The 44,093-nt window shown below is 40.2% G+C and carries 37 protein-coding genes and 1 riboswitch; of the genes, 21 read left to right on the forward strand and 16 right to left on the reverse strand.

Going from position 1 to position 44,093, the window contains the following annotated elements:
- Positions 1 to 209: 209 nt before the first annotated feature.
- The 5 genes from ON073_RS09825 to ON073_RS09845 form a co-directional block, all read right to left on the reverse strand.
- Positions 210 to 1,244 carry a phospholipase effector Tle1 domain-containing protein gene (locus ON073_RS09825; RefSeq protein ID WP_274761713.1) on the reverse strand — a complete coding sequence of 345 codons (1,035 nt, stop codon included), beginning with the start codon at positions 1,242 to 1,244 and terminating at the stop codon, positions 210 to 212.
- Positions 1,245 to 1,292: 48 nt separating this feature from the next.
- A complete protein-coding gene (locus ON073_RS09830; protein WP_274761714.1) occupies positions 1,293 to 1,925 on the reverse strand; it encodes a lysoplasmalogenase in 633 nt (210 codons plus the stop codon).
- A gap of 123 nt (positions 1,926 to 2,048) precedes the next feature.
- Positions 2,049 to 4,847: an ATPase gene (locus tag ON073_RS09835; protein ID WP_274761715.1), complete on the reverse strand. Its 2,799-nt coding sequence runs from the start codon at positions 4,845 to 4,847 to the stop codon at positions 2,049 to 2,051.
- Positions 4,847 to 5,398, reverse strand: coding sequence for a condensin complex protein MksE (locus tag ON073_RS09840; protein ID WP_038641964.1), 552 nt, complete (start codon positions 5,396 to 5,398; stop codon positions 4,847 to 4,849). The genes ON073_RS09835 and ON073_RS09840 overlap by 1 nt, the downstream gene beginning before the upstream one ends.
- 5 nt (positions 5,399 to 5,403) lie before the next feature.
- Positions 5,404 to 6,651 (reverse strand): hypothetical protein, encoded by a 1,248-nt coding sequence (locus ON073_RS09845; RefSeq protein ID WP_274761716.1) that lies wholly within the window; start codon positions 6,649 to 6,651, stop codon positions 5,404 to 5,406.
- Positions 6,652 to 6,846: 195 nt separating this feature from the next.
- On the opposite strand from ON073_RS09845, the gene nhaD reads away from it, so the two are divergent.
- Together nhaD and lysC are read left to right on the forward strand one after the other, a co-directional pair.
- On the forward strand, positions 6,847 to 8,100 hold the full coding sequence (gene nhaD / locus ON073_RS09850) for a sodium:proton antiporter NhaD (protein ID WP_274761717.1): 1,254 nt from the start codon (positions 6,847 to 6,849) through the stop codon (positions 8,098 to 8,100).
- Between the two features lie 83 nt (positions 8,101 to 8,183).
- A riboswitch (Lysine riboswitch) is annotated at positions 8,184 to 8,357 on the forward strand.
- 67 nt (positions 8,358 to 8,424) lie between these two features.
- Positions 8,425 to 9,774 (forward strand): lysine-sensitive aspartokinase 3, encoded by a 1,350-nt coding sequence (gene lysC, locus ON073_RS09855; protein WP_274761718.1) that lies wholly within the window; start codon positions 8,425 to 8,427, stop codon positions 9,772 to 9,774.
- Here lysC and ON073_RS09860 read toward each other — a convergent pair.
- Complete coding sequence (locus tag ON073_RS09860) at positions 9,724 to 10,509, reverse strand: 4'-phosphopantetheinyl transferase family protein (RefSeq protein WP_274761719.1); 786 nt, start codon at positions 10,507 to 10,509, stop codon at positions 9,724 to 9,726. The two genes, lysC and ON073_RS09860, sit on opposite strands and share 51 nt — an antisense overlap.
- 106 nt (positions 10,510 to 10,615) lie before the next feature.
- Between ON073_RS09860 and ON073_RS09865 the strand changes: the two genes are divergently transcribed.
- Entirely contained in the window at positions 10,616 to 11,938 is a 1,323-nt protein-coding gene (locus ON073_RS09865) for a sodium-dependent transporter (protein ID WP_274761720.1), read from the forward strand.
- A gap of 46 nt (positions 11,939 to 11,984) precedes the next feature.
- On the opposite strand, the gene ON073_RS09870 is transcribed toward ON073_RS09865, so the two are convergent.
- Positions 11,985 to 12,974 (reverse strand): 2-hydroxyacid dehydrogenase, encoded by a 990-nt coding sequence (locus ON073_RS09870; protein WP_274761721.1) that lies wholly within the window; start codon positions 12,972 to 12,974, stop codon positions 11,985 to 11,987.
- A 93-nt stretch (positions 12,975 to 13,067) separates the two neighbouring features.
- Between ON073_RS09870 and ON073_RS09875 the strand changes: the two genes are divergently transcribed.
- Positions 13,068 to 13,949 (forward strand): NAD(P)-dependent oxidoreductase, encoded by an 882-nt coding sequence (locus tag ON073_RS09875; protein ID WP_274761722.1) that lies wholly within the window; start codon positions 13,068 to 13,070, stop codon positions 13,947 to 13,949.
- Positions 13,950 to 13,994: 45 nt separating this feature from the next.
- Here the strand turns inward: ON073_RS09875 and ON073_RS09880 are convergent, their stop codons facing one another.
- On the reverse strand, positions 13,995 to 14,252 hold the full coding sequence (locus tag ON073_RS09880) for a Rho-binding antiterminator (RefSeq protein ID WP_274761723.1): 258 nt from the start codon (positions 14,250 to 14,252) through the stop codon (positions 13,995 to 13,997).
- On the reverse strand, positions 14,252 to 15,691 hold the full coding sequence (gene sbcB / locus ON073_RS09885; RefSeq protein ID WP_274761724.1) for an exodeoxyribonuclease I: 1,440 nt from the start codon (positions 15,689 to 15,691) through the stop codon (positions 14,252 to 14,254). The genes ON073_RS09880 and sbcB overlap by 1 nt, the downstream gene beginning before the upstream one ends.
- A gap of 338 nt (positions 15,692 to 16,029) precedes the next feature.
- On the opposite strand from sbcB, the gene ON073_RS09890 reads away from it, so the two are divergent.
- Together ON073_RS09890 and ON073_RS09895 are read left to right on the forward strand one after the other, a co-directional pair.
- Positions 16,030 to 17,184 carry a hypothetical protein gene (locus ON073_RS09890; RefSeq protein ID WP_274761725.1) on the forward strand — a complete coding sequence of 385 codons (1,155 nt, stop codon included), beginning with the start codon at positions 16,030 to 16,032 and terminating at the stop codon, positions 17,182 to 17,184.
- A 221-nt stretch (positions 17,185 to 17,405) separates the two neighbouring features.
- Entirely contained in the window at positions 17,406 to 18,245 is an 840-nt protein-coding gene (locus ON073_RS09895; protein WP_274761726.1) for an isopenicillin N synthase family dioxygenase, read from the forward strand.
- Between the two features lie 412 nt (positions 18,246 to 18,657).
- Here ON073_RS09895 and ON073_RS09900 read toward each other — a convergent pair whose 3' ends face one another.
- Positions 18,658 to 19,023, reverse strand: coding sequence for a response regulator (locus ON073_RS09900; protein WP_274761727.1), 366 nt, complete (start codon positions 19,021 to 19,023; stop codon positions 18,658 to 18,660).
- A 405-nt stretch (positions 19,024 to 19,428) separates the two neighbouring features.
- Positions 19,429 to 19,860 (reverse strand): CBS domain-containing protein, encoded by a 432-nt coding sequence (locus ON073_RS09905; protein WP_274761728.1) that lies wholly within the window; start codon positions 19,858 to 19,860, stop codon positions 19,429 to 19,431.
- A gap of 356 nt (positions 19,861 to 20,216) precedes the next feature.
- Here ON073_RS09905 and nagK point away from each other — a divergent pair, with 356 nt between their 5' ends.
- The 11 genes from nagK (at position 20,217) to ON073_RS09960 (ending at position 30,832) form a co-directional block, all read left to right on the forward strand.
- Positions 20,217 to 21,110: an N-acetylglucosamine kinase gene (gene nagK, locus ON073_RS09910; RefSeq protein ID WP_274761729.1), complete on the forward strand. Its 894-nt coding sequence runs from the start codon at positions 20,217 to 20,219 to the stop codon at positions 21,108 to 21,110.
- Between the two features lie 2 nt (positions 21,111 to 21,112).
- Complete coding sequence (nagA, locus tag ON073_RS09915; RefSeq protein WP_274761730.1) at positions 21,113 to 22,240, forward strand: N-acetylglucosamine-6-phosphate deacetylase; 1,128 nt, start codon at positions 21,113 to 21,115, stop codon at positions 22,238 to 22,240.
- A gap of 185 nt (positions 22,241 to 22,425) precedes the next feature.
- Positions 22,426 to 23,565, forward strand: a complete 1,140-nt coding sequence (gene nagX / locus ON073_RS09920) for a transmembrane glucosamine N-acetyltransferase NagX (RefSeq protein ID WP_274761731.1) — start codon at positions 22,426 to 22,428, stop codon at positions 23,563 to 23,565.
- 284 nt (positions 23,566 to 23,849) lie between these two features.
- Positions 23,850 to 24,650 (forward strand): glucosamine-6-phosphate deaminase, encoded by an 801-nt coding sequence (gene nagB, locus ON073_RS09925; RefSeq protein ID WP_274761732.1) that lies wholly within the window; start codon positions 23,850 to 23,852, stop codon positions 24,648 to 24,650.
- 90 nt (positions 24,651 to 24,740) lie between these two features.
- Positions 24,741 to 25,718 carry an NAD(+) diphosphatase gene (gene nudC, locus ON073_RS09930; RefSeq protein ID WP_274761733.1) on the forward strand — a complete coding sequence of 326 codons (978 nt, stop codon included), beginning with the start codon at positions 24,741 to 24,743 and terminating at the stop codon, positions 25,716 to 25,718.
- 71 nt (positions 25,719 to 25,789) lie between these two features.
- The gene (locus tag ON073_RS09935) at positions 25,790 to 26,965 is read left to right on the forward strand and encodes a cystathionine beta-lyase (protein ID WP_274761734.1); all 1,176 of its coding nucleotides are present in this window, start codon (positions 25,790 to 25,792) and stop codon (positions 26,963 to 26,965) included.
- Positions 26,966 to 26,974: 9 nt separating this feature from the next.
- Positions 26,975 to 27,796: an ABC transporter permease subunit gene (locus ON073_RS09940; RefSeq protein ID WP_274761735.1), complete on the forward strand. Its 822-nt coding sequence runs from the start codon at positions 26,975 to 26,977 to the stop codon at positions 27,794 to 27,796.
- 2 nt (positions 27,797 to 27,798) lie between these two features.
- A complete protein-coding gene (locus ON073_RS09945; RefSeq protein WP_274761736.1) occupies positions 27,799 to 28,686 on the forward strand; it encodes an ABC transporter ATP-binding protein in 888 nt (295 codons plus the stop codon).
- Positions 28,652 to 29,671, forward strand: a complete 1,020-nt coding sequence (locus ON073_RS09950) for an aminoglycoside phosphotransferase family protein (protein WP_274761737.1) — start codon at positions 28,652 to 28,654, stop codon at positions 29,669 to 29,671. Before ON073_RS09945 ends, ON073_RS09950 begins: the two co-directional genes overlap by 35 nt.
- 14 nt (positions 29,672 to 29,685) lie before the next feature.
- A complete protein-coding gene (locus ON073_RS09955) occupies positions 29,686 to 30,063 on the forward strand; it encodes a PH domain-containing protein (protein ID WP_274761738.1) in 378 nt (125 codons plus the stop codon).
- 13 nt (positions 30,064 to 30,076) lie between these two features.
- Positions 30,077 to 30,832, forward strand: a complete 756-nt coding sequence (locus tag ON073_RS09960) for a putative porin (RefSeq protein WP_274761739.1) — start codon at positions 30,077 to 30,079, stop codon at positions 30,830 to 30,832.
- A 62-nt stretch (positions 30,833 to 30,894) separates the two neighbouring features.
- On the opposite strand, the gene ON073_RS09965 is transcribed toward ON073_RS09960, so the two are convergent.
- The gene (locus ON073_RS09965) at positions 30,895 to 32,724 is read right to left on the reverse strand and encodes a M2 family metallopeptidase (protein ID WP_274761740.1); all 1,830 of its coding nucleotides are present in this window, start codon (positions 32,722 to 32,724) and stop codon (positions 30,895 to 30,897) included.
- A gap of 145 nt (positions 32,725 to 32,869) precedes the next feature.
- Between ON073_RS09965 and ON073_RS09970 the strand changes: the two genes are divergently transcribed.
- Positions 32,870 to 35,119 (forward strand): acyl-CoA dehydrogenase, encoded by a 2,250-nt coding sequence (locus ON073_RS09970; protein ID WP_274761741.1) that lies wholly within the window; start codon positions 32,870 to 32,872, stop codon positions 35,117 to 35,119.
- Positions 35,120 to 35,180: 61 nt separating this feature from the next.
- Here the strand turns inward: ON073_RS09970 and ON073_RS09975 are convergent, their stop codons facing one another.
- From ON073_RS09975 to ON073_RS09990, 4 genes are all read right to left on the reverse strand, one after another.
- Positions 35,181 to 35,618: a hypothetical protein gene (locus ON073_RS09975; protein WP_274761742.1), complete on the reverse strand. Its 438-nt coding sequence runs from the start codon at positions 35,616 to 35,618 to the stop codon at positions 35,181 to 35,183.
- A 96-nt stretch (positions 35,619 to 35,714) separates the two neighbouring features.
- On the reverse strand, positions 35,715 to 36,683 hold the full coding sequence (cysK, locus tag ON073_RS09980; protein ID WP_274761743.1) for a cysteine synthase A: 969 nt from the start codon (positions 36,681 to 36,683) through the stop codon (positions 35,715 to 35,717).
- Positions 36,684 to 36,823: 140 nt separating this feature from the next.
- Positions 36,824 to 39,169 carry a carbohydrate binding family 9 domain-containing protein gene (locus tag ON073_RS09985; protein ID WP_274761744.1) on the reverse strand — a complete coding sequence of 782 codons (2,346 nt, stop codon included), beginning with the start codon at positions 39,167 to 39,169 and terminating at the stop codon, positions 36,824 to 36,826.
- A 150-nt stretch (positions 39,170 to 39,319) separates the two neighbouring features.
- On the reverse strand, positions 39,320 to 40,477 hold the full coding sequence (locus ON073_RS09990; RefSeq protein ID WP_274761745.1) for a Na/Pi symporter: 1,158 nt from the start codon (positions 40,475 to 40,477) through the stop codon (positions 39,320 to 39,322).
- A 358-nt stretch (positions 40,478 to 40,835) separates the two neighbouring features.
- On the opposite strand from ON073_RS09990, the gene uvrY reads away from it, so the two are divergent.
- The 3 genes from uvrY to pgsA are packed head-to-tail and all read left to right on the forward strand — an operon-like array spanning position 40,836 to position 43,875.
- Entirely contained in the window at positions 40,836 to 41,483 is a 648-nt protein-coding gene (uvrY, locus tag ON073_RS09995; protein ID WP_274761746.1) for a UvrY/SirA/GacA family response regulator transcription factor, read from the forward strand.
- A 3-nt stretch (positions 41,484 to 41,486) separates the two neighbouring features.
- Positions 41,487 to 43,310, forward strand: coding sequence for an excinuclease ABC subunit UvrC (uvrC, locus tag ON073_RS10000; protein ID WP_274761748.1), 1,824 nt, complete (start codon positions 41,487 to 41,489; stop codon positions 43,308 to 43,310).
- 13 nt (positions 43,311 to 43,323) lie between these two features.
- Positions 43,324 to 43,875, forward strand: a complete 552-nt coding sequence (pgsA, locus tag ON073_RS10005; protein WP_274761747.1) for a CDP-diacylglycerol--glycerol-3-phosphate 3-phosphatidyltransferase — start codon at positions 43,324 to 43,326, stop codon at positions 43,873 to 43,875.
- Positions 43,876 to 44,093 lie beyond the last annotated feature (218 nt).

The following is a 44,093-nucleotide window of genomic DNA, read 5'->3' on the forward strand; positions in this document are numbered from 1 at the left end:
TTCGCCCTAAGGGCCAGCTTCGCTGTTCAAATTTATTCCCGATAAATTTGTGGTTCGTTTTTGTCGTGTAACAAAAATGAATAAGAGTGCGCCATGGATGGCGCAAGATACCCAGCATGGAAGTAAAGCCGCCCTTTGGCTGTCGTCGCCAGTGCGACAAATGCTAGATTGAAGCGAAAGTGTTAAGGATTACACCCATACCAAATACATCACAACACCGAATATTCCCTCATTCCCTCTATACCAAAAATCATCCCACTGCGTTCTCCATTAGGTAATAACAGCTGAAATGGTTTATTGCGAAGGGCGATTGGGCGGTAATCGGCAACGTTAACAAAGCGTTCAACCACACTGTAATGCACTAGTGGCATGCAGTCTTCCAAACAATCAACGCGAACTTGGCGCGGACCTAGGGTTTTAGATGACATAAAGCCAGTGCGGGCTTTTTGATGAAGTGGAGCATCAATTTGCGGGAAAATAGCAATGTCGTCAGAGCCGATAGAAACGTTATTCTCACTAAGTTTTGAGTAATCCACTTGATGCAGTTCAAGTACTTGTAAACCAAAGCCCTTTGCCTCTTCAAGCATAAAGCTTAAACAAATATCGGCTAGGCCATCGTGCCAAAAGCCACCGCCTATATCAGAGTGTACGCCGGCAAACCATACTTCTTTTACGTTGGCACCAGGTGCCATCAGCAGAGGTTGAAAAGCAATGCGGCGTTCATCTATCGCAACTAAGTGCACAGCTTGCTGAATAAGTGGGCTTACACTGTTATTTTCAAATACCACATCGCTAACAGGTTTTGTTTGAGAACTTAGATCGGGCATGCCGATGGAGGCTACCGTGTCATACACACCTAAAAAAGTGATTTTACGACCTTGCTCAGTAAGTTTACTCGCAAAACGCCTCGCGATTGCCGCGCCACGGCTAAAACCAAAAATAAAAATAGAGTCATCACCTGTGAGGGTGAGGTAGTCATTGTATGCCTGGTTGTAAATGCTTTCTAAATCAGCGTATTCGGGCGCAAACATGGTATTGAATACTTGGCTTAACCAATTGCCGTAGGTGCCAATGCCTGCGTAATAAAAACTTTTTTGTTGCTCAAAGGCATGGCTTGTATTGATTAAATCACCACCGCAAAAAATATGGGTTTTTAAAATATTGCTGATGCTGCTGTTGTAAAATACATCATCCACATCACTGGGTTCGTTGCAGGTGCCATCGAAGCAAAATACGGCGTTCATTTAAAACAGTCCTTGTTAATACTCGTTATTCTAAAAAACCATTCAAGGCTAATTGGTTAAGCTAAGCGCAATCATACTTTGCGCGATGTAGTAGGTCGCTAAAATAGCAGGTTGGCTCCACGCATATTCTTTAACAAAACGGCGATACGCCAAAATTGAGTCCGACACCATAAAAAACAGCGCACCAACAAAGGCGTAAAGGCTCATGTAGTGCCACGATAGCTGGAAGAAGTTGTAGCTTGTAAGCACCATTAACGTCAGTGCCGTTGCATAGGCGTAAACCGGAATACGCAACTTTCCTAAATGTTTATTTAAAACGGCAATGAGTATGCCTGCATAGGCTAATAAAAAGAGCAGCAGCCAACCATTAAACTCAAAGCCTGTGGTGTCGGTAAAGGCGATCACATAGGCTACATGAGCGATAAAAAACGCGATAAGCCCTTGCAAAAAGTAGTCTTTTTTCAACATTAAAAAAATGTCGCCAATAAGTGAAAAGACGAACCCGCCAAATACCCAGTAGTGTACCGGTGTGAAGGTAGTGGTTTGCAAATACGCAAGGCAAATGATCAAAATGGTGGTTAACGGCTTAAAAATATAACAGAGTGCATCTTTTTTTAAGCTATCAAAGTAAATGTGACTGTATGCCGAAATAAAAATAAAAGGCAGAAGTGTATTAAACATAATTAACGGTTTTACAACAAAATTGTGACCAAAATACGCAAGAACTGCGAAGAACTCAACAATTTAAAACAAAAAGCGGCACTTATTTTGTGCCGCTTTTAATTAATTTGCGCCTTGGTGAAATCAGCTTGCTACTAAATCACTTTCAGTATCGCTTACTGCAATCCAGTCGTTTTCATCTACCCAGTTTTGTTTACCATCGCTTACTGTACGAATAGGTACGATGTATTCGCAGCTTACCTGTGGCTTAACCGAGGCAAACAGCGGCACGAAACCAAAACTATAAGCGGTTTCAATAATCGCTTGTTGGTTTTGCGGGTCGATATCAGCCGCTTCATCAATGTAGATAGGAATACGGTATTTACTTTGTTCTTTATCTGCTAATAAGTAGCGAATAAATAACATGCCGCACAGTAGCTTAATGGTGATACGGGTACCGTTTGAACCAGCAGAATCGATTTTATCAAAGGTATCTTGTTCACCTGCGCGGTTGACCACTACAAAGCGAATATCAAATAAATCACTTAAGGTTAAACCGCCATTTCCTGTGGCAAGCTCAATTAAGTGATCTTTCGCGCGATTAATCTCTTTTTCATCAAACGCTTGTTGGCTAAGTAAATCGAGGGTATCGCCGTTATCAAGCTTATTTGAGGTAGCGATAATGGTATCAATACTTTCAATAAGCTGTTTGCGTGGCAATACTTCAATTTTAAAGCTCTTTAAGTTTGAAATGCGGTGCTGGCTAATGCCGCTATTAAAGCTATTCATTTCACGGCGCAGGCGATCTAAATCTTCGCGTAAGCCTTTAATGGTCGCGGCTACTTCGGTCAGTGCTACACGCGCTTGGCGTTCCACCGCTTGTTGCTCGTTATCAAGGTTATGATATGCATTAATCACTTTTTGATACTTTAAGTATTCGTCCGTTTCGCCATCAAATTTTGTCAGGCCTGCGTTGTAAATATGCAGATAGGTGTTTGATACGTTAACCGCAAAATTTCTAAGCTCATGACAGTCTTTGTTAAAGCCATGAATTAAATCGGCTAAGTTATCAAAATCTATAGTGATATCAATCGGGTAGGGCGTCTGTTTGCCTGAGTAAAAATCAAGGGTATGGTCAATACGCTCTGATTTTACTTGCGCTAAACGGGCACTTTGGCGCGCCAGCATATCGCGGTTAGCTTTAATAATTGAACGTCTGTCGGCAATGGTGGCAACGGCGTTTTGCACTTCGCTAAGTAACCCTTCTACTTCGTCTTGCTCACTTTCAAGTTGTGACAGCAATAACTCTTGCGCTTCAATTGAGGCAAGCATAGTGGTGTATTTAGCAAATTGGCTAAGCGCCGCTTCGTGCGCCATTACCGTTTGGTACAGGGTTTCTTTTTCCTGCTTTTTGCCTTCTAAATCAACGGCAACGTCTTTTTGTGCCAGTAATTCTTTAAGCGATGTTTCAAACGCATTAATTTGCGCTTTAATGGTTTCTTTATCATCGCCCGATTGCATTTTAAGCGCGTTTAAACCCTTTAATGGAATATCAATGCCCGGCAATTTTGCGACATTGCCTTCAATTGAGCGGGAAATTAAATCAAGCAGCTCACTAAATGCCGTTTCATCATGAATGGTGATGTCGTTTTTACCCGACGTTGCCATGGTCATAATATCGTGGTTAAGCAGGCACGAAATATCTTCTACTTCTTTCAGTGATAAGTCTTCACGCATGCGAGTAAATAAATTGTATTCAAGGTTTTTAAGCTGCTGTTTTAAGCTCTTAATTTGCTTGGTGGCATCTTTAATGCGGAAATCAAGGGTAACAAGTGATTGCCCTTCGGCGCTGGCAAGGGTATGCGAGAGCGCATCGTATTCTTTTTTTACTTGCGAAAGCTCTGCTTTTAACTGCGCTTCGTTAACCAGCTCAAACTCATTTTTAAGGGTTGAAAATTCACTAAACCAAGCATCGAGTTGGGTGCGTTTACGCTCAATCTCACGTAATTGACCTAAATACAGGCTTTGGCGCTGTTCAAACTCGACTTTTTCGCTTTCAATGCCTTCAAGTTGTTCGGTGATTTCAACTAGTTTGGTGTCGTTAAAATCGCTGTAATCAATTAAGGCTTTATCAATTTTAGGCGCAAAGGCCGCAAGTTTGCCTTTTAGTGCGCTTTGATGCTCTAACATGCTTTCAAGCGCGGTGATCGCCTCACCGTTTTGCTCAAGCGCTTTTAATTCTATTTTTGCACGATTTACTTTTTCAAAGGCGCGTTGCCACACATCGTAAAAGTCTACCTTGGCGTTTGACATGTGACGCTCAAACACTTTTAGCATAAAGCGTTTTACATCTTGCGCGCCAAGTTTATGTAAGTTTAGAATTCGGCGGAAAATCTCTTTATAAATCGGTGCATCATGGGCATGATTGAGCGGGATCATTTTAAGGTTAAGCACACTATCAAACGGTGTCGCGCCACCCGTCAGAAGGGCATTTAGCTCTTGTGCTTTCAGCTCATATGGGGCGTAACCTTTTTCACCTAACTCTTTAAATAGCTGGGTGTATTTTAAAATGCGTTTGTTTTGTGTGTAGTCGGCTAAATCTAATTTACCGTGGTAGCAAAAATACTGGTAGCCATAACCTGCTACTTTACCAAGGCCCGCAACACCAATGACTACTGGGCCATGGGGAAGTTCTGCTTCAAGTAGAATATACGATTGATCAGACGCGAAATAGAATTTACGGGTTTCGTCGAGGTCGTGTCCGTCCCATTCGGTTAAACGCAAATCGTTTATCAACGGAAACTGTAATGCGTTGATAACCGAGCTTTTACCTGTGTTATTCGGCGCACAAATAGAGCTACTTTTATTGAGCGGTATCACGCATTTTGCGTAACCTGCGGTATTTAATAGGGCAAGTTTGGTTAATCCATATAATTCAGTCATTACACTTGCTCCTCGTCCATATGACTTTGAAAATTGCTAATGTCGTTTAGCGCATCTAAATAGCGGTGCGCTGAGGCAAGAATACGAAAACCCAGTTCAGTTTCGCGGGCAACGCCAAGTCTTACCATACGTAAAAACACATCGCGGCGCATATCGCTACCCGAAAAGATCTCTAGCTGATCAAATAAGTGCTTATTGTTTTGCACTAAGGTCATCATCAGTTCAAGGTCGATATCGCTATCGAAAAGGGCAACTAGTGGATCTTTACCGAGGTTGGCATAGTGCTCAATCAACACATAAATGGTAAGGGCAAATGAGCGGGAGATTTTACCCATATTCGGCGTGCCCTCATCTACTTGCAAGTAATAAAAACCGCGGGCATCGTGAACAAGGGTTTGGCCAAGAGCCGCAAAAAGCGCTTCATAGGCATCAAATTCTTGATCAAGTTGTTGAAAAAGTTGGCTGTCTTGCTCGCAAATATGGTAGCCAGACACCAGTTTTTTATTGATTGCTTTAAGCTCTGAAAGCAATGATAAATCGATTTGAGACATAAAAATTAATCCGATGAAACTGAACTTGCGAGATACGGCTTGAGCGTAAGCTGTTTATTACCACTTTGAATGGTTACTTGCTCGCCGTGCGAAATGGCGAGCGTGTTATCGCTAGCTAGTTTTTGGTAAAGGTATAATAACTCGTCAGTTTCTAGTTCATCATAGGTGGTCGTTAAGAAATCCATAATAGACGCTTTTTTGCTGCGTTTAGCTTGCGTAAAGCGTTGTTTTACTTGATTGTAATCAGGAATGTTAGGTGCCGTGTATTGATTCACCGCACTCATATCCGGTAATTCGTACTCGTCGTGCTCAAACTCCGCAAGCTCGGCCATATACGCAGTGATTTGGTTGTTAGAACCAAGCGACAATCGCTGCGCCTCTGAGCTAAAGTACGGCATAAATTCGCCAAGGATTTTATCCACCCCTTGTTTACGAATAAGCGCAAGTACCTCTGAGGTTTGTTTGGTTAGCTGGGTATTGCGGCGCAGCTCTTCTCGCAGTGGCAATAATACATCGGCACTTTTGGTGAGAGATTGCTGACCAATTAAATACATATCTAAAATACGGCTGCGCAATTGCTCAAGCTGGCGCTTTTCGTGTTTAAATTTGCCAAGGGTTGTGAAGTGAATTATCAAGTCACTCAGTGAGGCTTCTATTTGCTCAAAACACAGCTTAAATTCGCCGCCAATATCGACCATATTGAGCATTGGTTCAATGTATTCATCAAATGCTTCAATGACCGCTTTATATCGCTTTGCCAACGTTAAATTAGAGTCGTTAGATTTAGCTTGTTCAACCAGGTTAAAAATAGCGTTTTGATTATGTTGGAATAATTTAACAATTTTACGCACGCGCTCATCCATAATGCGTGCATTTCGCTTGATTTCCATTTCGTCATCATTAAAACCGGCATGTGACAAACGTTGGTTTAAGCGTGCTAAATCTTCTACCAAAACATGAATTTCACCAACTAAGCCAAGGCTTTCTTCTTGCAATAAAAATTGCGAAAAATCGGCAATAGCACGGTTAATTTCGAGCTGTGACGATTTAGCGAGAGGTATGATGATCTCTAACTGGATCAACTTGTTAATTTGCTTAAATACCGCCTCTGAAGAGAGTTTGGGTTCTAATTTTTTTAACAAGCTTTGGGCATCTTGGAAGCTAAAATCGCCAAAATCAAAGCGTTTTATTAGTGCTTCAATCAGTGACCAATTGTCTACCAAGGTTGCTAGAATTCTTTTAGGTGGGATCATATTTATCCACGTTATCTTGATATCTATCCAAAAAGTAAATTTTTTATAAAAAAAATGTGTAAATTAACTAAAGCCGTAGTGGTTTTAGGTAATCTTCAGTGCTACACTTCGCGCCGCTCAACAGGCTTCTTATCGACCGCAGGTTGGGTGTTCGTTCAAATTTTTAACTCAACTCTAGCAGGTTAAAATAACAAGATGGTGTCAGGTGTTATTCTCGCGCTGATAGCAATCGCTTTCGTGCTGATTGTTATAGAGGATATTATCCATGTAAACAAAGCCAAAACAACGCTATTTTTTGGAACTTTGTGCTGGATTATTCTCTTTATTTCCCCTTTACATGGGCAAAGCCCAGAATCTGTTCAAAAAGAACTCGATCACAATATTTTAGAAATTGCGACCTTGTGGTTGTTTTTGATGGCGGCGATGACCTTTGTTGCTTATTTAAACTCGAAGGGGTTTATTCAAAGCTTGGTGCATAGGGTATTGCCTAATGAAATGAGTGAACGCAATTTAATGTATTTAATAGGTGCGTTTGCGTTTTTCTTCTCGTCGATTTCTGACAACATCACTGCAACGCTGATATCGCTTGCGGTTGTGATGTCGCTTAAGCTTGATGCCAAAAAATTAATTAAATATGCCACGCTCATTGTATTTGCGGTGAACTCAGGTGGTGTATCGCTGATCACGGGTGATGTAACTACTTTAATGATCTTCCTCGCTGATAAAGTAACCATTGCTAACTTGCTGTTATTAGTCGCACCAGCAGCTTTTTCTGTATTTATTTTGGCAGCAATGCTGAGCATGGGCATGAAAGGCACCATTACCTTTGAAAAAGTAGAACTACGCCGCATTGAAAAAACCGATATTACCATTGCGTGTATTTTTGTTTCGACCATCGTAGCAACGCTAATGTTTAGTGTGTGGTATCACATTCCACCTTTATTAACCTTTTTGTTTGGCTTATCGCTGATGTTTTTGGTGGCGCAATTCTTAATGCGCAAAAAAGACGTGAACAAAAAGATCATAGATTATGTGCGTGAAATTGAGTACGACACCTTATTATTCTTCGTTGGGGTATTACTGCTTGTAGGTGCAATGAAAGAAATTGGTATTTTGAACCAGTTTACACACCTGTATGAAGTGTTAGCACCAGAGTACGCAAACTTTATTATGGGTATTTTGTCAGCCGCGGTTGATAATGTACCGCTTACTGCAGCACTACTAAAAGCCGATATCGTAATGGATACGCGCCAGTGGTTAACCTTTACCTATGCAACAGGTGTCGGTGGTTCAATGCTGATTATCGGTTCCGCTGCAGGTATTATTGCGATGAGCAAAATTAAGGAACTGACCTTTGTAAGTTACCTGCGCATGTTTATGTATTTGATGATTGCCTACACCATTGGTTATTCATCATCGTATTTAGTTGGTTGTTTATTTCTTAATTAGTGATTGACAGCTAGACGGCTAAACGGTAAATTTCAAAAGCCTTCTTTTTAGAAGGCTTTTGTTTGTGTGCTTATTAAGTATTCAAACACAGAAGAGGTGCATTAATCAGGTAGTAGATTCGAGGGCGCATTCCCGACGACGGTCTATCAGGGGGTTAACTGCCGAGGAGTGATCTGGATTTGTGGCCAGTTTGCTTCGGTTCTAGAAGTTGAATCTTCGGGACTGTCACCTGTAACAGGTGGAGAGCTTCTGGCAGAGACTATCCTGATGTAATCAATCACGTTCCTTGCCAAGTTCTCCTTATTAAGATTTAAAGGAGAGACCGTGTCTAATTCGAGTATTAATGTAGCAAAATTTGGTGGTACCAGTGTCGCAGACTATGACGCTATGGTGCGCTGCGCCGAAATTGTTATATCAAACCCAAGCACCCGTTTAGTTGCCGTAAGTGCAAGCTCTGGTGTTACCAATCATTTAGTAAGCCTTGCAAATGACAGTTTAACGACTGAAGAGCGCCAAGCACATATCGATGCGGTTGTTGCAATTCAGCACAAAATTACCGACAAGCTAACATTAGATGCAGATATCACTGATGGCTTTTTAGCAACACTTGAAGCATTCAAGACCTTTGCATTACAAAACGAATTTGATGACAAAGCAAGCGACGAGCTATTAAGTTTTGGTGAGCGTTTATCATCGTATTTATTTACACAAGTATTGCGCAGTTTAGGCGCACAGTCTCTGCGTTTTGATGTACGTGAAGTGCTTGCAACAAATTCACATTTCGCAAAAGCAGAACCAAACGTTGCACGCACACGTACTTTAGCAACTGAAAAACTTTTACCATTACTTGAGAATAACATTGTTGTGACTCAAGGTTTTATTGGCGCAAATAGCCAAGGTGAAACAACAACCTTAGGCCGTGGCGGCTCTGATTACAGTGCCGCGTTACTAGCTGAGGCAGTAGACGCAAAAGCCGTTTACATTTGGACAGACGTTGTAGGTATTTTTAGTACAGATCCACGTTTATGTGCAAAAGCAGCACCGATTGCAAAGCTGAGCTTTGATGAAGCGGCAGAAATGGCAACCTTTGGTGCAAAAGTACTGCACCCTGCAACTATTTTACCAGCAAGCCGCAGTGGCATTAGTGTGTTTGTTGGTTCGAGCAAAGCGCCAGAACAAGGCGGTACTTGGATTGAGAAAGAAAAATCAGAACAAGCGGGTATTCGCGCAGTAACCCAGCGTAAAAATCAGATTTTATTGACCCTTAAGAGCCCTGAAATGCTTCTTGCGAGCGGCTTTTTAGCACGCGTTTTCACGATTTTAGCGAAATACAATATTTCGGTAGATTTAGTGACTACCTCTGAAATCAGTGTTGCGTTAACGCTTGATAATGCGCCAAATGCATCACGCCCAGAACTTGATCAAGCTTGCCTTGATGAGCTAAGCGAATTTTGCCATGTAACGGTTGAGAATAATTTAACCTTGGTGGCATTAATTGGCTCTGAAATTCAATTACGCCATGGTGAAATTAACCTAATGGGTGTACTTAGTGAGTTTAATATTCGTTTAATTTGCCATGGTGCAAGTAAGCACAATCTGTGCTTTTTAGTAGAGCAAAGTGAATCAGATAACGTTGTGCAAGCGATTCACAGCCGTTTGCTCGAAGCCTGTTAAATCACCTTTAAGCAAAACTTCAATAAGCGCTGGTGGCTGCAATACAGTTGCTGGCGCAGCAAAAGAAAAGTCAAATTGCTTGGTTTGACAGCTATAAGCGAGCAAATTGTTGTTGGCATAGCTCTCGTATACATTGGGTGCTAATAATTTAGCAATGGGAACCGCAATAGCTTTAGCCAGCGCTTCTTTTAATGTCCAGATACGAAAAAAAGTATCGGACATAGGGTTTGCTCTCTCAATTTCATTAATTTCATCAATATGATAAAAGTGCTTTGCTAATTTTAGGAAAGGGCGCTTTTCTGAAATAAATTCTAGGTCGATACCCATACGCTCAGGCGTGCTTGCCAAATAAACGGCTACCCAACCTTTAGAATGACTGATCACCAGTGACAGTGGCAAAGTGTTGTTTTGATACTTAATTACCAAGCGGGCACTAGGTTCGTCAAAAAACGTTGTAAGTTCTTTGAGTTCAATCGCGAAGTATTGCTGTGCCAAGCATTTAATTAAATAACGAGATGCTAAATATTCCCGTTTTGCGCTGTCTAGTTTGCGCCTTTGCATAATGGCGATTTCACTTGGTGACAAAATAGATTCGATGTTTATTTGGTCAAAATTAAGGTATTGGCTATTGGCTATAACTAAATTGATTGGTGACTTAGGGTTTAGCGCGCTAAAATGCGCGCGCTCAGGCGAGTTGCCTGTTATTGGTGGTTTTTTGTTGTTAATCGTTTCCATACCCGATAGATTAGTCTTTTAGCCAAGCGTAGCCTTTATATTTGCTGCAGTATATCTTGCTTGGTTTTATAAGTCGTGGTGTAGATAATAAAAATAAGAGTTCAATATGGCACAAATTAGAGATGGCTTTCAAAGTCGTTTAGGTTTTGTCTTAGCGGCAGCAGGTGCAGCCGTAGGTTTAGGCAATATATGGGGATTCCCGACGCAGGCTGCAAATCACGGTGGCGGCGCATTCTTACTGGTTTACTTTATTGTAATCTTTTTACTCGCATTACCAGCGCTTTTTACTGAGCTTTATATTGGCCACAGTGCGCAAGCGAACCCGGTAAAAGCATTAGCTGAGGCGTGCCAATCAACAAGTAGAAAATTGGGTGCAGCTGCAGGTTATATTGGCCTTGGTGGCGCAATTGTGATGCTGAGTTTTTACAGCATTGTTGCGGGCTGGATGCTGGCGTTTGCCTTAGAGCCAATAGCAACTATTTTAGGGCTCACTGATATTGCCACTTTTCTGAAATCAGACTCCTTACTGCGCAATTTTATTTTTACCCCGCTGATGTTGATTTTAACTGCCAGCATTATTTTAAAAGGTGTTAAGTCTGGTATTGAAGTGTGGTCACGCCGTTTAATGCCAGTGTTATTAGTATTGCTACTTGTTTTGATTGTTTACATTGGCACACTTGAAGGCGCAAGCGATGGCTTTAAGGCATACTTATTACCTGATTTTAGTAAAGTAACCGACCCGGATTTAATTATTGCAGCGATGGGACAGGCGTTTTTCTCATTGTCACTCGGTGTTGGTTGTATGATGATTTACGGCTCATATCTTAAGCGCGATGCAAACGTGGCAAAAATGTCGATTTCAGTTGCCATGCTAGATACCAGTGTTGCATTTTTAGCGGGTTTACTAATTATTCCGGCACTTTATGTAGCGCAAGCTCAGGGTGTAGAGATTATGCAAGGGGGCAAACTAATAGGTGAAGGCCAACTAATCTTTGCTATTTTGCCACAGCTGTTTGCAACCTTAGGTGCGTTTGGGCTTGTAGTTGCTTTAGTATTTTTTGTTCTTATGTCGATTGCATCACTTACGTCAACCATTTCATCAACCGAAATCCCAGTATCGTTTTTAGTTGAAAATCATGGTTTTGATAGAAAACCTGCGACATGGCTGGTAACGGTTATTGTAGGTCTTTGTTCAAGCGTTATTATTGTCAATTTTGATTGGTTATTTGGTTTAGTGATCACCGTATTTACCCAGTACCAGTTACCGTTGATGGGACTGTTTTACTTTGTGGTTGTTGGCTGGTTTTGGCAGCGTGGTAATAAGCTTCATGAGTCAGATAAATTGGGATATAAACTTCTTGCGAACTATATCCGCTTTATTTGCCCAATCTTAATGTTAGCGGTATTTGCTAACGTAGCATTTAAATAGTTTTTAAAAAATAGAATAAAAAAAGCGCGTTTAAAACGCGCTTTTTTTATTTAACTTCATTGGTTAATGGTGAATTGGTAATAAATTCATTCACATTGTGAAGTGTGGTAGCAACAATTTCACTCACAGCTTCTTTTGTGAAAAAGCCTTGATGACCAGTAATAAGGACATTAGGGAAAGTGAGTAGACGTTGGAAAACATCATCATCAATAATTTCACAGCTCATATCTTTAAAAAACAGTTCAGACTCTTGCTCGTACACATCGAGTGCTAAGTACCCCAATTTGCGTGATTTAAGCGCACTGATACAGGCTTTCGTGTCAATTAGTGCGCCGCGGCTAGTGTTAACAAGCATCACCCCCGGTTTCATTTGTTCGAGTGCTTCTTCATTGATGATATGGAGCGTATCGTTGGTCAGCGGGCAGTGAAGGGCAATAATATCTGATTGCTGGTAAAGGGTTTCTAGGCTAACTGGCTTAGCTAGCTCACTTTCGGCAAATGGATCAAAATAGATCACGTTTGCACCAAATCCATTTAAAATTTTAACAAAAGCGCTGCCAATTTTACCAAGGCCAATCACACCAACCGTTTTGTTATGTAGATTAAAACCAAGTAAGCCATTTAAATCAAAGTTGTTTTCTTTTACGCGGTTATAGGCTTTATGAGTTTTGCGAGAAAGCGTAAGAATAAGTGCTAAGCAATGCTCTGCTACAGCCTCAGGGCTATAAGCAGGTACTCGCACCACTTTAATGTTATGCATTTTTGCGGCGTTTAAATCTACATTGTTAAATCCAGCACAGCGTAGCGCAATCAACTTTACCCCAAGCTGACTTAAGCTTTTAATCACAGTTTCATCAAGCACATCATTAACAAAACAACAAATACCATCAAACCCTTCAGCGAGTTTTACGGAGCTTTCGTTCAGTGGCTGCGAAAAATATTCGGCAGAGATATGTTCAGGAAATTGACACTCAAATGCGGTGATATCGTACTTTTGTGTACTAAAAAATGCGAGACGAAAGGACTTAGAATTCATGTTGCTTTCCTTAACCAGATGTAAGCCTATAATTCAATGCGTTAAATGATTATACTCAAACGCAGTTTTGTAAAGATTAAAAGTGAGTAAGTTATGTCGATTAAGGTTGCATTTATTGGTTTGGGTGTAATGGGTTACCCGATGGCAGGGCATCTTAAAAATGCTGGCTATGAAACCTGTGTTTATAACCGTACCACAGCAAAAGCGCAAAAGTGGGCAAATGAATATTTAGGTAGCTTTGCACAAACGCCTAAAGCTGCATCTGAAAATGCTGACTTTGTGTTTGTTTGCGTGGGCAATGACGACGACTTACGACAAGTTGTGAAAGGTGAAGATGGCATACTTGCTGGCATAAAGCCTGGTGCAATTATTGTTGATCACACAACAACATCGGCTGAAGTAGCGAAGGAGCTAGCTGAACTTGCAAAAGCGCAAGGCAATGATTTTATAGATGCGCCTGTTTCAGGTGGGCAAGCCGGCGCTGAAAATGGTGTATTAACTGTCATGTGCGGCGGTGATGATGCGGTATTTGCAAAAGCGCAACCGGTTATGGCTGCCTTTTCACAGTTTAGTCAATTATTAGGACCTGTTGGTGCAGGTCAACTGTGTAAAATGGTAAATCAAATTTGTATCGCTGGTGTGGTACAAGGACTTTCTGAAGGCATGCATTTTGCGATGAATGCAGGTCTTGATGGTGAAAAGGTTGTTGAAACCATTGCCAAAGGCGCTGCAGGCTCATGGCAAATGGAAAATCGTCATAAAACCATGCTTAAAGGCGAGTATGAATTTGGCTTTGCCGTTGATTGGATGCGCAAAGATTTGGGCATAGCCCTTGATGAGGCACGAAAAAATGGCTCACAGCTGCCAGTAACAGCACTTGTTGATCAATTTTACAGTGAAGTACAAAACTTGGGTGGTGGCCGTTATGATACATCTAGTTTACTAGCGCGTTTGCAGTCTTTTAAACAAAAATAATCAACATGAGAGTTAACAGCCCAAGATAAATTGGGCTGTTAGTGATTACAGTTTAATATCGAAATTATGACTAGCAGGGATATTGCCACACGCAGACAAGGTAATAACCTCAGCAATATTAATGCGCTTTATTTTGCCATCAGCTAGTTGAACTTCTATCAATTCAGTTCCTTGAAGTGTCTTTAAATCGACAGCTTTACCCTGATAAGTAACATTGCCTTTAATTGTGATGCGAATATTGCTCTGTCGCATACAGACAATTTCAAAATAATCATGCAAATCGCAGCTAATACGTTTTGTCATTAAAGGCTCTGTGCGTAATGATACAGTGATTTAAGTATTGCCATTTTCTTTTCATCACTTTCATGTTCATGGGCTAAATTTTCGAGTGTGAGCATAAATTCATTGGCGTCTATTGAAGGGTTATCTTCGCCATGCATTAATTTACTCTGACAATACTTACGCCATTTTTCGAGCTCTTGATGATTAAGGCTTTCAGGCCAATTACGTGCACGATAGCGAAACAGCATTTCACTGTACTTTGCATCATCAAAATCAAGTTGAAGCCCTGCTAGTTGGCTGGGTTCAGTTGAACGAATAATATCGAATTTTGATTTGTCGCCGCTTGAGGCAAACCCTTGATAAAGTGCATAATCAGGGTTTGTAATTGGTGTTAAATGGCTATCATCGTTAAATACCTCAACCACTTTTTCACGAAGCTCAGGGTGAGCACGAAGTAGCTTGAGGTTTGCTAAACAGGCCTCTCGATTTATACCCAGTCGTTCGGCGTTTTCAGGTAACAAGGTCTTTGCTGGTGCAATAAACGGGCATTTATTTATATGCACTTGCTTTAGGCCAATCGGCAATTGATCTTCGCTCAGGTTTTCGCGCTTTGTATAAAGACGCTCTCGAATTTCTTCAACACTTAATTCAATTAACGGGGTAGGATCGAGCGCTAGATTCACACAAATTACTGCGTTTTTATTTTGGTGGTGAAACGCAATTGGCGCAATCCATGTTGTACAGCCTTGACTGGCAGGAATTTTTGAAGAGACATGCACTAAAGGCGTCATATTAAATACATCTATTAGCTCTTGCGCTGCTTTTTTAAAGCGTAAGCCAAAATAAAAATGATAAAGTTTGGGCTGTTTTTCTTTTATAAGTTTTGCTAGCGCAATGGTTGCTGTGACGTCACTCAGAGCATCGTGGGCATTACCATGATCAATGCCATTTGCTGCAGTTAAATCTTCTAACTTAAAACTTGGTGAACCATCTTCTTTTTCTGGCCAATTGATACCTTCAGGGCGCAGTGCAAAAGTAGCGCGAACTAAATCAATAATGTCCCAACGGCTGTTACCATTTTGCCATTCACGTGCATACGGGTCGTAAAAATTACGATAAAAAGAATAACGTGATACTTCATCGTCAAAGCGAATACTGTTGTAACCTGCAACACAGGTATTTTCTTTGGCAAACTCTTGATGAATCTTGCTAATAAAATCAGCTTCGCAAATACCGTGCTTCATTGCATGTTGCGGTGTAATGCCTGTAACCAATGCTGCCATTGGATGAGGCAGGTAATCTGCTTGTGGTTTGCAGTAAATAACCAAAGGCTCGCCAATAATATTAAGATCGTGATCAGTACGAATGCCTGCAAACTGGCTGGGTCTGTCTTTTTGTGGAGTTGCTCCCCAAGTTTCGTAGTCGTGCCAGTAAATTGTTGCTTGTTCTTGGTTATTCATAAAAAAGTATAATTCGTTTTGAAATTGAAAAGGTGATGGTCCAATTAAACTCGTGGCTTTAGCCTAAAAATAGCGCTTAGATAAAGATAGCTTTGGGCAAAGTAACTTCAAACTTTTCAAAGATTTTTATATAGCCTAATCATAACATTTAACATTGATAATGTCCTTGCTTACACTGATGTGGACTTTTTGTGTCGTTTGTTTGTTGCATTTTAGTTAAATGTTAAACCTTAACAACACGAAGTCACAGCTTGGTCACACTTTCCCACAGATGCTTACTTAACCTTACTTCGCTTGATTCATATCATTATGTTTTGTTTGAGGAAAAGGAACTGAATATGAAAAAATTGGGATTGGTTACATGTATCTTGACGGTGATTGTAGGGTGTAATAGTGAAAATAATAATTCGACTGGCAAGCCTACGGTTAGCACAGGGCAGGCAAGTAAAATAGATGAAATGTTTTTTCAACAAATTAAACAAGCTGGTGAACATGATACACCATGGCAGGGTTACCAATTTGATAAAGTCGGGATGTATCTGATTCATGCCGAGGATAAGCAAGTGAAAAATGCTTATATTGTCAATGCAAAAGAAACTATCCCAGATGCTGTTGCATTAGATAAGCATTATGACATTAACGTGCAACAACTAAATGAATTGAGTGTCGTTGCCCATGACAAATTACAAGAAGGCAATGGCCTTTTTAATTTTTATTATAAAATTAAGAACCACCAATATTACTTGCAAAGCTATAGTGAGCAGTCGGTCAATATCTCAGACATGTTAATTACTCCAGCAATTACGTTGGCATATCATGAGGCATTTCATATTTATCAATACAAGGCTTTTAAACAACCAGCGGGACGAGATCAACTTGATTTTGATGAACTTTGGAAATATCCACTTGATGAAGAAATGGTGACGCTCAAAGTAATGTTGTTAGCTTTAATGTCAGATTTACCAAATAAAGTGTTAAGCAGTGAAGAAACATTACATTTTATTAAACAATATACCGTAATAACGAATGAAATGATGCGAATTGATAGTTCGCGTACGGGTGATGAGTCTACAGGTTGGGTTTATAAACATGCGTTAGGGCAAGAGCTGTTTGAAGGCAGTGCACTGTATGTTGATGTTATGATGTCCCGAGAGGTGATTGCTTCTCATAAAAATAAACCCTTTAGTTTATTAAATCCGCTTAAACTTGATGAAGAACAATATGGCTACAAACAAATAAGTTCCAAAAAAGAGAAAGAGCAATATTTTGCCTTCAATATGTTTTATGAATCTGGCGCATCGATTATTTGGCTGTTACTTAATTACGGCATTGACCCTAAACAGCTAGAATATGGGCGATATCCTTATTCGATAGCTAAAGAAATTGCCAATTTGAGCGAGCTAGACAGTTATTATTTACTGCGAGATTTAAAACAAACAACACTTTGGCATCAAGCCGAGCAAAGTGCTAAGCGTTACAACGCATTTAATTAATGAAACCTGATGTTTTGCTAATAGAGTATAAGGTGCTAATAAAGTACGTTATCAAATTGACTTAAATCAAAAGAAGATAACTCATAACATGAGTGCGGACATTCGTCCTTATAATCTATAATCACTTTAGTGAGAATGATGCGTGCAAAACACATCCCTTGAATTATTTGATAAGTGTATGAGCCAAAAAGGCTCTTCACTTTTTTATTTTGGTGAATCTTATGCAATTACCTACGGTTGATTATACCGCTGAAAATGCGGCTGAGCAGTTTGTTGAGTCGTTACGCAATACCGGCTTTGGTGTATTAAAAAACCACCCAATTTCTCAAGATTTAGTTGAGTCGATTTATAAAAATTGGCAAGACTTTTTCAATTCGAGCGAAAAACACGATTTTCTGTTTAGCAAAGAAACGCAAGATGGTTATTTTCCACCAGAAGTATCTGAGGTAGCTAAAGGTTTCACTGTAAAAGATATCAAAGAATACTTCCACGTTTACCCAAATGGTCGTGTTCCTGCACAATTAGAAGCTGAAATTCGTGAGTACTACCGTTTAGCGAACGAGTTTGCTTCTACGCTACTAAGCTGGGTACAAGAATATGCGCCAGCAGACGTAAAAGCGAAGTTTTCAATTGATTTGAAAGATATGATTTCAAACTCAGAGCAAACGTTATTACGTGTTCTACATTACCCACCAATGACGGGCGATGAAGAGCCAGGTGCAATCCGCGCAGCAGCACACGGTGACATTAACTTATTAACAGTTCTACCTGCGGCAAATGAGCCTGGTCTTCAAGTGCAAGACAAAGATGGTGGTTGGATTGATGTGCCATGTGACTTTGGTAATCTGATCATTAATATCGGTGATATGCTGCAAGAAGCGTCAGGTGGTTACTTCCCATCGACAATCCACCGTGTGATTAACCCAACAGGTAAAGCGTCTGATAAATCACGCATCTCATTACCGTTATTTTTACATCCTCGTCCAGATGTAGTGCTTTCAGAGCGTTACACTGCAGACAGCTACTTGAACGAACGTTTAAAAGAACTAGGTGTAAAATAACACTCTGTAAAATATAAAAAAGCCCGCAGTTGCGGGCTTTTTTAATTGTTAGTTATAACCTCGTTCAAAACATTTTTCGTCCTGACTCGGTTGAAACGGCTTACTAGCGTGTTTCGAATTGTCGACTGGTTGTTGGCGGTTAGCAGGGGGGCATAAGCTTCCTGTTGAGTTTCCCATTTTCTGTGTTCCTGTTGTCATTAGGTTATTTCAATTTAGCCACGTTAAGTTAATGCGAAATACAGTTAACTTATAAAAAGTGACCGAAAATTTACTAGAACAAAGGATGACATCAACAAGTTGTAATTGTATTTATCTAAAACAGGTCGTACCTGCCATAGTTGCTGTGTTTTTGCCTAGTGCCTATATTTGTAACAGGATTTTTGTATTTTGTATACACTACAAATAAAAAAGTTTACTTTTTAATCATTTTTTCTACTGCGGTCAGTAAGCGCGTGGGATCAAACGGTTTTGTTAACCAACCAGTTGCGCCACTGTTTTTCGCTTTTTCTTTTTTATAGCTACTTGATTCGGTGGTGAGCATTAAAATGGGAACATATTGATGTTCTGGTAGTCGGCGAATTTTAGGAATTAAACTAAGCCCAGACATATTGGGCATATTAATATCTGTAATCACCATATCAAATTGGTGTGTTCTTAGCTTTTCCATTGCATCTACACCATCTACTGCTGTCATCACTTGATGGCCCGCACCAGTCAGGATTGCTTCAATCATAGAGCGGATAGTGTGTTGATCATCAACCGCGAGAATATGCGCCATAACTCACTCCTTTTTAACGCTAATTTTTATAACAAAATAAGTATAGGAGCTAACGTTTGAATTTGGCAAAGTTAGTACGATGCTGTCTGCATCAGATCAAGTAAATTAGGGCAACTTTAACAATTTTGGGACTTACAAAAATAAAAAACACTGCACAGAAAGTGTAACAGTGTTTGGTTTGATTCAAGAAAATGAAAAGAATAGTTAACCTGAACTCGGGACAACAAATTACTTTCAAGCAGCTACTTTTAATTATTACTGCGTTAAATTTGTTGGCAATAGGCTCGCTATTGACGCACAAATTTGCCTTGTTACTGTGAAAAATTATCAAGCTAGAAGGTGTAAAATAATAAAATATACATATGACAAATTGTGAGTTAACTTCTTATCCCGAATTCAGGATAGTTAAACAAAACGGCGGTGCCCTTGTTCATAAATTGCATGATGATGTTGATCTATCGCTCTTAAAACATCGCTTCGAGTAATAACACCAACAAGGCGTTTGTTAGCATCAACCACAGGGTAGATTTTGGGTTTATTGGTTAACATTGTTTGGGCTAAATCAAGCACTGAATGCTCTTCGTCGATGGCAAGTACATCAGTACGCATAATATCAACCACTTTGTAATGGCTCTCGTTTTGGTATGTATCTTCAAGCATGCGCTCTAAACAATCTTGTTCAGATAAAAAACCAACAACATGGCGATGCTCATCAAGTACAGGCCCACCAATTTGATGCGCGATTAGCAATCGTTCTGATGCTTCGCTCACTGTCATTTGAACTGTGAAGGTGACAGCGCGGTGTGTCATATAGTCTTTAACTTTAATTGAATGCATGACTTGCTCTCTTTTTCCGTATGTTATTTAAAGCGTAGTTCGCAATTTTATGATTTGCCAAGAGAATCAGTTTTGCATTGCTATTTTATAAATGTTGGTTAAAGTGAAGTAGGAAGATGTTACCTTTTAGTCGAAGTGATAGAATTTAAAGCCCTTAAATTACAAGTGGTTAAGTACATTAAGTTCCTGTAATTGCAAAAACTATAAAAATTTAATGACAACGCTGTCATTATTTGTGTAACATTAAATCAACACATGGGTTGAGGAAATCCGTAAAAGAGAAAAGTGACTGCCATATTTTGGCTCACTAGACAGTACGCTTTTACGATAAAAAATATAAGAATTGAGGTTGTTTAATGGTTGCAAGTAGTGCAAATAAAGAGCAAATCTTTATTGGAATAGACGGTGGCGGTACAAAGTGTCGTGCAACCGTATTTTCGAGCCAAAATGGGGTGTTAGGTACAGGACTCGGAGGTCCGGCGAACCCATTGCATGGCTTAGACCGCACACTTGAATCCATTATGGTTTCAACCCAATTGGCAATTCAAGATGCTGGATTGAATCTCGACAAAGTTAATGATGTTGTTGCAGGGCTTGGTCTTGCAGGTGTTAACTTACCGGGTCTTTATCAACAGATTCAAGATTGGCATCATCCTTTCAAAAAGATGTATCTCACGACTGATTTGCACACTGCATGTATTGGCGCTCATGAGGGCAAAGATGGCGCGGTAATTATTACAGGTACAGGATCATGTGGCTTCTCATATGTAAACGGTCAAAGTACCATCCTAGGCGGCCATGGTTTTGCGCAAGGCGATAAAGGCAGCGGTGCATGGCTTGGACTTGAAGCTGTGAAATCTGCGTTATTGAGTTTAGATGGCTTAGGGCCAAAAACGTCGCTAGCAGATATTTTATTAGCACATTTTAAAGTAACTGATGCAATGGGCATTGCTGAGGCTATGGCAGGAAAACCGTCAAGCAGTTATGCGCAACTTGCGCGCCCTGTTTTAGAGCAAGCCAAGCAAGGTGATGAAGTCGCACTTGCCATTGTAAAAGACGGTGCACGTTACATCAGTGATTTAGCGTATAAACTATTAGAAAATAAACCACCACGCTTGTCTATGATCGGTGGTTTAGCTGAGCCATTACAAGATTGGCTAGATAAAGAGGTTGTTGAAAACGTACAACCTGCAATGCAGCCACCAGAAATGGGCGCTGTTTATTTCGCACAAAACTCGATAGAAGGTTAATTATGTCGACGACTACCTACTTTGCGACGCGCCTATTTACAGGTGAACAGTTTTTAGAAAATGTCAGTTTTGTGGTTGAGAACGGTGTTATTACCGAGTTTGTTAACGGTCAAGCTGCAGGTGCAATCGCACTTACTGGCACTGTGGCTCCAGGTTTTATTGATGTACAAGTAAATGGCGGCGGTGGTGCATTTTTTAATGCTGAGCAAAGCATTGAATGCGTTGATAAAATTGCAAAAGCACATGGCCAATTTGGTACAACCGCATTGTTACCAACACTTATAACAGACAGTGTTGAAGTAATGGAGCGTGCAGCTGATGCAACAGCTCAGGCAATTAAAGATAAAGTGCCAGGTATTGTGGGTGTACACTTCGAAGGCCCTCATTTGTCTATGCCAAAAAAAGGCACGCACAGTGAAAAATTTATCCGTCCTATTTCGGAAGCGGAATTTGCAGTATTTGAGCGCCAAGATTTAGGCATTAAAGTAGTAACACTTGCACCTGAGAATGTATCTGTAGCAGATATTAAACGCCTTGTCGCGGCGGGTGTAAAAGTGTCTATTGGTCACACTAATGCTGATTACCAAACAGTGCTTGCTGCACTTGAGGCAGGCGCAGATGGTTTTACGCACTTATATAATGCAATGAGTGCATTTACCTCACGTGAGCCGGGTGTTGTGGGCGCTGCACTTACTGATACGCAATCATGGTGTGGCTTAATCGTTGATGGTCACCATGTTCACCCAGTTTCAGCGAAATTTGCAATTGATAGCAAAACACGCGGCAAAATTATGTTAGTTACAGATGCAATGCCGCCTGTAGGCACCGATGATATGGAATTTGATTTCTTTGATGGTCGTAAAGTTATTCGTACTGGCGATAGATTAAATTCGACTACCGGTGAATTAGCGGGCAGCGTACTTGATATGGCTGGCGCTGTGCGAAACACCATCAACACGCTTGATGTTAGCTATGCAGAAGCACTTCGTATGGCATCACTTTATCCAGCACAATATTTAGGACTGGGCACGCAAAAAGGTCGCCTTGTGGCGGGCGCGGATGCTGACTTTGTGGTGATGAGCGACGATTATTATGCGCAAGAAACCTATGTTGCAGGTGCAAAACGTTAAAAGATTCCTGGGCAAAAACCCTGCTTTGAAGTAACAAGCGGGGCTTTTTTTTATCTAAAAGAAAGTAAAATTAGCGGTCGTATTTTTAGGGGAAGTACGCAAATAGAAATTAAATCAAACGAAAAGTAAGATGCAACGGATTGTTTCTCTCTGTATGATTTTACAAGTTTTAAAACGAGGTTGTCGTGAGCGATACAAATAAAAAAGCAAAAAAGCGTTTGGCGTCATTAGATGCACTGCGTGGCTTTGACATGTTTTGGATTTTAGGTGGCGAGAAAATTTTTGCTGCCTTATTTGTTTTAACCGGTTGGGCTGGTTGGAAAGTTGCGGAAGCACAAACATTGCATAGCCAGTGGCATGGGTTCACTTTTTATGATTTGATTTTCCCTCTGTTTATTTTCCTATCTGGTGTGGCGATGGGCTTGGCGCCAAAGCGCATTGATCACTTGCCATTTATTGAACGAAGACCAATTTATATCAAAGCATTTAAGCGTTTATTCTTATTATGTTTTTTTGGTGTTCTTTATAACCATGGTTGGGGCACAGGTGTGCCACTTAATCCTGAAGAAATCCGTTTTGCAAGTGTACTAGGGCGCATTGCAATAGCTTGGTTTGTTGCCGCAATGTTGGTTTGGCATACCAGCTTCAGAACCCAAATGTTTACGCTTGCAGCTATTTTAATTGGGTATTGGGTTTGGTTATGTTTTATTCCAGTACCGGGTGGTGTAGCAGGTGATTTATCTGCAGGTGGTGCTGGTACGTGGAATGCGTGGTTTGATACAAACTTGTTACCGGGTATCACTTACCAAAATAAGCCAATGGATCCTGAGGGGATTTTGTCGAGTGTGCCAGCGATTGCAAATGCGCTGTTTGGTGTTATTGCAGGCCGTTATATTAAACAAGCGCAAGAGCGTGGCGAGTGGAAAACAGCCGGTATTTTATTTGCTGCGGGTCTAGTTGCACTGGCATGCGGCTGGCTTTGGGATATGGTGTTCCCAGTAAATAAAGATTTATGGACTTCGTCGTTTGTGATGGTTACGGTAGGGTGGAGCTTTATTTTACTTGCAGTGTTTTACGCGGTAGTTGATTTATTAAATCAACAGCGCGCAGCGTATCTGTTTGTTATTATTGGTGCGAATTCAATTGTTATTTATTTGGCGTCAAGTTTAGTTAATTGGGAATTTGTTTCTAAAAGTGTGTTTGGTGGTGTGATTGCTGCGGTACCAGCACCTTGGCAGCCATTGTTTGCGGTATTTGCCTTATTAGGTGTGCAATTATTAGTATTACATTGGCTTTATAAACGTAAAATTTTAATTAGCGTTTAAGTCTATGCCACAAGGGCAGTGGAATAATAAGTAAAAGCTGGCAGTGCCAGCTTTTTTATTTGGTGTTTTCATATAACTAATTTTAATTAGCAAATAACGATTATTTATTCACTTTTACTTTACAAATTTGTAATTAGACGCAATAATGACAGCGTTGTCATAATGGTAAAGCCTAATATCGTCAGTATCCCGATTAGGTTTTGTGATCTATGGATTATCTTTACTTGCACGGACAGATATCCATAGATCCCATTTTTATTTAACCCCTTACTAGAGCCTTCCCTATGCAAATAGTTATTTTAAAAGATGCAGCAGCAGTGGCCGAATACGGTGCTCAGATTTTTATCGACCAAATTAACAGAAAATCAGATTCTGTATTAGGTTTAGCAACGGGTTCAACGCCTGTGGCACTTTATCAGGAACTTATCAAAGCAAATCAAGCAAGCAAAGTAAGCTTTAAGCAAGTGACAAGCTTCAACCTTGACGAGTACCTTGGGTTAGATGGTGACCATCCACAAAGCTATCGTTTTTTTATGAACGAGCAATTATTTAATCATGTTGATATTGATAAGAATAATACCTTTGTACCGCCAGGTGATGCGCAAAACCCAATTACTGCATGCAAAATGTATGAAAATAAAATCTCGCAAAGTGGTGGGGTAGATGTGCAGTTATTAGGTATTGGCCGTAATGGTCATATTGGTTTTAATGAACCATCATCAAGCTTGGCATCACGTACGCGCGTTAAGACTCTAACCAAAGAAACAGTTGAAGATAACGCACGTTTCTTTGCTGAAGGTGAATTCCAACCACACTTATCAATTACCATGGGTATTGGCACGATTTTAGAAGCTAAAAAAGTGGTTCTATTAGCAACGGGTGAAAACAAAGCCGATGCGATACGCGATATGTGTGAAGGTGCTGTATCTGCGGTTTGTCCTGCATCAGCATTACAATTCCACCAAGATGCAGTAGTAGTAATTGATGAAGCGGCTGCTAGCAAGTTAGTGAATGCAGAGCTTTATAAGCATATTGAAAGCGAAAATCAGAAGTTACAACAATACTTAGCAGAACTACCAAACTAAGCATTTTGTAACATCATTTTTGTTTTAAAAAGCGCCATTGGCGCTTTTTTTATGTTTTAATACAAGCATACTAAATTCAATAAATTAGCTATGCAAAACCTGCCTTTTAGTCAAATGCCGCTGGCACGTTGTTCGCGTGAGCGCAGCAAACCCGAATTTATCAAAACTCAACTTAATCGTGTTGATGCAAAAGTATTGCTCTTTTATCAAGACAATATGCTTTCAACAAGTCATTTGGATGATTTGTTATGGTTAAGTGTTGAACACGTTTCTCAAATTTTAGGTCGCAAACCACACCTATTTTTAGGGCTTGATAATGAAACGCCTTACTTTGCCATGGAAATTTCTCAGCAAGAGTTGCAACTGGATGAACTCAGTTGTTATCAAACCTTGCCTTTTCGCGGTCAACTTGCGAGTTTCCCTGCAACAAGTGTTGCGATTGCGGGTTATGCTAAAACCTTACTGCATTGGCATAAAACCCACGTGTATTGTGGCCGTTGTGGCAGTAAAAACATATCATTTGAAGGTGGCTATTCACGTAAATGTACCAATAAACAATGTGGTCATATTACCTTTCCTCGTCACGATCCTGCGGTGATTATGATAGTGAAAAAAGTGTTTGATGATGGCATTGAGCGCTGTTTGCTTGGCCGTCAAGCGTCGTGGCCAACTGGCAATTACTCAGCGCTTGCTGGCTTTGTGGATGCAGGCGAAACTCTTGAAGAGGCGGTTATTCGTGAAGTAAAAGAAGAGTCAGGCGTTGATGTGAATGAGGTTGAATACATTGCATCGCAACCTTGGCCTTTTCCAAGTTCCGTTGATGTGAATGAGGTTGAATACATTGCATCGCAACCTTGGCCTTTTCCAAGTTCCGTGATGATAGGTTTTGTCGCTACAGCTAGCAGTACAGACGTTGATATTGGCGAAGATGAATTAGAAGATGCACGCTGGTTTAGTCGTGACGAATTAGCCGAATTTGGTGAGTGGGGCGATGAAACTAGCACCTTTAAAAAGCCACGTTTTAGTTCGATTAGCCGCTTTTTATTGGAGCATTGGATTAACTCATAACAAATTTGATTTGATTAGACGTCTAAAAGTCTATTTAATATTTGCAACAGAACCAAGAGTAGATTTGATTAATGAAAGCTAATACCCAAATTATTCACGCAGGTCGTAAAACAAAATATACCCAAGGTGTGGTGAATCCGGTTGTACAGCGCGCCTCAACCATAGTATTTGACTCTGTTGCGCAAATGAAAGAAAACACCGCAAAACGCGGTGAACAAGCGCTATTTTACGGGCGTCGTGGCACCCATACTCACTTTGCCCTACAAGATGCGATTACAGAACTTGAACAAGGTGCTGGTTGTGCGTTATTTCCAAGTGGCGCGGCAGCGGTAAGTAACGCTATTTTGTCGTTTGTAAAAACCGGTGACCATATTTTAATGGTGGATACGGCGTACGAGCCAACGCGCGATTTTTGTGACAAAATTTTAGCCAATATGGGCGTGAGTACGACTTACTATGACCCGATGATTGGTGAAGGCATAGTCGAGCTTATTCAAGATAATACGGTATTGTTATTTTTAGAAGCACCTGGTTCCATTACCATGGAAGTGCAAGATGTACCACTTCTTACCAAAATTGCCAAAGCACATGATTTATTAGTGTTTATTGATAACACTTACGGTAATGGTTATTTTTTTAAACCACTTACACATGGTGTAGATGTATCCATTCAAGCGGCAACCAAATATATCGTTGGTCATTCAGATGTGATGATGGGCGTTGCGATTGCAAATGAAGCGTGCTGGGAGCAATTACGTGAAAATGCCTATTTAATGGGGCAATGTACTTCTGCTGATGATGCCTATTTAGCACTGCGTGGTTTACGTACCATGCCCGTGCGTTTAAAGCAGCATGAGCAAGCAGCGTTAGAAATTGCAAATTGGTTAAAAGACCACCCACTTGTGGATCATGTGCGTCACCCAATGTTTGATTCGTGCCCAGGGTCCGATGTATTTAAGCGAGATTTTAATGGTAGTACTGGGCTTTTCAGTTTTGTTTTAAAAGGCGGTAATCAAGCTGCGATTACTGCGTTATTAGATGGTATGAGTCATTTCAAAATGGGCTATTCATGGGGTGGCTTTGAAAGCTTGATTACGGTTACAAGTAGCTTTAATCGTATTCGTACCGTAACTAATTATGATTTTTCAGGACCTTTGGTACGAATTCATGTTGGACTTGAAGACGTAGAAGATCTTAAACTGGACTTAAAAGCAGGATTAGAACGTTTCCAAGCACAATTAAAATAAAGGAATTTTATGGTTTCAACTAGCTTTCACCGTGTAATTGCATTTGCACAATTTGAATTTTCACGGTTTTTATTTTCAAAAAGAGGGCTAGTTGCCATTATTAGCTACCTTGCTATCTGGGCACTTATTTTGACCAATGTGGTGGCTAAAGGAGCTGCGTTTTTCAAAAATCCCCAATTTGAGCGTTTTATAACGCAAATTCTTGGAGAAGTGGGGCTTGAAAATTTATCAAACTGGCCGGTCCCTGAACTCATTGTGTTTTGGTTAGTTTCGGTGCTTACCTTTCCATTTTTTGCGATGTTTTCTTCTGCCGATCAACTTTGTGGTGATAAGGCACGTGGCACAATTCGATTTTTATTACTGCGAGCAAAACGAGAAGATTTATTGCTTGGGCGTTTTTTAGGGCAAGTATTAGTCGTTAGCTCGTTTATCTTACTTGCGTTAATAGCTAGCAATATTTTGATTGTATGGAACGACAGCACACAATTGGCAGCAGCACTTAACTTAAGTAGCGGCATTTTTATCGATTTAGTGTTTGTTGTGTTACCGATGATCGCTTTTATGTTGTTACTGAATGTTTATTCCACTTCATCTAAACAAGCGATAGTGCATTGTCTTTTATTACTAACGTTGGGCAGTATTATTATTGGCTTACTCGCAGATTATGTGTGGCAGGGGCTTGAGTTACTGAGTTATTTATTACCTAACGCTAACTTGTTTAACACTTTGTCTTTATCGGCTAGCAAGGCTGAACAGTATTTGCTTCCTGTAGCGCAAACAGTGGCTTACGGTGCTTTAACCTTTACATTATTTAAGAAACAAGGGGTATAACCATGATTGAACTTAAAAATGTAAGTAAGCATTTTGCGTCTAACAAAGTCCTGGTTGATGTATCCATGACCATTCCAAGTGGCGAGCCGGTGGCGATTATAGGTCCTAATGGGGCAGGTAAAACCACACTTTTTAGCTTAATTTCAGGGTTTATTTCACCGAGTAGCGGTGAAGTACTGTTTGATGGCAAGGTGATACCACATAGTGAGCAATTTGGAAAACTTGCTGTGTTGCCGCAAGATGCGCAGCTTGATCCGCGCTTTACCATTGAAAAACAACTGGCTTTTTTCTCTAAACTTCAAGGCTTTAGTAAAAGCGAGGGAATAACTGAAGTTTCTCGTGTACTTGGCTTAGTGGGTTTACTTGAGCATAAAACTAAAAAGCCACAAGAGCTTTCTCATGGTATGCGAAAACGTGCGTGTATTGCGCAATCCTTGATTGGTAGCCCATCTTTTGTGTTGCTTGATGAGGCCACAGCAGGCCTTGACCCGGTGCATGCCAAAGAAGTTAGAGAGCTCATCGCGAGTTTAAGTAAAGACATCACCTTTATTTTAAGCTCACACGATTTAGCTGAGCTTGAGCGATTGTGCCAACGTGTGTTTGTGTTTGAAGCGGGCAGTTTGAAACAATACTCAGGTGATGGTGATACCACTTCTCAGGCCTATTTGACGCTGAGATTGAAACAGCATTTAGATAATTTAGATAACGTGATTGCAGACCTTAATGGGTTAAGAAACTTAAAAGTAACTCAATCACGTGAATACTTAATTGAATACGATGCCAGTGTCACTGACTTTGATATTCAATTACTGCAATGTTTACATCACCAGAGCATTGCATATCAGCAAATTTATAATGGAAAAACACTTGAAAACCAGTTATTTGATTAAAAACTTTAATGCATTAGATTTACCAACAGAGCCAAGCTATGAGCTTGCCTGTGCTATTTGCGATTTTACCGATGAAAAGCACTGGCAGCCACTGATTGAACAAATATGTGAAAACAATGACTTGGCACTTACTGTGTTACAGCGTGCAAGCTCAGGTGAAAATCCCACATTTTTATTGGAAAGTGCCAGTAAACAATCGTTTTACATTAAATTAATTGCGCCAAACTGGCTCTTTCAATATCACCACGAGGCCGAAGCGTTACGCCTTTGCGATAACGCATCCCTACCGATAGCAACACCCAAATTGATTGCCCATGGCGAAATTAATAATTGGGGATACATTGTTACCGAGGGCTTGGAAGGTCAGTTGCTCTCAGATGTGTATAACGAACTAACACTTGAAGAACAAAAATCGATTGCAGATCAGCTAGGGCGCTTTTGCTTGCAAATGCACAGTATGCCAATGGAGAAATCAAGCGTACTTTATAAAGATTGGCAGGCATTTATTGAAGCGCAATACCACAATAGTTACGCCCGCCGAAAGCGACAAGGTTTACGCGCAGATTTTTTAGCCGATTTTATCCCTTATATTGCTCATACACCTTACAAAGCGCCTGAAACAAGTAATTTATACCTAATACACAGTGATTTGCACCCGGGTAATTTACTCGTAAAGCGAACTGATTCAGGGGCTATACTGTCTGGTGTAATTGATTTTGGTGATGCCATCATTTGCAATGAACCGGTGTTTGAATTCACCACAGTGGGATTATTAATTGCAAAAGGTAGATCTGAGGTGTTTCAACAGTTTTTAGAAAGTTATTTATATCAAATTGATGATAAACGTACCTTTTTAAATAGCTTAATGACACTGACTTTATTACGACATACAGGTAATTTAAATTACCTTATTGAATATGTGCCAGGTGTAAAACAATGCACCAATTGGCCAGATGCTGAACAGTATCTTTTCCCTTTTCCATAGCAAAGGAGCAAATCATGGGACTTTTATCAGGTTTAATAGGAAATGCGAGCGAAGTTGATAGCGAAGAAGTAGAACGTTTTATCGATAGTGCATTAATTGAAGGTGAACAAGTCGAAAAAGCGTACAAAGTGATCCGTGATGTCATGGTGTTTACCAACAAGCGCTTAATTTTGGTTGATCGCCAAGGTGTTCGTGGCAACAAAGCGGAAGTGCTGTCTATCCCATACGGTAAAATTACAAAATTTAGTAAAGAGTCAGCGGGCACCTTTGATCTCGATGCAGAATTAAAGATCTGGTTAGGCTCAGAGCCAAACCCAATGACAAAAGAGTTCAAAGCGGGTGATGATATTGACCAAGTCTACAAAATTTTAAGTCAGTACACATTAGGATAGTGCAACACACAATATGAAAAAAATAATTTTATCTTCTTTATTTCTCGTTTCAGCTGGCGTAAATGCTGCAAGTTATCAATCATTTAACGAGTTTAATTATGTAAATGCTGATAACTACGATGGTTTTGCATTGAGCAGCCACTACTTTTTTAAACCGCAAGCAATGATAGGTGTGTTAGATGAGTTTGGCTATCTAAATACCGATACTAACCTGTACGGCTCAATCAATAACTTTTACGATGATAATGTTTACAATATTGGTGGCGAGTATTTCTTACCAAATAATGTATTTATCACCGCAGACATTGCCAAACAGGGAGACTTTGATGCCTTTAGTGTTGGCGCTGGTTTTTTACTGAATGATGATTTTAAAGTAAGTGCCCGTTACAGTGATGCTGATAACGCAGACGGCGAAGTATTTGCTCGCGCTGAATATAATCATCAAATCAACCGCATTGATTATCTTGCAGTTAGTTTTGATACTGAAGTAGACCTTGATAGCTGGGAACTGGCTTCTCGCTATTTTATGGCACTTAATAGCGCGCAGCATTTAGCAGTTGATGCATCAGTGACTGAAACTGGAAATGATTTAGTAACGCGGGTGTTTGGTACCTACTATTTAAACCAAGCAATCTCTGCGGGTGTTGGTGTTAATGATGGCAAGTTTGAAGTGAAAGCGAAATACTATACGGACGCCAATTTTGCCTTTTCAATTGGTTATCAAGATATTGATGAAGCTCTTGTTTTTGCTGTTTACGGCCAGTTTTAAAACTGTTTAAACAATAAAAAACCGCTGAATTTCAGCGGTTTTTTTGTTTAAGCTAAGTTAGATTACCAACCACATTGGCGACCTTTGTTTTGCTCATCTAAGTATTTTTGTAATGGTGCAAAGTAATCAAGAATCGCTGTTGCATCCATTTCTGGCTTACCCGTTACGCTTGCAAGCGCTTCTTGCCATGGACGGCTAGAACCCATTTTCAGCATCGCATCTAAACGCTCACCTGCTTCTTTTGAGTTATAAACGCTACAACGGTGAATTGACTCTTTGCTACCCGCGATTTCACAAAGTGCACGGTGGAATTCAAATTGCAGAATGTGCGCTAAGAAATAACGTGTATAAGGTGTATTTCCTGGTACGTGGTATTTTGCACCTGGATCAAAGTGTTCTTCAGTACGTGCTACTGGTGCTGCTACACCTTGGTACTTTTCACGCAGTTCCCACCATGCTTGGTTGTAGTTCTCTGGCGTTACTTCACCTGAGAATACTTTCCAGCGCCATTGGTCAACTAGTAGACCAAATGGGATAAATGCAATTTTATCCATAGCCATTTTCATTAGAAGGCCGATATCTTTTGATTCATCTGGTACTTCATCAAGTAAACCGATTTCTTTTAAGTAACCAGGTGTTACAGAAAGGGCGATAGTGTCACCAATTGCTTCGTGGAAGCCATCGTTAGCACTTTCTTGATAGTAAATTGGTTGTGTGTTGTAAGCGCGCTGGTAGAAGTTGTGGCCCAGTTCGTGGTGAATTACTGAGAATTCTTCACCAGTACGTTGGATACACATCTTAATACGTAAGTCGTCTTTGCTATCTAAGTTCCAAGCTGAAGCGTGACATTGCACGTCGCGATCTTGTGGTTTAATAAACAGTGAACGCTCGTAGAATGTCTCAGGTAATGGTGCAAAGCCCATTGAGGTAAAGAACTTCTCAGCACCGCGCACCATCTTTAGTTCGTCATAGTTGTGCTCAGCAAGTAATTCAGTTACATCGTAACCTGGATCAGCGTTTGCAGGTGCAACTACATCGTAGATATTGCCCCACGTTTGTGCCCACATGTTACCAAGTAAGTGTGCTGGAATAGGCTTGTCTTGTGGTACTTTGTCTTCACCATATTTTTCGCCCAGTTTTGCGCGAACATGACAGTGTAGTGAATTATATAGCGGCTTAACTTGACCCCAAATACGATCTAGCTCTTTTGCAAAATCATCAGCTGGCATATCGTATTTACTACGCCACATTGCACCTGTATCTGCATAGCCAAGCTCGTTAGCACCTTGGTTGGTTAATTTAACTTGTTGCTCGTAAAGTGGACGCATTGGTTTAGCAACTTCACGCCAGCCAGTCCAAATATCAAGTAGCTCGTCGTAATCACGGCTAGTTGCCATGGTGGCTGTCATATCGCCAAGACTTAAGCACTTACCGTCCTCTTTACAGTATTTACCTTTACCATAAAGGCCGCCAAGTTCAGCAACGATTTTTGAAAGCTCAGCTGTTTTAGCCGGATCTTGTGGTGCAGGCAGGGTGAGTGCCAGCTTAAGTTTATCTAGTTTACGGCGGCTATCTTCGTCTAGGTCTAATTTATCAAATTTAGACGCTTCATTTGCTAAACGAACTACGGCAGCTGTCATCTTTTCGTTTGCTGCTGCCGATAGGCCTGAAGTATCGTGCGTAATAAAGTTTGCGTAAATCCATTCAGCACGGCTAACTTCGTTATAAAGCGCCATTAATTCTGTTTCAGTATTTGCTAAAAACGCTTTTGCGTCTTGAGCTGTGACTTGTTGTGTTGCAGTTGATTTTTCTGAATTATTTGCATTACAGCCAGTTAACGCAACGGCTGATGCTACCAAAATTGCTGGTAGTGAGAGTTTAAATGGTGTCATTTTATTATCTTCCTTAGCTGGATGGCTTTGCGCCAATCTTCGCCATAATAGCAGGGCTATAAAACTGGGTAAACGTAGTTAGACTTTTTCGCGGATATGTCCATACTTGAATAAGAGTCAAATAAAGTCCAGGTAAGGTTTTAGAATGTTGATTTTTATAATAATTGTTTTTGCTATTGCGGCGATATTTGGAATTCGTGCAAACCGCCTTAGATTTGTAACAAAACCTGTTTTTAATTACTTCAAAAAAGCCTTGCCACCGCTTTCAGATACTGAGCGTCAAGCTATGGAAGCCGGTGATATTTGGTGGGATGGAGAGCTATTCTCTGGGCGTCCAAATTGGCAAACATTTAGAAGTTATCCAAGCCCCAAATTCAGCCACGAAGAGCAAGCATTTATTGATAATCAAGTAACCACATTATTAGATATGTTGGACGATCATCAAATTGTTACAGAGCGCGATTTACCAAAAGCGGTTTGGCAATATTTAAAAAAAGAGGGCTTCTTTGCTTTAATCGTGCCGAAAAGCCATGGCGGACATGGTTTTTCGGCCTATGCTAACTCCACAATTGTGAGCAAAATTGCGTGTTCTAGTTTATCAGCTGCGGTCACTGTGATGGTGCCAAACAGTTTAGGGCCTGCGGAATTACTTGCTCATTACGGCACTAAAGAGCAACAAGATTTTTGGCTACCAAAACTGGCAAATGGTGATGAAGTACCTTGTTTTGCTTTAACAGCACTTGATGCAGGCTCTGACGCTGGTGCGATACAAGATTATGGTGTGGTGTGTAAAAAACGTTATAAAAATAAAATGACTATAGGCATTAAACTCAATTGGCAAAAACGGTATATCACGTTAGCTCCCATTGCAACGGTGATTGGTCTTGCATTTAAGTTATATGATCCTGATGGGTTATTAGGCGATAAAGAAGATTTAGGTATTTGTTGCGCACTTATTCCTGCCAAAACAAAGGGCGTTACATCTGGTAAACGCCACGACCCGATGGGCATGGCATTTATGAATGGCCCAACAACAGGGGAAGATGTATTTGTTCCACTTGATGTATTAATTGGCGGTGAGGACTTTATTGGTAAAGGCTGGCGTATGCTTGTTGAATGTTTAAGCGCGGGGCGGGGGATTTCCTTGCCTGCACTGGCAACTGCTACTGCGCATTTAACCACACGTACAACCAGTGCTTATGCATTAATTCGCAAGCAGTTTGGTTTACCCATCGCGCATTTTGAAGGTGTCGCAGAAAGCCTAGCGCATATAGCTGCAATGAGTTACCTCACAGAATCTGCAAGGCGTATGACCACTACGGCGCTTGATCTCAATCTAAGCCCAGCGGTGATTACTGCAATAACAAAATACCATCTTACAGAACTTGGGCGAGACATTATTAACCGAGGCTTTGATATTCAAGCAGGTAAAGCGGTTCAAAATGGGCCGAGTAATAGTCTTGCGAGTGCCTATAAAGGTACGCCTGTGTCGATTACCGTTGAGGGGGCAAATATACTGACACGCTGTTTAATGATATTTGGCCAAGGTGCTACACGGTGCCATCCGTTTATTTTGAAAGAAATGGAAGCGGTAGCGTTAGAAGATGAACAAACTGGATTGAACCAGTTTGATGACCATCTCTGTAAGCATATCGTGCATACCATGGGTAATTTTGGTTTTAGTTTCTTCCATTCGCTAACTTGTAATTGGTTTGTACCTAAGGTGAGCGCCGGTCCGGTTGCGCATTACTACCAAACATTAACTAAATTAAGTGCGTCTTTTGCTTTTTGTTCTGACTATGCGATGTTGTTGTTAGGAGGTTCATTGAAACGAAAAGAAGCTACTTCAGCACGCCTTGGTGACATATTGAGTCAACTTTACTTAGCAAGTAGTGTTTTAAAACGTTATGAAGACGATGGTAGGCAAGTCTCCGATTTACCTTTTGTTACTTACTCAATTGACCATTGTTTGTATCAGATAGGTCAGGCATTCGAAGCATTTTTTGCAAATATACCCCTTGGCAAGCTTATTCGTATTACAGTTTTCCCATGGGGAAATCCTTACAAAAAGCCAAGTGATGTTACGTTGAACAAAGTGGTAAACAGTTTGAGTAAAAACACAGTTATGCGCGAGCGCTTGTGTAACCTTTGTCATTTTAAAGCTGGTAGTGACATTGATAATATGGAACGTTTATTGGTGCTCTTGGCAGAGCAAAAAGATTTAATTTCTCGCTTTGAAAAAGCCATGAAAAAAGCACGCTTTGATGTTAAATTTAACCGCTTAACAGCAATAAGAACATTAAATGATTTTAGCGAAGAAGAATTAGCCTGTTTAACTGAATATGAAACATTAAGGCAAGCAGTTATAAATGTGGATGAGTTTGACGAGCTTTAGTAAATGCGCAAGGGGCTGATGATGTAAGAATGGATCAGCCCCTTTTAAATTTTTACTTTGTTTAACGAGCGTAAGGGTCGTCCAGTACTTTTTCGATATACCAAGTACCTTTCACTTTAACTAACTGAATTTGGCGCATATCTGCAACTTTGTTGCCGTTATGCTTACCATGTAAAATGACATTCAATGTTGCCGTATCACCAAAGCGTTTTCGCACACTGCGGCTGCCATGGTCAATCTCAATTTCTACTTCGTCGAAGCGCATATTTAAGACATTGCGGGCAAATTGTTTGGTTGAACCATACGATTTAATTACACGGCCATATTTTGGGATAGATGCATTAACAGCTTTATTAATATCATCTTCTAATAAAATGGCGTAAAAAAATTCTGATGCTTTATATTCAGGAGAGTCGTTATCAGCCTTGATTTCTGGTGCTTCTTCCGAGCAAGCCGCAAGAGCGAAAATAAAAAGTGATATAAAGATTTTGCGAAACATAAGCCTAATTGTAGTTTTTGTATTTAGGCTAAGTGTGGAATGATTTTAACAGGATGTAAAGTGCGAAGCGGTGCTTCGCACTTTTAGCAAAGATAATTACTGAACGAGTTCTTGATCTGTGAACTCTTCAGCAAATAATGGGCTCGTTAAGTAACGTTCTGCCGAACTTGGAAGAATAACAACAATCTTCTTGTCTTTATTCTCAGGTAGTTCAGCAATACGCTTAGCTGCAACTACAGCTGCACCTGAAGAGATACCTGCTAAAATACCTTCTTCTTTCATTAGGCGGTGCGCCATTGCAATTGCGTCTTCATTTGATACTTGCTCAACGCCATCAATCATTTCAACGTCTAAGTTGCCAGGAATGAAACCTGCACCAATACCTTGAATTTTATGTGGACCTGGTTTTAACTCTTCACCAGCAATCTTTTGGCTGATAACAGGTGAGTCAACTGGCTCTACAGCGATTGATTTAACGTTTAAGCCTTTTTCTAGTTTTAAGAAGCGGCTTGTCCCTGTGATAGTACCACCTGTACCAACACCTGCAACGAAGAAGTCTAAATCACCATCTGTTGCATCGAAAATTTCAGGACCCGTTGTTTCGAAGTGAATTTTAGGGTTTGCTGGATTTTCGAATTGTTGTAATAAGATGTATTTTTCAGGCGCACTTTGCTGAATTTCTTGCGCTTTTTCAATTGCACCTTTCATACCTTTAGCACCTTCAGTAAGTACTAAGTTAGCACCTAACGCTTTTAATAGCTTACGGCGCTCAAGGCTCATTGTATTTGGCATAGTCAGAGTTAGTTTGTAACCACGCGATGCAGCAACAAATGCAAGTGCAATACCTGTATTTCCTGAAGTTGGCTCAATAAGCTCTTTGTCTTTTGTCAATTCACCTGACTTTTCCGCTTCCCAAATCATTGATGCACCGATACGGCATTTAACGCTGAAGCTTGGGTTGCGCGCTTCAATTTTAGCGTAAACATTACCAGAAGTTACGCGGTTTAATTTAACCAGTGGTGTATTACCAATGCTTAGTGAATTGTCTGCAAAAATATTACTCATTATGTGTATCCCTAAATGTTCGGATTCATTTAGGCTAAGCATACTGTCTAATGGCAAAAACAAAAGGAAAGTTTGGCTATAATATATATCCCTTTTTTGCATAAAAAAGGGAGCAAATGCTCCCTAAATACGATTTGTGCCTATTGCATCCATGCATAAGACATTTTTAAAAATACAGAGCGGTCGGTTTTTTCAATTTTAGTTAGGTCATCATCTTGATAACCGTTATCAGAATAACCTGCAAAAAATACCGTTTGCGGGTTCACTTTATAAGAGTATAAAAATTGTGTGGAAAACCCTTTATAACTCTCATTTACATCATCGATATAGTTATCCGGATTGCGTTCAATATCACGATAAATAACGGCTAATCTGACAAAACTGCGGGTATTAAATTGATAACTTATGCGCGCATCCGTAAGGTTAGCCGTGAATAAGTCATCTCCAGCCACATCCATGGTTTCAAATGTGTGGCGAAAACGTAATTCTAAATGACGATTTAAGTTCACATTAATGACCGGTCTAATGCGGGTTTTATCACCTAAACGGTTATTAGCAAGATCAATATGATTACCTGTATTTGCATAAAGAGAAGCAAACACACCTGACATTGGCTTGAACTCCAAATACATGCCTACTAAGTTTTCGTTAAATAACGTGGTGTTGTTATCAATGGCTAAATTTGCTTTGTTATGACGTAAACCAACACGATCGCGTTGCATTAACTCAAGTTGAATAAAGCTCTGTAATGGACCATTAAGTGACAATTCGCCTTGCACTTCTTTTTCCAGTAATTCGCCATTGTCATTATGGCTAATGTCCCAATCGCCGTAAAATTCAATTCGGTTATACCAATCAATGCCTTGCTCGCCATACCAGCGATAACGACCACCACTTACAAATTTATTAAAATCGACTTGGTTCATAAAACCTAAGTCGCCACGAAAATCTTTGCCTAGGTTGTCGTAGCGAGCAAAGAGGCTCCAGTATTTTTCGTTATGCTCATAACTTAACTTATAGGCAATGTCGTTAATTGCATCTTCAGCACTTACGCGAAGGTATTGCTCGTTAATATCACAATCGGTTAAGCCATCGCATTGTGTTGTAGCTTGCTCTTTACAATCCGAAAGACTATCAGCATCACATATGCTTTCTCTAAATTCATCAGAATATTTTGTTTGTGAAAATGCAACTTGAGCAATAAAGGTGTCGTTTTCAGTGAGTCGATATTTGCTATCGAGTGATGATAAGTAGTTGTAATAATCATCAGCACTACGCGCTGTGGTGGTCGCAGCCATAGAAAAGTCATTGGTAAAATCATAACGATAGCGAGCTGCGATATTATTACTCTTACTATCTAATGACACAATTGTTGAACCCAAGTTACCCGGAATAATAACATTACTTTGATTATCATTGGCCATAAAGGCGCCAAATGTATGACCAGTAACACTACCTGTGAGTTTTATCCCCGCATCCGGCTCAGCAACATTACGGGTGTAAATTAAATTCCAAGGTGTTGAAAAGTAATCACTGTTTTCTAAGAAAAAGGCACGCTTTTCAGGAAAGAAAAGGGTAAAACTATTGTTGATGCCTAGTTGAGCAACATCCGCTTCAACTTGTGAAAAGTCAGGGTTTAATGTTGCAGTAAGGGTAACTTCCGGCGTGATGCCCCATTTCACATCAAGCCCTGGCTCTAGCGAATTATCCGCTTGCCAATCTTCCATAGGATTAGTTGACACATCGCGGCTTTCACTTCGACCTGCCACCACAGTTGGAACCAGCGTTAAGTTATTGCCTTGTTTTGCTTGTTCAAAGCCAGAAACCGTTTGCATCTGGCATACCCAACAGCTGTTAGCGTGATCTATGTTAATTGATGAGATGCGAAGACGTTCATTGCGCGGTAAAAACCGCACAAATTCCATCGCCATATCTTTACGTTGTTGACCCTGTTCAAAGTTCAATATGCGAAATGGGATTGATACTTCTACAACATAACCAGTATCAGTAATTTGACCCGCACTGTGCCAAATGCCATCCCATGCATCGCTTTCATGGCCTGTCAGTGCATCTTCAATTGAGTCCATTTGCACACCAAGCGGGTTTATAAAAAACTGATAGGCTAATTTTTCATTGTTGTATGAATCGATTTTTAAGCCAACGAGGTCATCATTCCAGTTTTTATCACGGTCACGGTAAAACGCGCGAATTTGATCTGGATTTGAATCAGATACAACAAATGCAACGTTAAGGGACTCGCCATTTTCATAAACTAATGCATAAGCTGTCTCATCAGCTGGCACGTTTTCATATGGCCAAGTGATATTGTTTATATCTATTCGTTTCGCTTGTTGCCAAAATGCTTCTGAAAGTTGGCCATCAATAGTTGGCGTTTCATATATATATGGTATAGATAAAGATGAATCTGTTTTTGCAACTAACGTTGAAGATAATAGAGCTGCACACAGTGCGAGCGGTTTTCTCATGATGATTTTGCACGTACTTCTTATAATTGGCGCTAAGTGTAGTGCTTGGAGAGTAATGGAGCAATTTGGATAAGGTTAAGTAACAAAAAATAACGATAAAGCTATTCACTTTATCGTTATTTTAAAAAGAGTTTTTAATTGTATTTTTTGTTAGCGAGCAACAATCATCATCACACCAGGGATTACAAAAAATGCGCCTAATACATATCCAAGTGCTAGAGACTTATTATTCGAACCAACTTCTGCAAGCTTGCTTGCAGCACGTAGTGGTAAATCACGTAAGAATGGTGTGCCATAAATCAGTGCAACAGCAAATACGTTAAACATAACATGTACTAGTGCAATCGTTAATGCTACCTCTGCTGCTGCGCCTGTAATTGACGTTGCTGCAAGTAGGGCAGTAATTGTAGTACCAATGTTTGCACCTAGCGTGAATGGGTAAATTTGCTTTGTTGAAAACACACCACTACCAGCAAGCGGGATCATTAGACTTGTAGTCGTTGATGAAGACTGAACCATTACTGTAACCACAGCACCAGAAGTAATACCTGCAACAGGGCCTTTACCAATCGCACGGTGAAGCATTTCTTTTGCTGTACCCACTAGGGCTTTTTGTAGTAGTTTTCCAAGTGTTGTTACAGCGAATAAAATCATTGCAATACCAACAACAACCATAGCTACACCTAGCATTTTGCCATCAAAAAATGCTAAACCATCTTTTACAACACCAACAGCAGGCTTAACTAATGGTTTGATAAAGTTATAGCTTTTCAATGATAAATCAGCATCACCAACAAATAAGTGTGCAAGACTTTGTGATAATTTTTGTAATAAACCAAATGCCAGTTCAAGTGGTAAGAAAATCGCCACGGCAATTAAGTTGAAAAAGTCATGAACAGTTGATGCTTCAAATGCGCGCTTGAATTCTTCTTTTGAGCGAATATGACCAATTGATACAAGTGTATTGGTAATTGTTGTGCCAATATTTGCACCCATTATCATAGGGATTGCAATATTAATTGGTAAACCACCCGCTACTAAACCAACGATTACTGAAGTTACAGTAGATGAAGATTGAACTAATGCCGTTGCTAATGCGCCTAGTAATAATGCTACAAATGGATTTGTTGCAAATGCAAAGATTTCTTTTGCGCCTTCGCTGCCGCCAGACGCTAATTTGAAACCGCCACTTACGGTACTAACCGCAACTAACACCAAATAAACTAAAAATGCGATAGCAGCCCAGTTTAAAAATTTTGCAGCTACGCTCTGCTGAGGGTTTATTGGATTTGATGTATTTTCACTCATTACATTTCTCTTCATTAATCGGCGACAGGATTTGTCGCTTTTTGTGACAATAAAATGTCATTTTTATTACGGCGCGGATTAAAACAGAGAAATATGAAAGAAATATTACAGTCGCTGTAATATTTTTGTCATGACGATAAATAAATACCGAGTTTGTACTCTAAAATACTGTTACAAATGCGTATTTTATGAATGTAATCGATTGTAAATGATAAATAATTTATTAAATCGCTGACTTAGTGAACAAACAGTCAAAATCACATTATAAATGCGTTTTAAGTTGTTCGACTTTACTAATTAGTATGGTAAGGTTAAGCCACTTAAATATGTATTAGATTTACAACCGTGAGGTAACCTCTTGATTAACGTACTGTTAGTTGATGATCATGAACTAGTTCGCACAGGTATTAAGCGTATACTGGATGACGTACGTGGATTTAAAGTGGTAGGCGAAGCAAAGACTGGCGAAGAGGCGGTTCAGTTTTGTCGTCAAAATAACCCAGATATTGTACTCATGGATATGAATATGCCAGGTATTGGCGGACTTGAAGCAACTAAAAAAATCTGTCGTTTTTGTCCGGATGTAAAAGTAATTGTGCTTACAATGCAATGTGAAGATCCTTTCCCAAGTAAAGTAATGCAAATTGGTGCACATGGTTACCTGACGAAAAGTGCAGGGCCAGAAGAAGTGGTTAATGCTATTCGCGCGGTTAAAACTGGACAACGTTATATTGCCCCTGAAATTGCACAACAGATTGCACTTGCGCAATTCAGTGGACGCAATGAAGAAAATCCGTTTGCCTCATTATCTGATCGCGAACTGCAAATAATGCTGATGATTACTAAAGGTGAAAAAGTACAAACTATTGCAGACCAATTAAATCTAAGTTCTAAGACAGTTAACTCTTATCGTTACAGGATGTTTGAAAAGCTGAATGTGGGTGGCGATGTTGAGCTAACACACCTTGCTATTCGTCATAAAATGATTGAGATTGACTCTGATTAAATGATGTCAGCGTTTAACGCAAAAACCTTCCTCAAAACAGTTACTTCAGAACCTGGCGTCTACCGAATGTTAGACGCAAAAGGGCAAGTGATTTACGTTGGTAAAGCAAAAAACTTAAAAAAGCGACTTTCGAGTTATTTTCGCGAAAATATCCCTGAGAATAAAACCCGTGCACTAGTTGCAAATATTGCTCAAATAGAAGTTACCCTCACCAATACCGAAACGGAAGCGTTATTACTCGAAAATAACCTCATAAAAAAATACATGCCGCGTTACAACATCTTGTTACGCGATGATAAATCTTACCCATACATCTTACTTACAGATCATCAACACCCTCGCTTGGCTTTTCACCGGGGTACGCGCAAGATTAAAGGTGAATATTTTGGCCCTTATCCAAGTGCTGGGTCTGTTTCTGAAAGCTTACGCTTAATGCAGAAAATATTTCCGGTACGACAATGTGAAGATGCTTATTACCGTGCGCGCAGTCGTCCTTGTCTTCAATATCAACTAAAGCGCTGTTCAGCACCGTGTGTTGGCAAAATTTCTGATACGGACTATCTGCAAGAAGTGGATATGGTGAAAAAGTTTTTGGCAGGGCGCTCATCAGAGGTAATCGCAGCACTGGTTGAAAATATGGAAGCGGCGAGTATCTCGCTTGAATTTGAAAAAGCGGCGCAAATTCGGGATCAAATATTATTGCTTCGTAAGATGCAAGAGCAGCAAGCTGTTTCGGGCAATGTTGCAGAACTCGATGTAATTGGTTTCTCAGCTAAAAATGGACTGGTGGCTGTGCATGTATTAATGATCCGCGATCATAAAATATTGGGCTCTAAAACTTACTTCCCAAAAACGCCTAAAGATAGTTCAAATGAAGAGGTACTCGAATCCTTTTGCGCGCAATATTATGTGCAACTATCAAACACTGGGCGAATTCCAAAACAGCTGGTGGTACCTTTTAGTTTTAACGGCAGTGAAACACTTGCTGAAGGCTTATCTTCAATTTGCAGCAAAAAAATAAGCTTTATTACAGCACTAAGGGGAGAAAAGGCCGATTATCTGTCGCTTGCAAATAAAAATGCGAACAATGCATTGGAAGTCAAGCAAAGTGCTAAAGATTCGATTGCTAAACGCTATGCGCAACTTAAAGATACTCTTAGTTTAGAAACAATCAACCGTATGGAATGTTTTGATATCAGTCATACCATGGGCGAAAACACGGTGGCATCGTGTGTCGTCTTTGACGATCAGGGACCTGCCAACAAAGAGTACCGTCGATTTAATGTTGAAGGCATTACCCCAGGTGATGATTATGCCGCAATGGCATTTGCGCTTCGTAAGCGTTATAACAAATTGACTGATGAAACGAAAATCCCTGACATTATATTTATCGATGGTGGTAAAGGGCAGTTATCTCAAGCTGAAAACTATTTTGCTGATTGGCCACATAGTAAATTACCGTTATTAATTGGTGTTGCAAAAGGTACTTCACGTAAGCCGGGTCTTGAAACATTATTAATTGATGGTGGTCGCAGAACGGTTAACCTTTCTTCGGATGCGCCAGCATTACATTTAATACAACATATTCGTGACGAAAGTCATAGATTTGCCATTGCTGGGCATCGAAATAAACGGCAAAAGCAACGAAATACCTCAGTGCTTGAGGAGATCTCTGGTGTTGGCGCTAAAAAACGTCAAGCAGTATTAAAATATTTAGGTGGCATTCAAGGGGTAAAAAGCGCTACTATTTCTGAACTGGAGCGAGTGCCGGGTATTAGCCGCAGTATCGCAGAACGAATCTATCATCATTTACATGATGACAAATAAATAAAATACCAATATGTGGAACATTCCTAATACCTTAACAACTTTTCGTCTAATTCTAATTCCGATTTTTATTATTTTCTTTTTTATTCCTGCTAAATGGTCTTTCTTCTGGGCAGCCTTTATATTTTGGTTGGCTTCGGTAACCGATATGCTTGATGGTTATTTAGCAAGAAAGCTCGAGCAGTCGACGCCTTTTGGTGCGTTTCTTGACCCTGTCGCTGACAAAGTAATGGTTTCTGTTGCGCTCATCGCATTAACTCAACATTACCAATCACTTTATATCACCATTCCAACAATTATTATTATCAGCCGAGAAATTATTGTTTCTGCCTTACGTGAATGGATGGCCGAAGTAGGTGAGCGTGCAAATGTGGCAGTATCACAATTAGGCAAAATTAAAACTGCAGCACAAATGTTGGCGATCATCGGACTAATTTGGCAATACGACAGTCAAATGATCACGCTTTCGTTTGTGTTATTTTATATAGCGACTATCTTAACATTTGTTTCGATGGTGCAATATTTGGTTGCTGGCTGGGGCGCACTTTCACAAGCAAACAAATAAATTCGTGTTTATGCATCGAAATCATTGCATAAACGAGTGTTTTTAAATCATTTTAGATAAAAAATAATCAAACGAATTAAATCCGACATTTTTATGTTGACGCGTTTAATAATCTATGTAGAATGCGTCGGTGTTGAGAGGGGAGTGGTTAACTAACTGCCCAATTGGAAACGCGAGTATAGCTCAGCTGGTAGAGCGCGACCTTGCCAAGGTCGAGG

Source organism: Pseudoalteromonas sp. G4 (genome assembly GCF_028875915.1).
GTDB lineage: Bacteria > Pseudomonadota > Gammaproteobacteria > Enterobacterales > Alteromonadaceae > Pseudoalteromonas.

Coding starts and splice junctions, on each gene's coding strand:
- ON073_RS09825 (WP_274761713.1), bottom strand. CDS start 1,244: ATGAACGCCGTATTTTGCTTCGATGGCACCTGCAACGAACCCAGTGAT.
- ON073_RS09830 (WP_274761714.1), bottom strand. CDS start 1,925: ATGTTTAATACACTTCTGCCTTTTATTTTTATTTCGGCATACAGTCAC.
- ON073_RS09835 (WP_274761715.1), bottom strand. CDS start 4,847: ATGACTGAATTATATGGATTAACCAAACTTGCCCTATTAAATACCGCA.
- ON073_RS09840 (WP_038641964.1), bottom strand. CDS start 5,398: ATGTCTCAAATCGATTTATCATTGCTTTCAGAGCTTAAAGCAATCAAT.
- ON073_RS09845 (WP_274761716.1), bottom strand. CDS start 6,651: ATGATCCCACCTAAAAGAATTCTAGCAACCTTGGTAGACAATTGGTCA.
- nhaD (WP_274761717.1), top strand. CDS start 6,847: ATGGTGTCAGGTGTTATTCTCGCGCTGATAGCAATCGCTTTCGTGCTG.
- ON073_RS09860 (WP_274761719.1), bottom strand. CDS start 10,509: ATGGAAACGATTAACAACAAAAAACCACCAATAACAGGCAACTCGCCT.
- ON073_RS09865 (WP_274761720.1), top strand. CDS start 10,616: ATGGCACAAATTAGAGATGGCTTTCAAAGTCGTTTAGGTTTTGTCTTA.
- ON073_RS09870 (WP_274761721.1), bottom strand. CDS start 12,974: ATGAATTCTAAGTCCTTTCGTCTCGCATTTTTTAGTACACAAAAGTAC.
- ON073_RS09875 (WP_274761722.1), top strand. CDS start 13,068: ATGTCGATTAAGGTTGCATTTATTGGTTTGGGTGTAATGGGTTACCCG.
- ON073_RS09880 (WP_274761723.1), bottom strand. CDS start 14,252: ATGACAAAACGTATTAGCTGCGATTTGCATGATTATTTTGAAATTGTC.
- sbcB (WP_274761724.1), bottom strand. CDS start 15,691: ATGAATAACCAAGAACAAGCAACAATTTACTGGCACGACTACGAAACT.
- ON073_RS09890 (WP_274761725.1), top strand. CDS start 16,030: ATGAAAAAATTGGGATTGGTTACATGTATCTTGACGGTGATTGTAGGG.
- ON073_RS09895 (WP_274761726.1), top strand. CDS start 17,406: ATGCAATTACCTACGGTTGATTATACCGCTGAAAATGCGGCTGAGCAG.
- ON073_RS09900 (WP_274761727.1), bottom strand. CDS start 19,023: ATGGCGCATATTCTCGCGGTTGATGATCAACACACTATCCGCTCTATG.
- ON073_RS09905 (WP_274761728.1), bottom strand. CDS start 19,860: ATGCATTCAATTAAAGTTAAAGACTATATGACACACCGCGCTGTCACC.
- nagK (WP_274761729.1), top strand. CDS start 20,217: ATGGTTGCAAGTAGTGCAAATAAAGAGCAAATCTTTATTGGAATAGAC.
- nagA (WP_274761730.1), top strand. CDS start 21,113: ATGTCGACGACTACCTACTTTGCGACGCGCCTATTTACAGGTGAACAG.
- nagB (WP_274761732.1), top strand. CDS start 23,850: ATGCAAATAGTTATTTTAAAAGATGCAGCAGCAGTGGCCGAATACGGT.
- nudC (WP_274761733.1), top strand. CDS start 24,741: ATGCAAAACCTGCCTTTTAGTCAAATGCCGCTGGCACGTTGTTCGCGT.
- ON073_RS09935 (WP_274761734.1), top strand. CDS start 25,790: ATGAAAGCTAATACCCAAATTATTCACGCAGGTCGTAAAACAAAATAT.
- ON073_RS09940 (WP_274761735.1), top strand. CDS start 26,975: ATGGTTTCAACTAGCTTTCACCGTGTAATTGCATTTGCACAATTTGAA.
- ON073_RS09945 (WP_274761736.1), top strand. CDS start 27,799: ATGATTGAACTTAAAAATGTAAGTAAGCATTTTGCGTCTAACAAAGTC.
- ON073_RS09950 (WP_274761737.1), top strand. CDS start 28,652: ATGGAAAAACACTTGAAAACCAGTTATTTGATTAAAAACTTTAATGCA.
- ON073_RS09955 (WP_274761738.1), top strand. CDS start 29,686: ATGGGACTTTTATCAGGTTTAATAGGAAATGCGAGCGAAGTTGATAGC.
- ON073_RS09960 (WP_274761739.1), top strand. CDS start 30,077: ATGAAAAAAATAATTTTATCTTCTTTATTTCTCGTTTCAGCTGGCGTA.
- ON073_RS09965 (WP_274761740.1), bottom strand. CDS start 32,724: ATGACACCATTTAAACTCTCACTACCAGCAATTTTGGTAGCATCAGCC.
- ON073_RS09970 (WP_274761741.1), top strand. CDS start 32,870: ATGTTGATTTTTATAATAATTGTTTTTGCTATTGCGGCGATATTTGGA.
- ON073_RS09975 (WP_274761742.1), bottom strand. CDS start 35,618: ATGTTTCGCAAAATCTTTATATCACTTTTTATTTTCGCTCTTGCGGCT.
- cysK (WP_274761743.1), bottom strand. CDS start 36,683: ATGAGTAATATTTTTGCAGACAATTCACTAAGCATTGGTAATACACCA.
- ON073_RS09985 (WP_274761744.1), bottom strand. CDS start 39,169: ATGAGAAAACCGCTCGCACTGTGTGCAGCTCTATTATCTTCAACGTTA.
- ON073_RS09990 (WP_274761745.1), bottom strand. CDS start 40,477: ATGAGTGAAAATACATCAAATCCAATAAACCCTCAGCAGAGCGTAGCT.
- uvrC (WP_274761748.1), top strand. CDS start 41,487: ATGTCAGCGTTTAACGCAAAAACCTTCCTCAAAACAGTTACTTCAGAA.
- pgsA (WP_274761747.1), top strand. CDS start 43,324: ATGTGGAACATTCCTAATACCTTAACAACTTTTCGTCTAATTCTAATT.